The organism is Enorma massiliensis phI, from assembly GCF_000311845.1.
In the GTDB taxonomy this organism is placed as follows: Bacteria; Actinomycetota; Coriobacteriia; order Coriobacteriales; family Coriobacteriaceae; genus Enorma; species Enorma massiliensis.
Genome location: NZ_HE978574.1, coordinates 1 through 57163, shown reverse-complemented (window position 1 = coordinate 57163; position 57163 = coordinate 1). Strand labels below are relative to the sequence as shown.

General features: G+C 62.2%; 50 protein-coding genes and 1 tRNA gene (1 of these 51 cut by a window edge). 32 read left to right on the top strand and 19 right to left on the bottom strand.

Going from position 1 to position 57163, the window contains the following annotated elements; all coding sequences use genetic code 11:
* Together HGEM_RS00260 and HGEM_RS00255 are read left to right on the top strand one after the other, a co-directional pair.
* Positions 1–389, top strand: partial view of an aminopeptidase gene (locus HGEM_RS00260; RefSeq protein WP_019127388.1) — the 3' end only. Its footprint begins 892 nt before the window's first position; the window shows 389 of its 1281 coding nt (coding positions 893–1281); its start codon lies beyond the left edge, outside the window; its stop codon occupies positions 387–389.
* Positions 390–557: 168 nt separating this feature from the next.
* Entirely contained in the window at positions 558–875 is a 318-nt protein-coding gene (locus tag HGEM_RS00255; RefSeq protein WP_019127387.1) for a type II toxin-antitoxin system RelB/DinJ family antitoxin, read from the top strand.
* A 402-nt stretch (positions 876–1277) separates the two neighbouring features.
* Here the strand turns inward: HGEM_RS00255 and HGEM_RS00245 are convergent.
* Positions 1278–1350, bottom strand: a tRNA-Lys gene (locus HGEM_RS00245).
* 574 nt (positions 1351–1924) lie between these two features.
* Between HGEM_RS00245 and HGEM_RS00240 the strand changes: the two genes are divergently transcribed.
* The gene (locus HGEM_RS00240) at positions 1925–3619 is read left to right on the top strand and encodes a phospho-sugar mutase (protein ID WP_019127385.1); all 1695 of its coding nucleotides are present in this window, start codon (positions 1925–1927) and stop codon (positions 3617–3619) included.
* Positions 3620–3852: 233 nt separating this feature from the next.
* On the opposite strand, the gene HGEM_RS00235 is transcribed toward HGEM_RS00240, so the two are convergent.
* The 3 genes from HGEM_RS00235 to HGEM_RS00225 form a co-directional block, all read right to left on the bottom strand.
* Positions 3853–4731 carry an SDR family oxidoreductase gene (locus HGEM_RS00235; RefSeq protein ID WP_019127384.1) on the bottom strand — a complete coding sequence of 293 codons (879 nt, stop codon included), beginning with the start codon at positions 4729–4731 and terminating at the stop codon, positions 3853–3855.
* 135 nt (positions 4732–4866) lie between these two features.
* Entirely contained in the window at positions 4867–5592 is a 726-nt protein-coding gene (deoC, locus tag HGEM_RS00230) for a deoxyribose-phosphate aldolase (protein WP_019127383.1), read from the bottom strand.
* A 132-nt stretch (positions 5593–5724) separates the two neighbouring features.
* Positions 5725–6312 (bottom strand): hypothetical protein, encoded by a 588-nt coding sequence (locus tag HGEM_RS00225; protein ID WP_019127382.1) that lies wholly within the window; start codon positions 6310–6312, stop codon positions 5725–5727.
* Between the two features lie 309 nt (positions 6313–6621).
* Between HGEM_RS00225 and HGEM_RS00220 the strand changes: the two genes are divergently transcribed.
* Positions 6622–7044, top strand: a complete 423-nt coding sequence (locus HGEM_RS00220; RefSeq protein ID WP_019127381.1) for an Hsp20/alpha crystallin family protein — start codon at positions 6622–6624, stop codon at positions 7042–7044.
* A 505-nt stretch (positions 7045–7549) separates the two neighbouring features.
* Here HGEM_RS00220 and HGEM_RS00215 read toward each other — a convergent pair.
* A complete protein-coding gene (locus HGEM_RS00215) occupies positions 7550–8368 on the bottom strand; it encodes an MBL fold metallo-hydrolase (protein ID WP_019127380.1) in 819 nt (272 codons plus the stop codon).
* Positions 8369–8555: 187 nt separating this feature from the next.
* Here HGEM_RS00215 and tilS point away from each other — a divergent pair, with 187 nt between their 5' ends.
* From tilS to HGEM_RS00185, 6 genes are all read left to right on the top strand, one after another.
* Entirely contained in the window at positions 8556–10106 is a 1551-nt protein-coding gene (tilS, locus tag HGEM_RS00210; RefSeq protein WP_019127379.1) for a tRNA lysidine(34) synthetase TilS, read from the top strand.
* A 55-nt stretch (positions 10107–10161) separates the two neighbouring features.
* Positions 10162–10719, top strand: coding sequence for a hypoxanthine phosphoribosyltransferase (gene hpt / locus HGEM_RS00205; protein WP_019127378.1), 558 nt, complete (start codon positions 10162–10164; stop codon positions 10717–10719).
* 1 nt (position 10720) lies between these two features.
* A complete protein-coding gene (gene ftsH / locus HGEM_RS00200) occupies positions 10721–12943 on the top strand; it encodes an ATP-dependent zinc metalloprotease FtsH (RefSeq protein ID WP_019127377.1) in 2223 nt (740 codons plus the stop codon).
* 702 nt (positions 12944–13645) lie between these two features.
* A complete protein-coding gene (locus HGEM_RS00195) occupies positions 13646–14845 on the top strand; it encodes a pyridoxal phosphate-dependent aminotransferase (protein WP_019127376.1) in 1200 nt (399 codons plus the stop codon).
* A 124-nt stretch (positions 14846–14969) separates the two neighbouring features.
* Positions 14970–15800, top strand: coding sequence for a PHP domain-containing protein (locus HGEM_RS00190; RefSeq protein WP_019127375.1), 831 nt, complete (start codon positions 14970–14972; stop codon positions 15798–15800).
* A gap of 3 nt (positions 15801–15803) precedes the next feature.
* Positions 15804–17192, top strand: a complete 1389-nt coding sequence (locus HGEM_RS00185; protein ID WP_019127374.1) for a lipase family protein — start codon at positions 15804–15806, stop codon at positions 17190–17192.
* 93 nt (positions 17193–17285) lie between these two features.
* Here HGEM_RS00185 and rlmD read toward each other — a convergent pair whose 3' ends face one another.
* Positions 17286–18800: a 23S rRNA (uracil(1939)-C(5))-methyltransferase RlmD gene (gene rlmD / locus HGEM_RS00180; protein ID WP_019127373.1), complete on the bottom strand. Its 1515-nt coding sequence runs from the start codon at positions 18798–18800 to the stop codon at positions 17286–17288.
* A 159-nt stretch (positions 18801–18959) separates the two neighbouring features.
* Here rlmD and HGEM_RS00175 point away from each other — a divergent pair, with 159 nt between their 5' ends.
* A complete protein-coding gene (locus tag HGEM_RS00175; protein WP_019127371.1) occupies positions 18960–20204 on the top strand; it encodes a DUF1385 domain-containing protein in 1245 nt (414 codons plus the stop codon).
* 333 nt (positions 20205–20537) lie between these two features.
* Here HGEM_RS00175 and HGEM_RS00170 read toward each other — a convergent pair whose 3' ends face one another.
* Together HGEM_RS00170 and HGEM_RS00165 are read right to left on the bottom strand one after the other, a co-directional pair.
* On the bottom strand, positions 20538–21908 hold the full coding sequence (locus HGEM_RS00170) for a zinc ribbon domain-containing protein (protein ID WP_035100475.1): 1371 nt from the start codon (positions 21906–21908) through the stop codon (positions 20538–20540).
* Between the two features lie 132 nt (positions 21909–22040).
* Positions 22041–23093 (bottom strand): zinc ribbon domain-containing protein, encoded by a 1053-nt coding sequence (locus HGEM_RS00165; RefSeq protein ID WP_019127370.1) that lies wholly within the window; start codon positions 23091–23093, stop codon positions 22041–22043.
* Positions 23094–23362: 269 nt separating this feature from the next.
* On the opposite strand from HGEM_RS00165, the gene HGEM_RS00160 reads away from it, so the two are divergent.
* On the top strand, positions 23363–24922 hold the full coding sequence (locus HGEM_RS00160) for a hypothetical protein (protein WP_019127369.1): 1560 nt from the start codon (positions 23363–23365) through the stop codon (positions 24920–24922).
* 50 nt (positions 24923–24972) lie between these two features.
* On the opposite strand, the gene HGEM_RS00155 is transcribed toward HGEM_RS00160, so the two are convergent.
* The 9 genes from HGEM_RS00155 to HGEM_RS10390 all read right to left on the bottom strand — a co-directional run bounded on the left by HGEM_RS00155 (position 24973) and on the right by HGEM_RS10390 (position 34289).
* A complete protein-coding gene (locus tag HGEM_RS00155) occupies positions 24973–26337 on the bottom strand; it encodes a zinc-ribbon domain-containing protein (RefSeq protein ID WP_035100473.1) in 1365 nt (454 codons plus the stop codon).
* Between the two features lie 64 nt (positions 26338–26401).
* Positions 26402–27400: a hypothetical protein gene (locus HGEM_RS00150; protein ID WP_019127368.1), complete on the bottom strand. Its 999-nt coding sequence runs from the start codon at positions 27398–27400 to the stop codon at positions 26402–26404.
* A 309-nt stretch (positions 27401–27709) separates the two neighbouring features.
* The gene (locus tag HGEM_RS00145) at positions 27710–29965 is read right to left on the bottom strand and encodes a zinc ribbon domain-containing protein (protein ID WP_019127367.1); all 2256 of its coding nucleotides are present in this window, start codon (positions 29963–29965) and stop codon (positions 27710–27712) included.
* Positions 29966–30012: 47 nt separating this feature from the next.
* Positions 30013–30306, bottom strand: coding sequence for a hypothetical protein (locus HGEM_RS00140; RefSeq protein WP_019127366.1), 294 nt, complete (start codon positions 30304–30306; stop codon positions 30013–30015).
* Between the two features lie 18 nt (positions 30307–30324).
* Positions 30325–30708: a lipocalin family protein gene (locus tag HGEM_RS00135; protein ID WP_019127365.1), complete on the bottom strand. Its 384-nt coding sequence runs from the start codon at positions 30706–30708 to the stop codon at positions 30325–30327.
* Between the two features lie 10 nt (positions 30709–30718).
* Positions 30719–32527: a zinc ribbon domain-containing protein gene (locus HGEM_RS00130; RefSeq protein WP_019127364.1), complete on the bottom strand. Its 1809-nt coding sequence runs from the start codon at positions 32525–32527 to the stop codon at positions 30719–30721.
* 36 nt (positions 32528–32563) lie between these two features.
* Complete coding sequence (locus HGEM_RS09595; RefSeq protein WP_051008413.1) at positions 32564–33070, bottom strand: zinc ribbon domain-containing protein; 507 nt, start codon at positions 33068–33070, stop codon at positions 32564–32566.
* Between the two features lie 67 nt (positions 33071–33137).
* Complete coding sequence (locus tag HGEM_RS00120; RefSeq protein ID WP_019127363.1) at positions 33138–33536, bottom strand: hypothetical protein; 399 nt, start codon at positions 33534–33536, stop codon at positions 33138–33140.
* A gap of 63 nt (positions 33537–33599) precedes the next feature.
* Positions 33600–34289, bottom strand: a complete 690-nt coding sequence (locus HGEM_RS10390) for a zinc ribbon domain-containing protein (RefSeq protein ID WP_019127362.1) — start codon at positions 34287–34289, stop codon at positions 33600–33602.
* Positions 34290–34774: 485 nt separating this feature from the next.
* Here HGEM_RS10390 and prfA point away from each other — a divergent pair, with 485 nt between their 5' ends.
* From prfA to glpK, 4 genes are all read left to right on the top strand, one after another.
* Positions 34775–35842, top strand: a complete 1068-nt coding sequence (gene prfA, locus HGEM_RS00110) for a peptide chain release factor 1 (protein ID WP_019127361.1) — start codon at positions 34775–34777, stop codon at positions 35840–35842.
* A 382-nt stretch (positions 35843–36224) separates the two neighbouring features.
* A complete protein-coding gene (locus HGEM_RS00105) occupies positions 36225–37406 on the top strand; it encodes a methyltransferase (RefSeq protein ID WP_019127360.1) in 1182 nt (393 codons plus the stop codon).
* A 274-nt stretch (positions 37407–37680) separates the two neighbouring features.
* Entirely contained in the window at positions 37681–38469 is a 789-nt protein-coding gene (locus HGEM_RS00100; RefSeq protein ID WP_035100471.1) for an L-threonylcarbamoyladenylate synthase, read from the top strand.
* Positions 38470–38476: 7 nt separating this feature from the next.
* Positions 38477–40045, top strand: coding sequence for a glycerol kinase GlpK (glpK, locus tag HGEM_RS00095; protein ID WP_019127358.1), 1569 nt, complete (start codon positions 38477–38479; stop codon positions 40043–40045).
* Here glpK and HGEM_RS00090 read toward each other — a convergent pair.
* Positions 40016–41299 carry an ATP-binding protein gene (locus HGEM_RS00090; protein WP_019127357.1) on the bottom strand — a complete coding sequence of 428 codons (1284 nt, stop codon included), beginning with the start codon at positions 41297–41299 and terminating at the stop codon, positions 40016–40018. The two genes, glpK and HGEM_RS00090, sit on opposite strands and share 30 nt — an antisense overlap.
* 411 nt (positions 41300–41710) lie before the next feature.
* On the opposite strand from HGEM_RS00090, the gene rpiB reads away from it, so the two are divergent.
* The 13 genes from rpiB (at position 41711) to HGEM_RS00025 (ending at position 52671) form a co-directional block, all read left to right on the top strand.
* The gene (gene rpiB, locus HGEM_RS00085) at positions 41711–42160 is read left to right on the top strand and encodes a ribose 5-phosphate isomerase B (RefSeq protein ID WP_019127356.1); all 450 of its coding nucleotides are present in this window, start codon (positions 41711–41713) and stop codon (positions 42158–42160) included.
* Positions 42161–42162: 2 nt separating this feature from the next.
* Positions 42163–42810, top strand: a complete 648-nt coding sequence (upp, locus tag HGEM_RS00080; protein ID WP_019127355.1) for a uracil phosphoribosyltransferase — start codon at positions 42163–42165, stop codon at positions 42808–42810.
* A 335-nt stretch (positions 42811–43145) separates the two neighbouring features.
* Positions 43146–43445 carry a hypothetical protein gene (locus HGEM_RS00075; protein WP_019127354.1) on the top strand — a complete coding sequence of 100 codons (300 nt, stop codon included), beginning with the start codon at positions 43146–43148 and terminating at the stop codon, positions 43443–43445.
* A gap of 45 nt (positions 43446–43490) precedes the next feature.
* Positions 43491–44288: a F0F1 ATP synthase subunit A gene (gene atpB, locus HGEM_RS00070; protein ID WP_019127353.1), complete on the top strand. Its 798-nt coding sequence runs from the start codon at positions 43491–43493 to the stop codon at positions 44286–44288.
* 98 nt (positions 44289–44386) lie between these two features.
* Positions 44387–44578: an ATP synthase F0 subunit C gene (locus tag HGEM_RS00065; protein WP_019127352.1), complete on the top strand. Its 192-nt coding sequence runs from the start codon at positions 44387–44389 to the stop codon at positions 44576–44578.
* 33 nt (positions 44579–44611) lie between these two features.
* Positions 44612–45211: a F0F1 ATP synthase subunit B gene (gene atpF / locus HGEM_RS00060; RefSeq protein WP_019127351.1), complete on the top strand. Its 600-nt coding sequence runs from the start codon at positions 44612–44614 to the stop codon at positions 45209–45211.
* Entirely contained in the window at positions 45201–45701 is a 501-nt protein-coding gene (gene atpH / locus HGEM_RS00055) for an ATP synthase F1 subunit delta (RefSeq protein WP_035100468.1), read from the top strand. The genes atpF and atpH overlap by 11 nt, the downstream gene beginning before the upstream one ends.
* On the top strand, positions 45694–47304 hold the full coding sequence (gene atpA / locus HGEM_RS00050; RefSeq protein WP_019127349.1) for a F0F1 ATP synthase subunit alpha: 1611 nt from the start codon (positions 45694–45696) through the stop codon (positions 47302–47304). The genes atpH and atpA overlap by 8 nt, the downstream gene beginning before the upstream one ends.
* Positions 47305–47308: 4 nt before the next feature.
* Complete coding sequence (gene atpG, locus HGEM_RS00045; RefSeq protein ID WP_019127348.1) at positions 47309–48217, top strand: ATP synthase F1 subunit gamma; 909 nt, start codon at positions 47309–47311, stop codon at positions 48215–48217.
* Complete coding sequence (gene atpD, locus HGEM_RS00040; protein ID WP_019127347.1) at positions 48214–49671, top strand: F0F1 ATP synthase subunit beta; 1458 nt, start codon at positions 48214–48216, stop codon at positions 49669–49671. The genes atpG and atpD overlap by 4 nt, the downstream gene beginning before the upstream one ends.
* Positions 49671–50063, top strand: coding sequence for an ATP synthase F1 subunit epsilon (gene atpC, locus HGEM_RS00035; protein WP_019127346.1), 393 nt, complete (start codon positions 49671–49673; stop codon positions 50061–50063). Before atpD ends, atpC begins: the two co-directional genes overlap by 1 nt.
* 85 nt (positions 50064–50148) lie before the next feature.
* Entirely contained in the window at positions 50149–51432 is a 1284-nt protein-coding gene (gene murA / locus HGEM_RS00030) for a UDP-N-acetylglucosamine 1-carboxyvinyltransferase (protein ID WP_022349797.1), read from the top strand.
* Positions 51433–51444: 12 nt separating this feature from the next.
* Complete coding sequence (locus HGEM_RS00025; RefSeq protein ID WP_019127344.1) at positions 51445–52671, top strand: LCP family protein; 1227 nt, start codon at positions 51445–51447, stop codon at positions 52669–52671.
* 129 nt (positions 52672–52800) lie between these two features.
* On the opposite strand, the gene pepT is transcribed toward HGEM_RS00025, so the two are convergent.
* The gene (pepT, locus tag HGEM_RS00020; RefSeq protein ID WP_019127343.1) at positions 52801–54051 is read right to left on the bottom strand and encodes a peptidase T; all 1251 of its coding nucleotides are present in this window, start codon (positions 54049–54051) and stop codon (positions 52801–52803) included.
* 126 nt (positions 54052–54177) lie between these two features.
* On the opposite strand from pepT, the gene HGEM_RS00015 reads away from it, so the two are divergent.
* The 3 genes from HGEM_RS00015 (at position 54178) to HGEM_RS00005 (ending at position 57067) form a co-directional block, all read left to right on the top strand.
* Positions 54178–54600 carry a metal-dependent transcriptional regulator gene (locus HGEM_RS00015; RefSeq protein ID WP_019127342.1) on the top strand — a complete coding sequence of 141 codons (423 nt, stop codon included), beginning with the start codon at positions 54178–54180 and terminating at the stop codon, positions 54598–54600.
* A gap of 3 nt (positions 54601–54603) precedes the next feature.
* Positions 54604–55521 (top strand): homocysteine S-methyltransferase family protein, encoded by a 918-nt coding sequence (locus HGEM_RS00010; RefSeq protein WP_019127341.1) that lies wholly within the window; start codon positions 54604–54606, stop codon positions 55519–55521.
* A 136-nt stretch (positions 55522–55657) separates the two neighbouring features.
* Positions 55658–57067, top strand: coding sequence for a phosphohexomutase domain-containing protein (locus HGEM_RS00005; RefSeq protein WP_019127340.1), 1410 nt, complete (start codon positions 55658–55660; stop codon positions 57065–57067).
* Positions 57068–57163: the final 96 nt, after the last annotated feature.

Genomic DNA, 57163 nt, shown 5'->3' with positions numbered 1-57163 from the left:
GTTTTGAGGGTGGCCGCGTGATCGATTGCGGTGCGCGGATTGGCGCCGACGTGCTGCAGAGCATCCTCGACACCGACGAGGGCGCCCGCCGCCTGGGCGAGGTTGCGCTCATTTCGAAGAACACGCCCATACGCGAGAGCGAGACGCTGTTCTACGACACGCTCTACGACGAAAACGCGAGCTGCCACTTGGCGCTGGGCGTGGGATTCCCTGAGTGCTACGCTGGTGGTTACGAGATGACGCCCGTTGAGTTGCGCGCGTGCGGGGTGAACACCTCGACCACCCACGTGGACTTCATGATCGGTGCGGACGACCTCAATATCACGGGCATCATGCCCGATGGCAGCGAGGTGCCGGTGTTCGTTAACGGTCAGTGGAGCTGGGAGTAGCACCTGGCCTGCTTCGGTTCATTTTGTGACGGGCGGCCTTGAGACATGCTGGCCGGAAACCATGGGCATGGCGTCACGCGACAACGAAAGGCCCCGTTGCTCTCGTTCTATGGGTATACTTATGCTATGGAAATGCCATTGATCCTCATATTTTGAAAAGGTGGTTCTATGGCGCTCGTTCAGACAACCATTGATGACGATGTCAAGAAGCGCGCCGACGAGGTGTTTGCTCGCAGCGGTCTTACCTCGGCCATGGCGATGAGGGTAATGATCACGCAGGTGGCGAATACCGGATCAAGCCCCTTTGATGGCCTCTTTCTCGGCAAGGGCGGCCAGGCGTACTCCGATGAAATACGCCGGGCCATGGTACGCGAAGAGGCCAAGGAGTACGGGCTCATTCCCGATGATGCTCAGGACGATCCTACAGAGGTGCCAAGCGACCTTCTGGATGCATGGGGCATTTCTGCAGTAGAGGTCGGGTTATGAGCGCCCTGGCGTATGACGTTCGTGCCGGTCGAGACTTCTGGAATACCCTTACGCCGCTTCGCCCTAAGTACACACGAGAGCAGTTTGCCGAGATTATCCGAATCGTAAGAGCCTGTATCAACGAACTTGCACGACAGGGATACGTTGACGAAAACGGATGGGCGGAACACCTGTTGAAGAAGTCGCCGTTCAACGACGGATCACACTACGAATTTCATATCTTCGATGATGACGTGCTCGTCGTGTACTTCAGGCGCGAACGACGCAGGATAATTCGTATGGTAGGTGTTTTCGACCATGAGTCGCTCTCATCTGCATAATGCGAGATTCGGATAGATAGCCTGCTTGATATGGCCGTCAAACAAAAACGCCTCCGCGAACGGAGGCGTCAACAAGCGCGGGTGGGCCGTTAGGGGTTCGAACCCTAGACCTTGGGATTAAAAGTCCCCTGCTCTGCCAGCTGAGCTAACGGCCCGTGCGGAGCTATTGTAGCACGTTGGACGGATCTCGCACGGTGGCCGTTAGGTTCTTCGTCGTAGGATTGCATTCCGGGCGGGTCTCGGGCGGGGTGGCGTTCCATAGCCGGCTTCGGGCGGGGCAGCGTTGTCGGTCGTGTTCCGGACATCGCGGCGTTATCGGGCGGGTTTTGGACGCTCAGGTGATTGTCGGGCGATATTTCGCCGTTCTCTCCCCTTCGAGCGTCCGAATCTCGCCCGATAACACGGGTGGGTGTCAGGAACCCGCCCGGCAACGCCGCGGTATCTGGAGTTAGCTTGGAGAAGAGCCAGTTTGGGAAGGATCCGGCCCGCGAAAGTGCGCGCCCGGGAGGGAACCCGCCCGAGCAAGAACCATCCGGGGGTTGGACACACTCGGTGGTGCCTCTCGTCTAGCGTTCCTTCGCCGTCCCCCGTTATAACCAAACGCTTACCGACAGATCGAGTTCGCCCTTCGCAACTTGCCGTATGATTCTCCTATATATGCGCTTCGGCGCACCCTTTCTGCTGCTGAAAACGGGTGGAAGGGGAGTTGCTTCGAAAGGAAGGCTACCTATGGCAGATGTACATGTACTCCTCGATGAGTGGATCGCCAATGTCACGGATGACGAGCTACTCACCGAGCTCAAGGCAATGAAGGAAGCGGGAGACGAAAACGCTATCACCGACGCGTTCTTCCAGGACCTCGAGTTTGGCACGGCAGGCCTGCGCGGCACGCTTGGCGCCGGCACGAACCGCATGAACATCTATACGGTCGGCCGTGCAACTCAGGGCTTCGCGGAGTATCTCGTCAAGAATTTCGAGAATCCTACGGTTGCCATTGCGCGCGACAGCCGCAACAACGGCGAGCTCTTCGTTAAGACCGCGGCTGCCATCTTTGCTGCCAATGGAGTAACCGCCAAGCTCTATCCCAAGATTTCGCCGGTGCCCACGCTTTCTTGGGCCGTGCGCGACCTTGCGTGCTCTGGCGGCGTGTGCGTGACGGCAAGTCACAACCCCGCCCAGTACAACGGCTACAAGGCCTACGGCCCCGATGGATGCCAGATTGCATCCGAGGTCGCCGATGCCATCTCTGCTGCCATCGCTGGTGTGGACATGTGGAACGGCATCAAGTCCATGGACTTTGATGAGGCTGTGGCTGCAGGCAAAATCGAGTGGATCGGCGACGATTGCCTCGAGCGCTACTACGACGCGGTGGTCGATAAGTCCGTTTGCAACCTTACCGAGGAAGAGTCGGCCTCCGCGCCGCTCAAGCTCGTGTACACCCCGCTCAACGGCACGGGCCTTATTCCCGTCACGACGGTGCTCAACAAGGTGGGCATCACCGATATCACCGTGGTGCCCGAGCAGAAGGACCCGGATGGCGATTTCCCCACCTGCCCTTATCCCAACCCCGAGATTCGCCAGGCCATGCAGAAGGGCATCGACCTGTGCCAGGAGGTCCATCCCGACTTGCTGCTCGCAACCGACCCGGATGCCGACCGCGTGGGCGTAGCGTGCCAGGACGGCGACGACTACACGCTGCTCACCGGTAACGAGATGGGCGTGCTCCTGCTCGACTACATCTGCAAGATGCGCGCCGCGCGCGGCGAGGACCTTTCCCGCAAGGTTGCGGTGACCACGATCGTGTCTTCCGCCATGGTTGACGCCCTTGCCGATGAGTACGGCTTCGAGCTGCGTCGTTGCCTCACGGGCTTCAAGTACATCGGCGACATCATCACGAGCCTTTCGGACGCGGGTGAGGTCGACCGCTTCATCTTCGGTTTCGAGGAGAGCTACGGCTACCTCTCGGGCGACCACGTGCGCGACAAGGACGCCGTGAACGCCTCCATGCTCATCTGCCAGATGGCGCAGTACTATAAGCTGCAGGGCAAGAATCTCGTTGGGGCTATGCATGATCTCTACGAGAAGTATGGCTATTACCATAACAAGACCGTTTCGCTCTCTTACCCGGGTGCGGATGGCGCCGCCAAGATGGCCGGCATCATGGCCGAGCTCCGTGCCGAGGCTCCCGTCGAGATTGCTGGCAGCAAGGTCGAGGCCGTGCTCGATTACAAGGATGGTGTGAACGGCCTCCCCAAGGCGAACGTTATCGAGTTCGATCTTGAGGGCGGCAACAAGGCCATCGTGCGCCCGAGCGGCACCGAGCCGAAGATCAAGCTCTACATCTTTGCCAAGGGCGCGGATGCTGAGGCGGCCGACGCGCTTATCGCCGCGATCGAGGAATCGGGCCGCGAGCTGCTGTCATAGGCGAGGAATGCGATAGGTATCTCGTACGTTTTATGGGCGGGCGCTCTTCGGGTGCCCGCCCGTAGTTTGCAAGATGTGGTGAGGGTGCGCGCTACAGCCATACACGTCTCAATTCTTAGGTGCCTCCGCGGGTTCTGCTGACGGAGTAGAGCCGCATCTAGTCGTTTGTCTGGTAGCTTGCTTCTCTGGCGACTTCTGAGTTGCATTCCGTCGCATTGCCGGCGGCAAACAGCCTACATCCAGCCGAAATCCGCGAGGCAGCGGTCGACGTCCTCTTCAAATGTCCCGAGTTGGATCCCGGCGGCAACGGCTTTGCGGTTGTCGAGGCGGAAGTCGCGGAACCGGTCGGCGTAGCGCTCGGTATTCGGGAGAATGCAGCGCTCGACGGCGTCGGGCGTGGCGATGCCTGCGGACACGAGCTTTCCCGCCACGACGCGCGCGGCGTCGTACGTGCAGAGATCATTGCTGCTCGCGAAATTGTATGCGCCACTCGGGAGCTCGCAGATGGCGGCGAATTGGTCGGCAAGGTGCTGGGCATAGGTCATGCAGCGCTTCTCGTTCACCGTAAAGAGCGTCGGCGTGTTCGTGCGCAGTGCGCGCACCACGTTGCCCACGATGCCGGGAGAGGGCTTGACGTGGGGGAGCGCCATGCCGAACATCCATGAAAGCCGCAGGATGACGTAGTCGCTCATGGTGGCTCGCATCCAGGCGTCGACCTCCGCCTTCTGTTTTCCGTAATTGGTGACGCTTTCGGCTTCAACCGATTCGGAGAAGGGTCCGGGCTCGTGCTTCCCGTTGTAGATCTGCTCGGTCGAGATGAAGATCATGCGCTTGCCGCGCTCGTGGCAGATGCGCCCGAGCTCGATGGCGGCCTCGCAGTTTACACGGTGCGTTCCTGCAGGGTCGTTCTCGCAGTCGGCGGTGGTGGCGTTGGCTGCCGTATGGAAGAGGATGTCGAAATCGAGCGCTTCGAAGTACGACCGGAGGCCGTTGAGGTCGGCGTAATCGACATCACTTCTGCTCACGCGGATAAAATCGAACGTTCCCGCGTTGTAGGTCTGGACAAGGCTGGCGAGGTATCCATTGGCGCCGGTGATGGCGATGCGTGTCATGGGAATCCTTTCGGCAAAGGGTGGCTCGGGGCAGTGGTCGGAAGCGGCGTCTCCTGCTAACGGGGATGATAACTCTGCAGCACGCGGCAGGTTCCGCGCACGGTGTAGCGTCCCGCGCTCGCGGGCACGGGCGTCCTACAGCTCGATCGCATCGATTCCCTCGGCGTCGAAGCGCCGCTTGAGCTCCTCGATGATGGGGATGCCGGCGCTGCACCCGATGCGGGTAGCACCGGCGCGCACCATGTCGAGGAACGCATCGGCCGTGCGAATGCCGCCGGCAGCCTTGACCTGGACCTCGGGGCAGACGTGTTCGCGCATGAGCCGCACGTCGTGAACGGTGGCACCGCCGGTGGAAAAGCCGGTGCTCGTCTTGATGAAGGCGGGCTTTACCTCGCTCGCAATCTCGCAGAGCTTGATCTTCTCGTCATCGGTGAGCAGACAGTTCTCAAAGATGACCTTGCAGGGGATGGATTCCTCGCGTCCTTCGCTCGCCGCACAGCAGACGTTGACGATCTGTTCCATTTCGTCCTGCACATATGTCCAGTTTCCGTCTTTAACCTCGGTGATATTCACGACATAATCGATCTCGTTCGCGCCGTTCTCGATGGCGTCTTGCGTTTCGAATGCCTTCGCGGCGATGCTCATCTGTCCGAGCGGGAAGCCGATAGCGGCACCGGTGTGAATATCGGTACCTGCGAGAAGGGCAGAGCACCGTGCAGATTGTCCCGAGTTGATGGCGACCATCTTGAAATGGTACCGCCGTGCTTCGTCGCAGAGCTTCTCCATGTCTGCTTCGGTGGCATCGGCATGCAGGTTCGTGTGGTCGACCAGCCGTGCAAGATTGTCAATGGTGTAGTGCATAGCTATCAAACTCCTCCCGCAAAGTGCGAACAAGCTGATAGTACATATAGATGCAGGTTGTTCGAAGAGACCGTTGGTGAGCGCTCTCGTTTTGCGCGTCGAACCTCGGTATGAAGTTCCGCGTGTTCCTGTCTAGCGGAAGAAGATGATCCACACGAGAACGGCGATGACGACGATGAGCGCGAGCACGAGCAGGATACGCACCCGCTTGCGAGCGCGGTCTTGCCGTGCTGTGAAGATCGTCTTGCGACCCGATGGAGCCGAGAGATAGCGGTCTGAATGGAGCACTTGCGGCTCCCCGTCGCCGGGCATCTTGTGGCGTGGATGAGCCGGACCTTGGGGAGCGCCGGTTTGGTGGCCGACGGGCTGGAGGTACTGGGGATCAGACGTCGCAACGCCCATGTGCTTGCGCCCGGGCGCCGAGGTGAAGCTCTGTTGCTGAGGGCCGCCCGCAAAGCCGCCTACATAGTCGCCCGGCGCTTGCGGGCGATACCCCCTCATGTCTTGGCGGGCCGCACCGCCTGTTCCGGCGCCCGCGGCAGCACGCGATCCGGTACGGGAGTAGGTCTCCCGCTGTATGCGCTGCTGGTAGGTAACGCCGTCGTCGGTTATGGGGTCTTGGGTGATATGGGGGACCGTTCGCTGGTAAGGGACGCGCGCACGCTTTTCGTGCTGCTGGTTTGAAGATGGCGTCGACTGGGCGCGGTTGTTCTCATCCATGGTGTCCCTCGCGTGGCCTTGCGGTGATAGCCCTATTCTATAGTTCCCTCAGCATGTGAGCCGAGTTGGCGTGAAAATTAGCGGCGCGTTCACGCGAGGTGCAAAATCAATTGAACTGGCCGTTGACGGCGGCTCAGGGTTCTTCCGCTTGGTATAAATCTAAGTCATATACACTAAGATTTGATGATACTATGACGCTTAAAAAATCTGATTACGCCTGTTTAGGACCAGGAAGCTCGGGAATAACAAGAGTGTCCAAAGAAGACCCGGAGCTAAGATATCCGGGCAATCACAAAGGAGTGATTGATTATGGCAAGCATGGTTCCGTATCGTTCGGTGTTCGGTATTCGTCCCACGTCGCTCTTCGACGCGCTCGATGACATGATGGATTTCGCCCCGTCTTCCTCCACCCGCGCCTTCCCGATGGATGTCGAGGATAAGGGCGAGGGCTACGAGGTCAAGGCATACCTGGCCGGTGTGAGCAAGGATGATATTGACGTCGAGCTCAATGAGGGTCGCCTCTCCATTTCCGTCAAGGTTGAGGAGAAGGAAGAGGACAAGGGTAAGAACTTCCTGCAGAAGGAGTTCACGTCCTTCAGCGCCACGCGTGGCATCTACCTTAAGGACGCCTCGAATGAGGGTCTGTCCGCTCGGTACGCCGACGGCGTGCTGACGGTGACGGTTCCGAAGATCGTTGAGAAGAAGAACGTCACGAAGGTCGCAATCGACTAACGCTTCTAGTGGGTCCGCTCGTTTCTTGATGCTGTTCTCGTCGCTGCGCGGCAGCGGAGAACGGCTTGGAAAATGAGCGGCTCCTTGCGCATGTTGTCGAGATGTAGGTTTTGAGGGTCCCTGGTGGGGAGCTGTTCACTACGGCTTCCCACCAGGGATTTTTTATTCAGGCGACAGACACTGTTGGGTGACAGTCGCTATCGGGCGGCAGGCGTTGCCGGGTGACAGGCAGTTATATAAGCGATGGGCGCTCTCGGGCGACATCCGGATGCGCCGGGTGTCTTCGGGCGGGTTTTGGACGCACGCCGCGTTCTTGGGCGAGTTTTGGATACTCGTTCCGTCTTCGGGCGACATTTCGCCGTTTTGGACTGCCGGAACGTACGAAAACTGCCCGAAAACGAATGCAGTGTCCGAATTTCGCCCGAGAACGCAACCGTAACGGCCCCAGTGCCCGGATCTCACCCGAGAACGCGGCAACGAGCGGCAAGCTTCCGTTTGGCGGCAGTTACCAAATGCTGATCGGCCGGTTTTGGCCGGCGGCGCGGATATGCAGGCTGGGCAACGGGTCTGGCCGCCGCAGCGTCGCGGATGATCCGAGCTTGTTGTCGAGCTCCGCACCGAGTGCCTCGGCAAGCGCGCGCACCGCGAGGCTCGGTCGGTTGTTCTCCTGCGATATGTGCATGGCAACAAGCTGCTCGGTATGCGGGCCAACAAGTGAGTGAGCGGCTTCGGCAGCCTGAGCGTTTGAGAGGTGGCCGCGTTCAGAGATGATGCGGTCCTGCAGGTACCGCGGGTAGGAGCCAGTTCTCAACATGGGGACGTCATGGTTGCTTTCAAGTGCCAAAATCCGAACGTCGCCGAGCGCCTGCAGCGCCGCCTCGGTCGCCGTTCCGGTATCGGTCATGATGCCAATGGAGTCGTTGCGGCACGAGAAGCGCAGGCCAATGGGGTTGACCACATCATGCGAGGTAGAAAACGTCTGCACCTCGATCCCCGCGATGTCGAGGCATGCCCCCGGCTCGAACTCCGTAAACGGAAGCCCCTCGAGCGTTGCGCGCGCTTGCGGGGTGCCTGAGCTTGCGAGCAACGCGCCCGGGAAGCTCTTGCACCAAACGGGAAGCCCCTTCACGTGATCGGAATGCTCGTGCGTGACGATGAGGGCAACCACGCGGGATGCTTCGAGTTCAAGTTCTGCCATGCGCCGCAGGACCTCGCGTCGCGAAAACCCGTTGTCGACCATGATGATCCCCTCGGGTCCCTCGATGAGCTCGCAGTTGCCCTTGGAGCCACTGCCGAGAATATGTAGGCGCAAGGCGTGTGTCATGCTGTCGTCCAATAACCTCAGGTGGTACCCTGAAAACAGGGCTTGTGGTTCGTAGGAACTGGGTGTTTGTGAACTGTGATTCGTAGACACCGGGTGTCTGTGAACCACGCGAGAGTCTGTAACCCGGTCTAGGGTATCAGGTTTGAACGACTATTTCTCTTCAACGTATCGATCGGAGCCATTCTCTATGCCCACGGTATCACAGCGTTTCGTCTCACATCGCGCGGGCACCGCGTCCGGCCGCGCGCTCGATCCATCGGCACCCGTCGTGCTCATGGTGTCGGGCGGCGCGGATTCAACGGCGCTTCTGGTCATGGCGTGCACGTCAAAGCTCGACATCATGGACGGTCGAGGCCCTGCGCGCATAGCTCGAGAGCGCATCCACGTGCTCCATGTAAACCATCATCTCCGCGGGGAGGCGTCCGACGCAGACGAGGAGCATGTTCGCAGCCTCTGCGAGCGCTATGGGGTTCCCCTGTGTGTGGAACACGCATCGTTCACCGAGCTCAACGGCCAAAATCTCGAAGCCGCCGCACGAGAGGTGCGCTATGCGGCCGCTCGGAGGTACGTTCGCGAACTCTGCCAAGAGGCGGGGTGCCCTCGCACCGCGGCGCGCATCGTGACCGCGCACACGGCAAGCGACCGAGCCGAGACGTTCTTCATGAACGCCATCAAGGGCGCGGGCCCCGCGGGACTCTCGAGCATTCCGCGCCGTAGGAACATCATCGTGCGCCCGCTCATCGACCTCACGCACGAGGAGCTTTGCCGGTATCTTGAAGTGGCGGGCATCGCTTGGCGGGAAGACGAGAGCAACCAAGACACATCGTATCTGCGCAATTTTGTCCGCCACCGCGTGATTCCCGTGGCCCGCGAACGTAACGAGAACCTTGCGCGGAACGTGGGAGCGGCGTGCGACATCTTGGGCGACGAAGATGCCTTCATGGCGCATCTCGCCGCCACGGCCCTTCGCTCGTGCACGCGCCGCCAGCAGGAAGGCCTTGTGGTACTGGATGCCGCGCGCGTGGCTGCGGCAGAGGTTGCCATAGCTCGCCGCATGGTGCGTCTTGCGGTAAAACAGCTCGATGCCGAGGCACGGCTCGAGATGCGCCATGTGGAGAGTATCCTTCGCTGCGTCGCGGCGGGCGAGGGGTCCCTCACGCTGCCGGGCAATATCGACGCGCGCATCGAGTTTGGCACGCTCGCCTTGCGCACGGCATCTGCCCGCGAGCATCTGGTGGCAGGCTGGATCGCGGTGCCCGGCCGGATGCCCCTCGCGAACGGCGCGGTGCTCGAGGCGTCGCTCGAACGCATTCCTGCCGGAACCGACGCCGTTGCCCTCGCGCGCGAGGCGGCGGCCTCCTCGCCAGCTGGTGGTTCCGTGGCCTATGTTGACGCGGCGGCGCTGGGCTACGCTGAGCGCGACCTGGTGCGACTCAAGGAGTCGGGAAGCTCCCTTACGGCGGAGGCCCTCGGCGCGCGCCTCTGGGTCGACGCCCCCGCACCCGGCGATCTTCTCTGCCCGCTGGGCATGCATGGCCGCAGCAAGAAGCTGTCTGACCTCTTGGGAGAGGAACAGGTTCCCGTGGCAGAGCGCCCGCTCGTGCCGGTCGTGCGCACGGCTCCGGGGGGTTCCGTTGTGTGGGTTGGCGGAATTCGCCTCGATGACCGCTTTAAGTGCACGGCCGCCAGTAAAGTGCTGGTAAAATTGGTCATTCACCCCCAGGATCTCGCGTTATGAAAACTGGGTGTTGGGTAAGCTGCGTATCACGGCAACATGTGCAGGAGGTTTTTATATGATCGAGCAGGGCGCTATGCATCCGGATATCGAGCAGGTGCTGTTCACGGAAGAGGATATCGCGGCTATGGTCAAGCGCATGGGCGCAGAGATCTCTCGCGACTACCAGGGTAAAGACCTGGTGCTTATCGCCGTCCTGCGCGGCGCCGTCGTCTTCATGGGCGACCTTATGCGCTCTATCGACGTGCCGCTCGCCATCGACTTCATGGCCGTCTCAAGCTATGGCGATAAAGCCAAGAGCTCGGGCGTGGTGCGCATCGTTAAAGACCTGGACATGGATATCAAGGGGCGTGACGTGCTCATCGTGGAGGACATCCTGGATTCCGGCCTCACGCTCAAGTACCTCATGAAGAACCTGAGCAGCCGTAACCCCGCGTCCATCGAGGTGGCAACCTTCCTGTGGAAGGACGTGGAGGGCAAGCAGGCTGCAATCAACCCCAAGTACGTGGGCACCCATTGCCCGGATGCGTTCGTGGTGGGGTACGGCCTCGATTTTGCCGAGCGCTATCGCAACCTCCCCTATGTGGGGATTCTCAAGCCGGAGGTTTATTCGTAATATGACCCGTCGTGTTCTAAGCGCAACGATTGAGGATGAGCGAGCCTGCGGGCTCGCTCTCGCTGCTGATGGCGGTGGCTCAAGCAATCGCGATCAGCAGGATGACGCGCCCCGCCCCGAAGCGCCGGATTCGCCCGGCTCGTCGTTTGACGATCCGTTCCAGCTGGGGCTCGGGCGTTCCGGTGGGTCGGGCGACGGATCGGGCCGTCCCGGCGGCGGTCCCGGTAGGCGCGGTCCGTCCCGCGTGTCGTGGCTCTATATCCTGCTTGTGTGCGGTCTTCTCGCCTATGTCATCTTCAGCATGAACGGTGGCTTTGGCGCGCAGAGCCCCGCCGACGAGCTTGCTACGAGCGAGTTCGTGACCGCGGTCGAAGAGGGGCGCGTTGCCAACGTGACCTACACCGTGGCCGATGGCAGCCTGGCCGGTGAGTACTGGACGCGTTCTGAGGACATTGGCAAGAACGCGGCGCTTAAGCACTTTACCTCTACCTACGTGGGCTCCGATGCGCTTGCCGACCTCATGGCCGGCCGCCCGAGCACCGTCTACATCGTCAACACCAACGATCCCAACGCGATCATGGACTTTCTCATCAGCGTGGTCCCAACGGTGATCTTGGTGCTCATCATGCTGTACTTCATGCGCCAGATGATGGGCGCCAACAGCAAGACCATGCAGTTTGGCAAGACGAACGCCAAGATGAACGAGGCTACTCGCCCCAAGGTCAAGTTCGCCGATGTGGCGGGTATCGACGAGGCGGTCGAGGAGCTCGAGGAGGTCCGCGACTTCCTGGCAGATCCCGAGCGCTACCGTAAGCTTGGCGCGAAGATCCCGCGCGGCGTCCTGCTCGTAGGCCCTCCGGGTACGGGCAAGACGTTGCTGGCCAAGGCCGTCGCCGGCGAGGCCGGGGTGCCGTTCTTCAGCATCAGCGGTTCCGATTTCGTTGAGATGTTCGTTGGCGTGGGCGCAAGCCGCGTGCGCGACCTCTTCTCCAAGGCGAAGGAACAGGCTCCGAGCATCATCTTCATTGACGAGATCGATGCCGTTGGACGCCAGCGCGGAGCAGGCTTGGGCGGCGGGCATGACGAGCGCGAGCAAACGCTGAACCAGCTGCTCGTGGAGATGGACGGCTTCGAGGAGAACGAGAGCGTGATCCTCATCGCTGCGACCAACCGCCCGGATATTCTCGACCCGGCGTTGCTGCGCCCTGGCCGCTTCGATCGGCAGATTACCGTGGACCGCCCGGATGTGAAGGGCCGCGAGCAGATCCTTCGGGTGCACTCCGCCAACAAGCCGCTTGCAGACGACGTGCGCTTCGATAAACTCGCCCAGCTCACCGTGGGATTCACCGGCGCCGACCTTGCGAACCTCATGAACGAGGCCGCGCTGCTTACCGCCCGCCGCCACCGCGGGCGCATCAGCATGGACGAGGTCGAGGAGTCTATGGAGCGCGTGATCGCTGGTCCCGAGCGCAAGGCCCGGGTCATGACCGAGACCGAGCGCACGACCATCGCGTTCCACGAGAGCGGCCATGCCCTCGTGGGGCACGTGCTCGAGCACTCCGACCCGGTCCACAAGATTACGATCATCCCGCGTGGCCAGGCACTTGGCTACACCATGCAGCTACCCACTGAGGACCATTTCCTCAAGACCAAGAACGAGATGCTCGACGAGCTCGCGGTGTTCCTGGGCGGTCGCGTGGCCGAAGAGCTCATGTGCGACGACATCACCTCCGGTGCATCGAACGACCTCGAGCGCGCAACCAAGATGGCACGCGAGATGGTCACGCGCTTGGGTATGAGCGAGGCGCTCGGAACGCAGGTCTTCGGCGAAGCCCAGCACCAGGTCTTCTTGGGGCGCGATTACGCCGATCATCAGGATTACTCCGAGGAGACCGCACGCCGTATCGATACCGAGGTGCAGCGCATCATGCGTGAGGCGCACGAGCGTGCGGAGAAGATCCTGCGCGATCGCTCCGACCAGCTCAAGCTCATGGCCAACGTGCTCCTGGAGCGCGAGACCGTCGAGGGCGACGCCGTCGAGGCGCTGCTTGATAACACTTGGGATGAATTCTTGGCCAAGGAGCAGGCTGGCGGTAAGGATGGCTCCAAGCCCGGCGATCGCCGCAAGCCGCGCATGAGCGATGAGGAGCTTGCGGAAGACGCCGCCCGCTTCGCCGCAGAGGCCGTCGCTGCTGATTCCCACTCGGAGGGGGATCAAGACTAAGCGATTCCTGCCCGACCAAGACGGATTTGACAGTAGATTGAACGGCAAAAGACGCCCGCGCTCGACTCCGAGTGCGGGCGTCTTTCGTAGAGAGATTGATTTCTGGCTAACTTTGTCGATTTATTGCGCTCAGACGCCTGGGCTTTCTGGCGGAGGGGCACTGGGTCCTACATTTAGCTATAAAAACATGCCGAAAGGGTGGGTAACGGAGCGCGGACATGGCTAGCGAGGTCTTCTTGACGCCGAATGGTCGAAGTCCATCGCCAGAAATCGACAAAGTTAGCCAGAAAACCGACATTCGTTGCAAAAACGCCTTCACCGTGCGGGCCGGCGCGGCCATTCCATCGAGTTGGTGAGCGTGTATGCCGAGCGTTTGCACGGAGCGCTGCGCCGAGCGAATGCGCTGAGCGTTTGCGCGAACGATTTCGCTGGGCGATTGCACGGAGCGCTGCGCCGAGCGAATGTGCGTAACGATTGCATGGAGCGTCTGCATGGAGCACCTGAGCCCGGCGCGTCTTTGCCGTGTGCAACGCTCCATGCCTGTTGTACGAAGCCACTGGCACCATCTGCCAGCGCCATCTGGCTGCTCGCATTGATCGGCACCGCGCCCTGGAGCGTTCTGGCTCCGAGGGCCGTGCATCTTGCCGTATCATGGACCACAAGACGGTGCGCGGCACGGCTGCGCCGATATGAGGAGCAATCATGATCAACGATACGATGTATGCTCGCGGTGCCGAGAGCTCGGTGATTCGCGAGATTTTCACGTACGCCAACGAGCGCAAGGCACAGATTGGCGATGAGAATGTGTTCGATTTCAGCCTGGGCAACCCCAGCGTGCCCGCCCCCGACGAGGTGAGGCAGAGCATCGAGCGTTCGCTCAAGCTCCCACCCGAGCAGGTGCACGGGTACACGCCCGCGCCCGGCGCACCCGAGGTTCGTGCTGCCGTGGCGGAATCGCTCAACCGTCGTTTTGGGACGAACTACACCATGGCCGATGTGTTCATGACGGTCGGCGCCGCCGCCTCGGTGTCCTGCACGCTTGGAGCGGTCACGTGCCCCGGCGATGAGGTTATCGTCATCGCGCCGTATTTCCCGGAATACCGCGTGTGGATCGAAACGGCTGGTGCCGTCTGCATCGAGGTCTTAGCCGATCAGGAAACGTTCCAGGTCGACCCCGAGGCGGTCGCCGCCGCCATCACCGACCGTACCGCGGCGGTTATCATCGACTCGCCCAATAACCCAACGGGCGCGGTCTATACCAGGGAGAACCTGGAGAAACTCGTGGATGTCCTCGAGCGCGCGAACGTGGATCGCGAGGCGCGCCTGGGCCATCCTCAGCCCATTGTCCTCATCTCAGACGAGCCCTACCGCGAAATCACCTACGGCGCTGAGGTTCCTTGGGTGCCGTCGCTCTACGAGCACACGGTGGTGTGCTATTCGTACAGCAAATCGCTCTCGCTTCCTGGAGAGCGCGTGGGCTGGGTGCTCGTGCCGCAGGTGAGCGAGGGCGCCCGCCGGGTCATGACGGCCGTTGCCGGAACGGCCCGGTCGCTCGGGTTCGTATGCGCGCCATCGCTCTTCCAGCGCGTGGTCATGGATTGTGTGGACGTTCCGTCGGATGTTGCGGCATACGCTCGCAATCGTGACCTGCTCACCCAGGCGCTCTCGCAGATGGGGTATACCTATGTGGAGCCAGGCGGTGCCTTCTACCTGTGGATCCGTGCCCTTGAGCCCGATGCCGAGGCGTTCTGCGAACGCGCTCGGGCCTACGAGCTCTTGCCGGTGCCCTCCAACAGCTTCGGCGTTGAGGGGTGGGTGCGCGTAGGGTATTGCGTGGCACCCGAGGTTATCGAGCGTTCGCTTCCCGCATGGAAGCGTCTTGCTGAAGACTACGGCCTGTAGGTTTCGTCTTTGGCTGAGCGCATTGCCGTTGTGCGCGGCCCTGTGCCGGACTACTCGGCGTTCAGCGGCTGCGGCGCGCCGGAATCGCGCTTGTTGCAGATGGTTCACATCTAAGGAGCATCTCATGACATACGAGATTAAATCAGATATCCATACCCATACGATGTTCTCTCGTCATGCATATTCAACCATTGCGGAGAACGTCGCGGCAGCGCGCGCCGCAGGGCTCGAGCTCTTGGGGTCCGCCGATCATTTCAGCTGCATGCTCTTTCCCGAGCAGCACATCCGCAACTTCCAATACTTCGTGAACCAGACCGTGTGGCCGCGCGTTTGGGACGGGGTCGTGCTCCTGCGCGCTGCGGAGGTTGATATCGTCTCGCTTGAGGGCGGGCTGTTCGGGCAAGATATCGCCTGTCCGGCAAGCATCACCGGGCGGCCGTACAAGCAGGACAAGAGCCTGTTCGAGCGCGTAACGAGCAATCTCGATTATCTCGTGGCGAGCGTTCACGATACGCGGTTCACCGAAGATGTCTCCGGGGCACAGACGACCGGCATGTACATTCGAGCGCTTGAGCAGCCGAAGGTGCTGGTGTTGGGGCATACGGGGCGTTCCGGCGTGCCGTTCGATGTTGATGAGGTGCTCACCGTTGCGAAGGAGCGCCATAAGCTCATCGAGGTTAACGAGCACAGTCTCGAGGGCGATCACAAGGGCGACACGCACGATGCCTGCCGCCGCATAGCCGAGCGCTGCGCGGAGCTCGGCGTGGGCATATCGGTTTCCAGCGATGCTCATATCGCCTCGGATATCGGTAAGTATCCCCAGGTGAGCGCCATGCTCGAGGAGATTCATTTCCCCAGGGAGCTCATCATGAATCGCGATCGCGCCTCGATGCTTACCGCACTTGCCGATGCAGGCATCTGCGACCTGCGGAATCTTGTTGCTCGCGAAGGGTAGATCATGGCGCTCGGGCGGTGTCATATGGTGTCTGCGGTGCGGGCGGGGTTGAGCCGCCTGCCGTTCTTGGTGCTGCTCGTGCTCGCCATCATGGCTCTGAGCTTTGTGTTCATGATGCTCTGTCGCTACGAGCAGAATCGCCGAAACGCCGGGGGAGCGGGTTCGCCGCAAAGCTCCGCGGTTGCCTATGGCGAGGAGCTTCCCGCGACGGGGCGCTTTACCAAGAGCATCACCTATACCTGCATCGACGCGCCCGGTCGCGAGACGGTGTCGCCGGTTGTCTGGGATGACGGCTGGTTCTTCGGCGACATGCGCACCTACAACCACGACCTCGCAAAGGCCTCGTCGGTTCTTGCTGCCCTGGCGTATTCCGAATCTTCTCATTACCAAGAAAGCTATCAAACGCCGCCGTATATGGAGAACGCCCTGGCCGAGCTGGGCTTCGACGAGGTTTCCACAGCCTCGTACGAGTATCGCAGCGAGGTAATGGACCAGATGCTCAATCTGGTGACGCAGCGAGAAGATACCGTCGCCTACACCTTGGCGCGCAAGCGCGTAACGGGAGCCGACGGGTCCACTCGTTCGGTCATCCTCGTCTCGGTGCGTGGCAGCTATGGATCGGAATGGCTGAGCAACCTAAAAATCGAGGGCGTTTCTCCCGAAGGCGAGACAGCCCTTTCCGAGGATCAAGAGACACGGTACGACCACTCCGGGTATGTAGAGGCGGCGAGCGAGGTGAGCCAGGCGGTCGCTCCCTGGGTGCGCGAAAGCCATAGGCGCGGAGACCAGGTGACCCTGTTGCTCGTTGGGCACAGTCGCGGCGGGGCGATCGCGAACCTCGTTGCCGCCCAAGCGGACGACGAGCTTGCTGCGCTGGCAGAGGGCGCCCAGTCCCAGGATGGGCTCGAACTGGCGGCGGGCGATGCGGTTGCAGGGTACACCTTCGCGTCGCCCGGATGTACCACGAGCGCCCACGCCCACGCCGCGCGCTATGGCAACATCTTCAATATTGCGAACCCGGCGGACCTTATGCCCGCGCTCCCTCTGGCGTCTTGGGGGTATGCTCGCTACGGGGTCGACATGAACTTGCCTGCGATGGGCGAGGAAGGGTTCGATACCCAGTTCGCGTCGATGAGCAGCGCCTACACCGAGCTTACCGGTGAGGAGGACCCCTATGACCCCGAGGCGGCTCAAGCCGTGCGGTCGGTAGTGAGCGAGGTTGGTGCCGAGGTTGGCTCGGTCGACGAGCTGGTTACCCCGGGAGGGATTGCCGCTGTTGCCCAGGCGTGCGCACGGCATATCGATCCCGCCCGCATCTTATGCGGACACTATCCGAGCGTCTACATCAGTTGGATGTATACCATCGAGGCGGATGACCTGACTTTAAGCTAAGCGGGCTATCTGCGCGGATGGGGCACCCGTTTAGGTGAGACGATCTATTGGTGATCCGCTTGAGCTGCTCGCCCCTCTTGGTCACAAAGCGCGCTAGGAGCGTTCGAGAACCGCGACGGTTTCCGTGTGCTCGGTGTGCGGGAACATGTCCACGGGCGTGAGGCGGCAGAGCCGGTAGCCCTGGTGCCCGAGTATCTCCAGATCACGCACCTGCGTTGTGGGGTTACAGCTGATATAGACGATGCGCCGCGGTCCAAGCTCTGCAGCCGCCGTAAGAAACGCTGGCGTTGAGCCGGCCCGCGGAGGGTCGAGCGCGATGACATCGACATGCGTGCCGCTGCGAGCCGCATCGCGCAGGAACTCGGTAGCGTCGGTTGCCATGAAGGAGGCCTCATCCGGGCCGAGGCCGTTGAGTTCGGCATTGAGGCGGGCGTCGGCGATGCCCGCCGGGTTCTTCTCCACGCCGATGAGTTTGATCGCCTTGCCCGCGCGGGCCGCATCGCGCGCAGCGCAAAGACCGATCGTTCCGCTTCCGCAATATGCATCAAGTAGCACGTCGCCCGCTTCGAGCGCCATGCCCTCGATGGCGAGGCGGTATAAGACCTCGGTCTGTTGGGGGTTCGTTTGATAGAACGCGGTGGGCGAGATGGCGAACGTGCAACCAAGTAGCTCGTCCTTCATGTGAGGAGCACCCCACAGCACCCGAGTCTCGCGGCCCAGGATGGCATTGCCTTCGCGCCCGTTGATATTCTGGGCCACGCATACGATGCGAGGGTCGATGCTGGAAAGCCCGTGGGCGAGGTCTTCGATGTGGGGCACCTCGCGGCGCGCGGTGACGATGGTGAGCATGGCTTCATCGGTGCGCCAGCCCATGCGCAGTACTGCATAGCGCAGCACACCCTGCCGCGCATCTTCATCGTATGCGGGTATGCCCAGGCGCTCGGCGGCTCGGGCGACCTCGTTGAGGATGTGCCGCGCTCCAGGGGCTTCGACGGTGCAGTTTGGAGCGGGAACGATGGTGTGCGTTCCACGGGCGAAGAATCCTGAGCGCACCGTGCCTGCGGGCCCGGGTGCAAAGGGCGTGGCCGCCTTGTAGCGAAACGCGCGCGGCGCGGGAGCCTTGCCCGGGTCTCCCGCTTTGCCTCCCATGCCGCAGGTGGCCTCGATCACGGCGTCCCATCCCATGCGCTCAATGAGCGGACGGAAGAGATTCTCCATGGCTTCCTGCTTGCGGACGAGCTGCTTCCGGTAGGGTATGCCAAGCCACGCGCACCCACCGCATGCACGCATGATGGGGCAGGGGCCGGCGGAATCCTTGAGCTTGCGGCGCGACGGCGTTGCATTGGAGGCGGTGCCGTCGGAGCGGCCTGCGCCGGAGGCGGCGCCGCCGGAGCGGCCTGCACCGGAGGCGGCGCCGCCGGGGCGGCCGACCGCCTGCCGAGCGCTGCTGGCAGGGGAGCCCGCCGACCGCTGCCCGCTGCCGGCAGGGGAGCTCTTAGCCCGCTGCCCGCTGCCGGCAGACGCCGACGTTCCCCGGTGGTCCTTCCCGCGCCGCGCGGGCTTGCCTCCGCGTACGGAGCGTGGGCGATGTGAAGACTGCTGCGCCATGATTCCGTCCTTCTTGCTTGTGGTCGACCAGTATTATGTCATGGGGCCGGGGCCGCGCGCGGACGTCCCGTTCTGTTTCCATCATTTGGGAACGCCGGGCGCCGTCAGAGACCAGGCCGTATAATGATGCTGCTACCAAACCCGCACGGAAGGACCCCTATGCCATCCATCGCTACCGGTATCGGCGTGCTGTCCGCGTCGGTCGGCCATGCGCTGGAGTCCATGGCGCAAGGCGGCCAGGGGCATATGGACGAGCTCTTCCAAACACACATCGGCGGATCTGCCGTGTTGGAAGGCGTGATGATGCGCGGCCGCAATGGCTGGGCGGTTTCTGTGCGCGAGGAGTCGGGTGGCATCTACGTCGAGGAGCGCCCCCTTCCCGGGCCGGAGGAGCGCCCGGCTTGGCAAAAGCTGCCGATCGTACGCGGCTGCGTGTCGTTTGTCGAATCGATGCGCATCTCCTATCAGGCGCTCTCCATTGCTGTTGACCATGTGTATGAGGATGCTCCCGCCGAGCCGGGTAAGGCCGCGCGCCCGCACGAGGACAATCCCGCCGATCCGGAAGGCCCTGAGCGCCCGCACGAGGAAGCCCCCATCGGCCCGGGATGTACTGAGCGTTCCGGGGCTGCTGTGCCGAAAGACGCTGTTCCCGCCGCGCGGGAGGAGGAGCCTGCAGGCAAGGGTGCCAGCCCGAGCAGCTCTGCCGCCCCCGCCTTCGAGACGGCGGGCATGTTCATCTCTGTCTGTATGGGGCTGCTTCTAGGCATCGGCCTGTTCGTTGCCCTGCCTGTTGCGGTAACGAATCTTCTTATGGGCGATCTTCAGGCCCATAACAGCCTCGTGTGGAATCTTGTCGAGGCGGCGCTGCGCCTCGTGGCGCTCGTGATCTACATATGGTGCATTGGCCGTATGCCGGATATGGCACGTGTCTTTGCCTACCACGGCGCAGAGCATCAGGCGATTCACTGCTACGAACACGGGCTCGACCTCACGCCCCAGAACTGCATGCGCTTCTCGCGGCTTCATGTGCGGTGCGGCACGGCGTTTCTCGTCATGACGGTCATCATCGCGATCGTGGTGAACGCGGTCGCGCCAGTGGGCGCGTTTGCCGATGCGCTTGGTGCGACGGGGTTCGTGCGCGGGGCCATCGTATTCGCATCGCGGCTCGTGCTGCTGCCGGTGGTCATGGGAATTTCGTACGAGGTGACGGTCCGGTGGGCGGGAAAACGTCTCGATAGCCCTCTCGTGCGCGTGGTGCTCTGGCCCGGGCTCCAGATGCAGCGCCTCACGACGCGCGTACCCGATCGCGGCATGCTCGAGTGCGCCATCACGTCGCTCGTGCGCGTCCGCGCCCAGGAGGTTCGCGCCGAGCGGGCGAAGCTGGAGGCGGCGCAGAGCGCGTGACGTGCGTGAGCTATTGCGCAGCCACGGCTGATAGGGAAGCGCTGATATTCCCTTCGGGGCGATCGCGATTTCAGCTTTTGGGCACTTCGGGGAGGAGGGCCCGGGTAGCCGTGCCGCATCCGGGAGGGTGCCAGCCGCCTGAGCTGCGCCTTTTCCCACCCCTCGCCCGCCCGTGCCCGTCCGCCGCGCGGGGAAGTGCCCAAAAGTTGAAACATCGAGGGGGCGGATGCCTCCGGCACCCCATAATCAGCGTTTCCTTGGGAGACGCGAGCGTCGTTGCTGCCGCAGATGACAGCGCATGGTTTTCGCAGAGCCTGCCAAAGTGCAGCCACCCTACGGCGTGGTGCTGCCTGTGACCTCGGTCTCATCCGGCGCAACCTCCACGAATTCCGAGACCGGGTGCCATTCGAGCGTGGCGGAGGCGGCGTTGTGCAGCTCTTGGTATTCTTCGAGCGAAATATACGTTCGGTTGCCCTCGGCATCTTCGCTCCAGTAGCCGTAGCTGTCGTAGCCATATGCGGCAACGGAGGTCAGTTCCGAGCCAGCTACCTCGTAGACGTTCGCCCGGTACTCCCATGCGCTTAACGATCCACCGCTCTCGATGGTCAGGTCCTCGCGAACCTTCCAGTTCGAGCGAGTGGATACGGCTCCGTTCATGATGGAGATGGGCTCTGCGCCGTCGGTGTTGAAGAGGCCGAGCAGCTGGTAGGAGCCATCATCCTGCACCGCTGCGATGGCGAGGTCGAGCGTGTCGTCGTCGCCGAAGTCCACGTAGGAATACGATACCGTGCCGTTTTCTACCTGGTCGTAGGAGACCGACACATTCGAGTCCGTGTGCGTGATCATGATTGCGCCGAGCGATGCCAGGTCCTGGTACTCGGAATCGAGCGCATTCTGCCAATCTTGCGCCTGCGCATCGCGGTATGCGGCGAGGAGATTGTTGTAGATCGCCTGCTTCGCGGGATCATCCTCGGTGGCGACGGGGGTAACCGGCGTGCCGCCGCCCCCATCTCCGGCGGGCGGCGTTGGCGCTTCGGGTGCGGCGGGCGGTGCGGTAGTTGCTGGGGCGGGCGGCTGGACGAGTTGGGTTCCCGTTGCTCCGTCTTGCTGGCCCCCGCCATCTCTCAAGGTTGCGCCGGTGTCTTCTTCCGCGTTGTCGTCGTAGATCGTTGAGAGTGCGAGCTCGCGAATGATCGGTTCGATGTAGTTTTCGATGATGTAGTAGGTCGCGATGGCCAGCGTGCTGATCGCAACAAGGAAGAGCACGAACATCACGATGACGAGCACCATAGGTAGGCGCTTCTTGCTCTCTTCCTGCGCCTCGATGAAATGGGAGGAAAGGTTGTCGTTGCGCAGGAAATTCTCGTCCTCGCTGATAAGGGGCAAAGGTGCCGTGTCGTCGGGGTTGACGCTTGCGGCCTCGGATACGGTGACAGTCTCGGATGACGCTGCCGCCTTGGGTGTGCTTGCGGTTTTGGATGCGCTTGCGGCCCCGGATGCGGTCGCGGTGCCGGATGCGCCTGCGGCCCCGGATACGGCTGCAGAGCCGCCCGGCCCATCCTCTTCCGTAGCGGAGTGCGCGCTGTTGTTCGCACCGTCGGCGGCCGCGCGGGCCCGTCCTGCAGGGTTGCCAAGCCGTGCGCCGCAACGCGGGCAAAACGAGAGCGACGAGCTCACGGTGCTCTCGCACACAGGACAGCGCATGGCACCCCTTCCCAACCGAGCGGGGTCTCGGGCCTAAGCGTCGGGACCCCGGTATTAGGATTATTCTACTCGGTATATCCTGGGGGTGGGGTACCTTTTTATATCCACCGCCATGGGCTTTCGCTATGCAACTTATTCAGAGCTGGGCGTGAAGTCTTCCAGCGGCATCCAGTCGAGGTCAAATGATGTCTGGGCTGCGTCGGCGGCGGTGTTGAAGGTGTCGGAATCCGTGGGTCTCGTTGAACCGTCGTCGTTGTAGGAATAGTAGCTGGTGCCAATACGGCTCAGGTGCTGCGCGCTGACCGCGGTGCCGTTTTTCACGGTGTAGAGCTGAACCGAGGCGGAGTCTGCACCGCCGGAGCCGAGAGCGCGCAGGTAGCCGTCGCGGGTTACGTCCCAGGTGACGCGCATGAGCAGCGAGCCGTTCATGAGCGAGGTCGTGGCCGAGCCGTCGGTGGAGAAGGCTCCGATAAGCTTGTATTCGTCGCCGCTGCCGGTGAGCACGCCAATCACGAGGTCGAGCGTTCCATCGTTGCCCAAATCGGTGTAGGCGTACGAAACGGTGCCGCTTGTGAGCTCATCGTATGTGACGCTCACGTTCATGTCTTCCTGCAGGTCAACGATCACGCCGAGGGAGGCAAGATCGTTCAACGTGGACGAGCTGGCATTCGCCCAGTCCTGCGCTTGCGAATCGCGGTACGTGGTGAGCAGGTCGTCGTACATGGCGCGCTGTTCCGCTTCCGCAGCCGCTTGGGCCTCCGCCTCTGCCTCTTGCTGCGCGGCAAGATCGGCCTCGGCATCCTGTTGCGCCTGCTCTTCGAGCTGGGGAAGGATGATGTTCTGGTAGATATACGTTGCGGCGAAAGCCGTCGCAGCGAGCGCGAGGGTAACGAGGACAACGATGAGAAGCATCGGGAGGCGGCGCTTGCTCCGCGTCTGAGCGCGCGATACCTGCGCGGCAAACGTGTCGGCACCGGGTTCTTGGGCGGGCGCCGCATGTTGATCGGTTGCGTTCGTGCTCGAATGGGATGATGCACTGGCGGCAAACGTCGTTTCGGAGCCAGCGGGCGCGTCGGTGCTGCTATGAGAGGCGTCTTGCTCCGTTGCCGTGCCGAGCTTTGCTCCGCATTGCGGGCAGAAGCTCGCATTCTCGCCGATACTCGATCCGCACTGTGGACAATACATCGCGTCTCCTTACCGTGTGTGATGGCTGTGCTGAGCGGACTGGTTTGGCTGCGGCGTGGTGCGCGCGGGAGCACCCTTGTGGGAAGAACCGTCCTTCTGGGCCGGCGCGCTTCCGGGGTCGGTTCGTTCCGGGAGGCGCGCGCCGCACATCACGCAGTAGAGAAGATAGTCATCGTTTTTGGTGCCGCAAATCCTGCATTTCATAACGAACTCCCGGATTGAATCGAAACGCGTTGTATGATTAGGCCGAACGGCGAGGAGGGGAGACGATGAGCGAACTCGATCCGTTTCTGCAGATACGAACGACGCGCGGCCAGGTTCCCTGTCGGTCGGTGCTGCCCATCGTCGACGGGGCTGATGCTAGCGACAAGGATACGGGCGCGTGGCAGGCGTTCCGCTTTGAGCCCCTGCCTGTTGACGAAGCGCGCGCTGCCGCGGCGCCGGACGATTCCGGCGAGCGGTCGAATCACATCACCTTGCTTGAGCTCGCAGAGTGCGTTCGCCACGAGATCGTCGAGCCGGAACCGCCTGCGCAAGATGGCGCCGTCCAAGATGCCGGCGATCCTGCCGATGCGGCGGGGGAGCCATGCGCTCCGCGAGACGTCGAGCGGGTTCATGCGGAAGACCTCTATCGGTTCGCCTGCAAGTACGGCCCCTTGTTCGGGGCGTCTAGCGAGGAGCGCGTGAGCGTCTGGAGCTCGGCTGCCATCCTGGCGGTTCTTGCGACGCGTCTTCAGCAGGTTGCCTCGAAGCTCGAGGGAACGATGAGCGTTGCCGCACTGAACGGTGGGGCCTTCAGCAATATTTCCAAATACCGTCTCACGAACCCGGCAACGAGCACGCAGTTCGATCTCATCGTCATCTCGCGAGCCGTCGACCCGGAATATGCTCGGCATCTGGAAGCCCCCTTCGTGCGCCGCGAAGAGCGCGAGGGGCGCATCAACTACGCCTTCCTCTCGGTGAAGGAGGAGGCCGACGTAGGACCGAATGTCGTGCTGTACCTGCATGTCGTCTCGTTCGAGCATGAGATGAGCCTTCCCGATTACCTTGCGCTGAGCCGTGCTTTCGACTTCGATGCCGGCATCGATGCCCAGGTGTTTCGCTACTTCGATCAGCCTGGCGCCGATGGCGAGGGGCTGCGAAGCACGCGCGATTCCGATGCGTACGGGCTCGCCCAGAATGCGGTGCACACGATGGAGGAGGTGCCCTTCGACGATGCGGATTGCTCGCCCATCGCCTCGCTCGTGCGCCTGCTCGTTGCGGCGCACCTCCAAGAAGCGCGCCTCGACGTGTTCTACGCAGACGAAAAGACCGGCCACCTGCGCTTTCCGAACTACCTCGCCTGGCTTTGGTACGAGTACTCCAGCAGCATCGAAAAGGTGCGCATCGGGTACTGCGGTAACTGCGGCAAGCCGTTCTCGCTTGTGTCCCACCGCGGGCGCGAGCGCCTGTTCTGCAGCGAGAAGTGCAAGAACGAGGCGAAGAACCGCCTGAAGAGCATGCGCACGAAGCGGGCGCGCGAGCTGTTCCAAGGGGACGAGCATTTCAACGGCGGAATTTCCGTCACCGAGATCGCTCGAGAGCTCCAGCGGGAGGACCAGTCGTTCGACGACGCGCTCAAAGAGGTGCGCGGGATCCTCAACAAGTGGCCCAAGCTCAAAAACGAGCTCCACGATTCCATTCGCAATGAGGGATGGGGCACCGAGCTGTTTGCCCGGTGTATGCGCGACGGCCTCGACTGGAGGCGAATCCTTCATAAGCCCTTGCAGGAAGAGCTCCTGAACAACAAGGACGAGATCGTCCAGCGCCTGAGGGAGCGGCTGCTCTAGCGCGCGCCCGTTCCGCGCGCATCTCTTTATGTCGCGAACCGCGAGCATCGCTAGCGCACCGAGACCGATTGCGTGAAGTGCTGGAAGAGGGGGTTGGATGGGTTCGTGAGGCCAACGCCGGGGTTGTTGTTCCATGCTGCGAGGGCGTCGTCGTAGGTGGATGCCCCGAGGGTTTGGAGGTCGACCAGCTCATCCGCTTCACTCTGTGTGTAGAAGTCGCCGGGGTCCGTGCTGTTCGTGTCGAGCGCATACGGTATGAGATAGCAGTAGTTGGGCACACTGGCAATAACGGTGCGCCCGTCACCCAGGTCGCATACCTCAACCGTGGCCTTGCTGATGTCTCCAGCGCTCGTCCGCCCGCCCTCGATCACCTTAAGCGTGCAGAGCTCGTGGTTCGGCTGGTCGTTCGGGGCAATCGTGACGGTATCACCGTCGATCGCCACGCTCACGCGGCCAACCCACTGCTCGGGGATGGAGAAGCTGTAGGACGTGGCGTCGAACGAACCGCTTTCGAGCTGCTCGACGGCTTCGTCTCGCCGCGCGATGGCGGCGTCGCGCAGTTCGTCGGCGTTCTCGCAGCCGCCTTGCACCGCCATATCGTACGCGGCCTCGATCTGGTCGTCGGTGACGTCGGCGGCGTCGATGGGCTCGAGCATGAGCACGTTCTGCGTCTCGAACGTGCCGTCCTCGTGTACGGCACCGCCCAGGCCGCTCGCTGTGGGCGCGGCTACGTCGTAGATGGTGCCATCGGCTGCGATGGGGGAGGCGGGGACTTCGAACACGTAGTCGCCCTGCATGAGTTCGACGCCCGCGCCGTTCTGGTTGGTGAAGAAGAGCTCGTCTACCTCGTTACCCTCGAAGTCCGTGCCCGTCACGTGCAGGGGAATCATCGTTCCCGTGGCGGTATCGAGGCCTTCGCATTGAATGATGAGCTGGATGGGGTACTTCTGGTGGGCTGCTTCATAGGCCGCCTGCTCCTCCGCGGCGATGCGGGCCTCCTCTGCAATGCGCGCCTGCTCGCCCTGCCACCAGATCATGCCGCCTGCTCCTCCGCCGCAGACGAGCGCGGCCGCGATGGCTCCCGCGATGATGGCGGTGCGGTGGCTCTTGCGCTTCGGCTTCTCGGGAGAGGGAGCGGGAGCGGAGGTTGCGGATGCATCGGCCGCAGCGCCCTCGGCGGGCTCAGATTCCGCGGGCTTAGCGTCTGTGGCCTCGGGCTCGGGGCTCGTGGTGGGCATAACGACGGTCTCGGCGACGGATGCTGGGGCGTCAGACGCTTCTGGCTCGGCGCTCATCGTCGGCTCCGGTGCGACCTGGGGCTCGTTCGCGTCGCCTGCCATAGCGAGCGGTGCGCCGCATTGCGCGCAGAACTGGGCATTATCTGGTTGCTTGCTGCCGCATTGAGGGCAAAACATCGCAGCTCCTTTCAAACATGAGGGCGGTCTCAGCGGCGAGTCCGCCCGTCAGCGTTCAGTCAACTTACTTCACGAGCGTGCCGGAGACCGTGCCGTACACCACCTGCGCGTAGCCCATAACATCGAAGCCCGAGGATGGCAGCCAGCTGTTGGACACGATGCTGTTGTTTTCCTGCGAGAGGTAGCCCTCGATGGTCACGTCGCGGTCTTCGGGGCTATCGCCCACGAAATGGAACTGATAAGCATCGGCCACCGCCGTGCCGTCGTTCTGCGCCTGCTCCAGGGAGTCCTCATCGAGCTCGATGGTCTCGAGCGTGCACTGCGCCGTTCCCGAGGCGTAGCTGTTTGCATAGTTCACCGTGAAGGTGCCGTCGGTGGCGTTGAAATTGGAGATCTCGAACGTTGTGAACGAACCTTCGCTCATGGAATCCGAGGTGTAGGAGTATGAGCCGTCGAGTGCGCCCTCTTTGTATGCGATGTTCGAGGAGTTGACGCTCTCGCCCGCGAACGACCAGTAGCTGCCCACGGCATCGTTCACGAACTCGTAGCGGTAGGTCTTATCGAAGCTGATGGTCGCGAACCACGTGTCGATGGTCTGGGTGGTGGTGACCTCGCAGGCGTTGTCGCTCACGAGCTCGCTTTCGGCGTCGCCGAAGTCATGGTCATCATCAAAATCGACGCCGGCAATGGGCGTGGTCTGGCCCTCCTGGACCGAGAACTGGTAGGTATCGTCCTGGAAGGTTCCCGTGACGTCATAAACCGTTTGGAAGCTATCGTTTGCAACGGTCACGGTGCCGCTTGTGCTGGTGACGCCGTCTTCCGTGGTGGGTTCGCTCAGGTCGAACGAGAAGCTGTAGTCGCTCGGTTCCACATGGTCATTGAGCGCCACGCCCTCAAGAAGGTCTGCTTCCTGCTCGGCGAAGGCGTCTTGGAACGCTTGGAGGTCCGGCGCCGATGAACAGGCGGTAAGGGAGAGGGCAAGGAAGCACGAAGCAACGATGCCGAGGATGGCCCATACGAGGCGACGGCCAGGGGAGGTGGGAGCAAAAGCTGAGGTGCTCATGGACGTTCCTTTCTTGTGGCGCAGTGGGGTATGCGAGAGATGGCTTCGGGGTGCAGAAAGCGTTGCTCGAAACCACTTCACGCTGCTGATGTAAGTATAAGAAAATTGATAGCTCTAAAAATAGGTTTTGAAAGGGTTCTAATTTATAAGAAATGGGGGACGGTGGAGGGCGTTCGCAACCGGCCAATACAACGCCCTCCCCAGGGCAAGAGGCTGAACGGCTAGCTTTGGGGAGGGCGGGAAGGGAGTGGCTACGGCAGGAGGCAGAAAGAGGGCGGTAGCTATGGGGAGAATAGCGGCTGCCCGCCGTTACCGCGCGACCTGCGTGCCGCAGTGAGAGCAGAAGCGCACGCCTGGCTCAAGCGCGGAGCCGCAGTTGTAGCAGAACTTCGGGGTGGGTGCCTCGTCGGACGATGCCGCCGGGCTGGTGCTTGCATCGGGCGCGGCTGCCGCCGCGGGAAGCGGTTCTTCGCTGGCCGTTGCATTGGCCTCCGCCGCGCCGGCGTTGCCGTCTGCCTCGACAGTGCCCTCTGCCGCGGGCTCATTGCCCGCGGCGGCATCGGCCGCTGTGGGCGCCTCGGCTTCGTTGTCTACCCGTTCGAAATCTGCCAAGAACGGCGGTTCGACCACGCCGCCCAAGGCATCACGGCAGCGCTCGCAGAGCGCGATGGAAAGCTCCGGGCTCCATCGCTCGGTTGTATCCTGAGCGCCCTCGGGCACCACGGCGAACAGGGTCCGGGCCAGGGCGATGCCGGTTGCCGTGAAGTTATCGATAAAGCCATCCGCCTCCGCGCACGGCGCATAGCCCTCGTTATAGAGGATGCCGAGCGTCATCGTGGCAGTATCGCCGCAGATGAGGGTGCGCATAAAGCAGGTGAGGCAATGCTCGTCGTCGTGCAGGCTGATCTCCAGCACGCGCATGCCGCCGTCGTCCACTTCGTCGCGGGATTCAACGCGTGAGTGCCAACCGTCCTCCCCCATCAGGCGCGGAACATCCTCGTTCGTAAGCGTCTGGATCAGCTTTGCGGAGTCCGGGCGGAAGTGCGGCAGGAACACCTCGAGCACCGTGCTGTAGAGCCGGGGCTCGTTCAACGCGGCATGCGTCTGCCATGCGCCCATGCCATCACAGGCATCGAGCACCGCGTCCTGCGCGTCGAACACCACATCAGAGGTCTTCTCATCGTTAAAATCGCAGGTTGTGAGAAGCTCCACGAAGAAGTGATCGTCCCTGCACACGAGGTCGAGATAGATATCGCAGGCATGAGGGCCAGGTAGGCTCATGCGCACGATACGGCTCTCGAAATCTCCGGTCCGTTGGTCGGTCTTGATGATGTCGGCTTTGACGGGGGCCTGGTAGTGCTTCGAGGCTGCCTCCTCGAGCGCTTCGCCGAGCGTCACGCTGAGCGTCGGCATGTTTACAAACCCGCTGGCAAGGATGGTGGTAAGGTGGTTGAGGTTGGTGGATTCGAAGGCGGGCGAGCAGAGCAGCAAGCTTCCGGTGGGGTAGCGCTCGCTGCAAAGATTGGCCGCCATCGACCGCAGCGCGCCCTCGATGGCATCTGCGACGCGCCCCGCGTACTCCTCGTCCGGAGCGCTCTCGCTCTCAAAAGACTTCGAAAGCGTAAAGATGTGCAGGTGCCCGTCTGCTACGGAGCCGAGGCTGCCTACAACGACCGTCTGCCAGGTTGAGCGGAACACAGCGCCGGAAAGGTAGAAGTACCGTCCGTCGATTGCGAACGGCCCTCTGTAGACGACGCGCGGCTGTCCGTCGAAGCCGCGCTGCTGCCAGCGCTGGTAGATGCTTGCCACGTGCGCATCGGAGCCCTGGCACAGGTCGGTCGACTGTGGGCGAACCCAGCTCTCAACACGATATCCTCGCGGCAGATCCGCTTCGGCATCGAGGCCAGCTTCGACGTCGAACGGCACGTCGTGAGCCGTGAAGGGGTACTTGCCGGAGGGGAAGAATGATGCCGGGTAGTAGCCCTTTAGGCTTCGAGGCATCTCGGCAATAGGGGGAACATCCTCGTCTTCGAGCCATGAGACGCTTTCCGGGTCCACGAACGGCCCGGCAACCGCCTGGTAGACGTTGCCGTACCACAGTTCGTGCCGGGCACGCTCCTCGTTCCAGATGGCGCGCGCATCGGCCAGGATGCCCTCCACGAGCTTTGCGGCGCTGCTCTTTACCTGAGCGAGCGCGCCAGGGTCGCCCAGGCGCTCGGCAAGGTCGTCAAAGCCGCGGAACCCGTCGATCTGCTCGACCGTATCGTTGCCGATGCCATATTCCAAGTCGGCAACGTGCGCCTCCGTAGCCCCGGTGATGAGCTCGATTGCGTCGCCGAATCCGGGAGCGGCGGCGATGTCTTCCGGAACGCCGATGAAGCAGCGCCCAGCTGGATCGCGGGGAACGAGCTCGAATGCGGCATCGGTGCACAGCGCCTCGATGCGCTCAGCGTTCTTGACAGCGAGGTGCTCTACCAGCTGGCTGGCGCAAAGCTGGCGCCATGCCTCGTCGTTGCGGTGGAGGTTGACGTAGGGGAGCGGTAGGAGGAGCGAAACCATGATCATGAGGTGCTTCCTTTCAGCTGCGTGCGGGGCGAGCGCGTGGACCCCCGCTAATTCCAGAACCGGTCAACGAGCCACCAGATGAAGACGAGGAAGATGATGATCGGCAAGGCGATGATGATGGCGAGCCCGACGCCTATGCCCTGGGCAACCTGCTGAGCAAGATCGGGTGCAACGTTTGCGAACAGGAGGAGCGCGACCAGGCCGGCGATGATTTTGCCTGCGAGCGTGCGCCGCACGAAGTCGAAGGCGGCAAAGATGGCATCGATGACAACGGTGAGCGCACTGCCTGCGCGGCTCAGGGCCCCGTCGATCATAGAGATGATTTTACGTGCGTTATCCATAGGTAGTCCTTGCCTCTGTTATTCGGTGATGCGATGGTACGTGTTGCCATAAGGGTCGCTGATGCTGTCTCCGCCAAGGGAGAGCGTGAACACGAGGTCCTCGCCATCGGAAAAGTCCATGACGATCGTTCCGAAGTCGGTTGCCCAGGTGGCCTCCTCGTAATAGATGGTCGATCCGCTGTCGGTGCTCGACGTCTCGACAGACGAGGTGCCATCGGAGTTAAAGGTATAGGTATACGTGATGGATTCGTCGTCCTTTCCGGGCGCGCTCCACGAGCCCGTGATATCGGGGTGGGGGCTGAAGCATCCGCTCAGAACGATGACGAGCAAACAGGCCGCCGCACCGGCCATGACGCGTGCAAAGGCGCGCGGCGCGCGGGCTGTGCCGAGGGAACAAGGCATGGGGAACTCCTTAGTACTTCCTGTAGTTGTAGTAATTCTTCTGGGCCCGTGCAGCGGCGTCGGCCGAGTAATTGGCCTGTTCGCCGGCCCGAGCCTCGGCTTCCTGGGCCCGGCTTGCACGCTCAGCGGCATCGGCCGCCCTCCGGGCATCCAACGCACGCTGCCTGTCAAGCTGGCTTGCCTCTGCGCGCCGCCTGCGGTTCTCTTCAAGATCTGCTTGGGCGATCCTCGTCTGCTCCTCCTGCAAACGGGTCTGTTCTTCCTGCAGACGGGTCTGCTTCGCAGCCTCTTCCCGCTGCGCCTCGCTCGTTTTCTTTAACTCGCTCGTCTGCGCTTCATTTGAGCGCTCGGTGTGAAGCATCATGTATCGCTGGGCGTCGCGCTTCTTAAGCTCGTCCATCCATTCGGCGTCGATGTTCTGCTCGAAGTTCTCGAGCGGGCAGCTTTCGTTGAGGTTCGCGTACACGACATCGATGGACTTGTCGAGCGCGTCGAGCTTGTTCACAAAGCCGTAGGTGAGGGTGCTGAACCTCTCCTGCATGGTGGGGTCGACGGTTTTCTCGGCGCGCTTAATCTCAAGCGCTGCGGCATCGGCGCGTTCCTGCGCAGCCTTGTGTTTGCGTTCCGCTTGCTCGATGAGGCTGCCAAATTCCTTTTTCTTGTCGGCGACGGCCCGTTCGCACGCCTCGTTCTTTGTGGCGGCTTCGGCTGCGCGCTTGCGTTCCGGCCCTCGCTGAAGGAAGATGCCTGCAACGAAGAACCCAATAGCGCCCACGAGCCCGATGATGCGAACGATGGGCAGTGCCGTAACAAGGAATGCGGCATGCAGAATCAGGTAATTGATGAGCGAAAGTGCGAGCGTAAGCACCACGAGGGCCAAGCAAAGCAGCGCATAATGCTTGATGGAATCGCTGATCGGGCGGGAATAGTCCAGCGCGACGCGTTCCCTGGAGAGGCGGTCGATCTCTGCATCGCAGTCGGCTTTGAGCTTTCGGAGCTCCTGAGCCGCTTGGTCGCGCGCGGCTAGTGCGTCGCGGTACTCGTCATTCGCGCGGTCGAGAGCGGCCTCGTCGAACGTTTCCCACATGCGCGTCGCGAGAATCTCGGCATCGTCGAGGAAGGGCTGTTCGTTCTCGTTGAGCCATGCGAAGACGGTGGCGGAGGTTTCGGCGTCGGTGGCAAGGTGCTTTTCGGCAAACGAGCGATACGCGTTAACCCGCGTGAGGTCGTTGAACGCGACCGTTTCGCTGAAGTACGTAGAATCGTGCTCCATGGCATCGATGCGCGATTGCACGTTTTTCGCGGCGGTTTCATCCTCAAGCTTCACCTTTGCCATATGGCTTCTCACAAGCTTGCTTCGCGAGCGAACCAGATTGTTCAGATTGGAGATTTCATTCTGAAGCTTCTTTCGGGCGTGCTCGGACATGGTTTTCGACGGGGTATTGCCGGCTGCCCGCTCCTCGTCGGTGAGGGATGAGGTGTAGGGCTCGATGTCGGCAGGAGTGCTGGGCGAGAGGCTGCGCGCGGCGGCCCTGGCCTCGACGGCCGCCGGGCTCGTGCGCGATGCGCGCGCGGCGTCGCGTTCCGTCTCGCTGCTTTCTGCCACAGCCGCGCCTGTGGATTTGCCACCGAAGCGATTCGCCCACTCCTGTGCGGTGTACTCCTTGCCCTCCCACACGATGATGTCGTTCGCGATGTCCGGATCGACGGTGACGCGATGCCCCCCTGCGGGCTTCGCCTCTGCCGCGGCGGCTCCGCATTGTTCGCAGAATTTCGCCCCCGGTTTGAGCGGGGCTCCGCATGACGTGCAGAAACTCATCTGTTCTCCCTTCCTTGCGTGTGGGTAATCCACGCGTTACCGGTTGATTGCGAACGCTGCGATACGGCCTATGCCTCCCGCCACCGCAATGGCAATGCCGGCGACAAAGAGCATCATGGCGATGATGGTGGGGAGGGAGAGGCCCTCAGGGTGATAGGGGGCGATGACAGCGATCCATGCGATGGCGGCGATGATGATGCCGAAGCCGCCGAGAAGCGTTGCCATGGAGATGTGCTCGAAGTTCTTTCCGGTCATGAGGATGGTGCGGATGTTGCTCGCCGTACCGGACATGGCGGCTGCCGAGGGCTCGGCGCCCTTGGTCTGCGCGCTCGCTTGGGAGGTGGTGAATGCGGGTGCAGGCTGGGAGACGGGGGATGCGGCCACGGGCGCCGTGGGCTTGCTTGCGGGCGCAGGTGCGGTCGGGGTGCTTGCTGGTGCGGTCGGGGTGCTCGCCGGCGCGCTTACGTTGGCAGCGGGTGCGCCGCAGGCGGAGCAAAACTTCGCGTTCGCTTCGAGCGGGGCGCCGCAGGATGAGCAGAACATGGCAAATCCTTTCTTGGAAGATGGATGGTGCGGGGCATACTGTGCACGGGGCTTTACGCGAGCGCCATTACCCCTGGAAGCTGATGAACACTCCAATGAAGCAGAGCACGAAGCTCACGATATACAGCACCCCCGGCCTGCGCTTCCCAAAGAGGAGCGCGTTCTGCACGCGTGCCGCCCAGGGGAAGAGCTTGCCGCCGTCGGGGCGCACGCAGGGCACGAGCTGTGCCGCGCCCTCGCTCAGGACGCGCAGGGCGCAGCGCAGGATAACGAGCACGATTACCGAGAACGCGGCCGAGGTGAGCGCCGCCACGATTGCCCGCAAGATGTCCCAGCCGAAGTGCCAGAGAAACGCGAAGAGCGCGAGGACGAGGATCCATCCAAACGTGGTGAAGTCGTCGACGTAGTGGTAGAGCGTTCCGGACTTGTTGTCGTACTGCTTGACCTTGTGCGTGATGAGTCCCATGGGTGTTTCTCTCTTTTATATAGGTGGGGCGTGTATACGGGTGGGGGTGGGGTGTCTTGGCGGCTAGGCGATGCGGTTGCCGCAGCTGGAGCAGAACTTCGCGCCGGGCGAGAGCGGCGAGCCGCAGTTGCTGCAGAACTTGGGGGCAGTCTTTGCTGCAGCTGCCTGGGGAGCGGTGGGCGCCGGCGCCGCCTGCTTCGGGCGCGGCGTGCCGGGGTGCAGCGGGTCCTCCCACTCGAGCGGCACGTAGCGCTTGCCCGTGCGCCGCTCATAGGTGGGCACGACGAGGGTTTCGAAGAGGTTGCCGAACTTGTTCCTGCACGAACGCACTGATGCGCCCCATGTCGGCACGAACTCGGAGAGCACCTCGTCGTTCATGAAGCGGTCGGCGAGCTCGTTCGCATCGCGCCATGCGTTCGGGCGGTTGCGGCACGTCGCCTCCGCATTCGCGGGACCGATGTCGATGCCATAGCGCGTATCGAGGAAGTGGCAGACCACCGATCGGCGCAGGCGGGCAACGTATGCCTCGAAGCCGGGCTCCTCGTAAGGGTCCTCCGACGCACCCACGACCATGATGCCCTTGTTACCGACGGGGAGGCGCCCGTAGGTGGCCTCGTCTACCATATTGGCTACACGCGTGGCATTGTTGAAGCCGAGGCGGTACATGAGCGCCCAGCAGCAACAGTTCTGCCACACGCCGTCGTCGTTGCTGGTCGACAGTTTTAATCCGGTGTTAAGAAGCTCGATGTTCATACCGTCTTCCTCTCTAGCTCGCAGGTGCTCGCTGGAGTCCGCCACGGCTGGGTGCTTCCCGCAGGGGCCGCAACCTTGCCTCCTGTACAGCTATGAGTATAAGAAGTTCCGCAAACCCCAAATAGAGGTTTTGAAAGAGTACGAAATTTTTTTGAGGGGACGAGGCAAGCGCGGGGAGCGTTGTCTCGCTGTCCGGCAGCGAAGCGCCCGCTGCCCAGAGTTCTCTCTCTATCACTCAATATCATCTTGGTATCACGGCGATGCCGTGTCTTTTCTGCAGGATGCGCAGCTGCCGCTTGCCCTTTTTGGCGCTCTGGGTATGATTAGGTGCCGGAAGAAAGGAAGCGCATGTATCTTCGGTTCGACATGTTCTAGCTGGGCTCATGATTCACCGCGTGCCGCAGGCGCCGCGGTGCCCTTCTGTATGGCCCTGCGCCCCGAATATCGTTTCCGGGCGCCCACTTCCAAAACGCAAAGGAACCATCATGCGCGACAAGCTCGAAAAACTCATCGCTGCCTATGAGGAGCTCGAAAAGAAGCTCTCCGACCCTTCGGTTGTTGCAAATCAAAAGGAATACATGCGTCTTGCCAAGGAGCATGCGCACCAGGCACAGCTCGTGGCGGCGGCCCGTGAGTACCTCGGCGCTCTCGACGACATCGAGGCTGCCAAGGAGATGCAGCGCGAGACCTCGGACGCGGACGAGAAGGCCATGCTCCAGGAGGACATCGCCGCCAACGAGGCCAAGCTTCCGCAGCTTGAGGAAGACATCAAGTTCATGCTCATCCCGGGCGACCCGAACGACGAGAAGAACACCATCGTGGAGATTCGCTCTGCCGCCGGCGGCGACGAGGCGGCCATTTTTGCGGGCGACCTCTTCAAGATGTACCAGCGCTTCTGCGAGTCGCAGGGCTGGAAGCTCGAGGTGCTCGATTCGAGCCCGAGCGACGCGGGCGGCTTCAAGTCGATCGAGTTCAAGGTTTCGGGCGATAAGGTCTACTCCGTCATGAAGTACGAGAGCGGCGTGCACCGCGTGCAGCGCGTTCCCAAGACCGAGAGCCAGGGTCGCATCCAGACTTCGACGGCCACCGTGGCGGTGCTTCCCGAGGCGGACGAGATCGACATCCATATCGACCAGTCCGACCTGCGCATCGATACGTATTGCGCGTCCGGCCCCGGCGGCCAGTGCGTGAACACCACGTATTCGGCCGTGCGCATCACCCACCTGCCCACCAATACCGTGGTGCAGTCGCAGGAGCAGCGCTCGCAGATCCAGAACCGCGAGGTCTGCATGCAGATGCTTCGCGCCCGCCTGTACGAGATGGAGCTCGAGAAGCAGCAGGCCGAGCTGGGTGCCGAGCGCCAGAGTCAGATCGGCCACGGCAACCGCTCGGAGAAGATCCGCACCTATAACCAGCCCCAGGACCGCGTGACCGATCACCGCATCGGCTTTAACAGCACCTACAACGCAGTGCTGCTGGGAGACGGGCTTTCCGGTGTGATCGAGGCGCTCGCCGCCGCCGATCGTGCGGAGAAGCTCGCCGAGGCGGTCTAATTCGTTTGATAGCGGGCTCGTCAGGGTATGGCGGGCCCGTTTTTCATACCGGGGCATTTCCTTGCGCGTTGTGCCATGGTCGATGTGCCCCTGGGCATACACGGCATGTTGCGGATTAAGGCTGTGGAGTTGTCGTGTTGAGTGGCGGGGTTTGCACGGCGGAGCATTGCGCGCGTGGTGCATGATTCGCCTGCCAGAGCAGGGGTGTTTTTGCGGCGTTAAGGTTCAGCAGGTTTTGAGCCGGATTGTTGTCGGCTTCTTGCAGGATGCGCGACAGACCCTCCCGATAGTCTTAGGGCATCGGGTCGTGGACCGCTCGATACCCGTGCGGGGGGCGGCTTTGACGGATGTGCGTGCAAAGAGACGAGGATGGGAGCGAGCTATGCCTGAAGTGGAAGAGAAGGTCTGGACGGTCAGGGATTGCCTCGATTGGACCATGGGCTACCTCAAGCGGAGGGGACAGGATCATCCGAGGCTCTCGGCTGAATGGCTGCTATGTGCCGCGACGGGCTTGGAGCGCATCGATCTGTACACGCATTTCGACAGGCCGCTTTCCCCCGAAGAGCGAACGATTATGCGTACGGGGGTAAAGCGCCGCGCCGATGGCGAGCCGCTGCAGTACATCACCGGGGAGACGTCGTTTCGGGGCCACAGCATACTCTGCGCTCCCGAGGTGCTCATCCCGCGCCCGGAAACGGAGTTCTTGGTCGATCTGGTTTTGACCCACCTTGACGAGCGGGTGATTGGCCACCGGGAAATCGAGCGGCACCGCATCGAGCTTCCTTGGAATGCATCTGTTGAGGCTGCCCGCCAGGCTGAGGTTGCTCGCCAGGCGGAAGCTGCCGCCGCGCGGGAGGCGGAGCGTGCAGGTGAAACGCTGTCCCAGTATGGCGGTGGGAACGAGACCGTCGCGGCGGTTGATGCCGGTGAGGCGGCTACGGGCAGCGCGGTTGCGGGAGAGGGCCCCGATTCTTCTGATGATTCTGCTTGCGAGGCGCATGAGGTTCAGGAGGGTGCAGAGCCACCGGTCAGTGCGCGCGTGCTCGAAGTCGGGTGCGGAACGGGATGCGTTTCGCTCTCGCTCGCCCTGGAGCGCCGCGGGCGCGTTGCATGCGTGGCGACGGATATCAGCCGGCCAGCCATCGACCTCGCGCTCCGGAACCGGGAACGTTGCGGGCTCGCTCCGGATGCGGTGGATATTCGTTTCGGCGACCTGATTTGCCCGGTTGAGGAATCCGAGCGCGGCACCTTCGACGTGCTCGTGTCGAACCCCCCGTACATTCCAACTGCTGTGATGGGCGGCCTTCCGCACGAGGTAAAAGACTACGAGCCGCATCTTGCACTCGATGGTGGGCCTGACGGCCTTGCCATATTCCGGAGGCTTCTCGATGCGGCGCCGTTTGTGCTCAAGCCGGGCGGATTGTTCGCCTGCGAGCTCTTTGAGGGCGCTGTGGAGGACGCCGCCGCATTGTGTCGTGGCGCGGGAATGGTTAACGTTCGTGCGATTGAAGACCTCACGCGTCGGCCGCGCTTCGTATTTGCGGAGATGCCGCCTCGTCTCTAGGGACAAGCGCAATACCGTGCGCCTGCGCCCGGTACCGTGGGGGATGCTGCTTCGCCCGTAGGAGCGAACGGCTTGGGTTGTAACATGTGGGGGCTCCTGCCAGACTGCCCGGCGTGCCACACAGAGCCGACACACTTTGTTCCTTCTGTCGACCGGATTGCCCCGTTTGCGACCTTCTGGCGCGCTGCCGCCGCGATGTTCGCAAGGCCATGAGAGAATACAACGACGCCGCGCACGCGGAGGCCAATCCATTGGGGGAGACGTAGTCGAGGGCATGCAGAGGGTATTGAAGGTGTCGGGTACATCGCCGGAGCAGCATGATGAGGGCATCGTGCGCGCGGCACAGGTGCTGCGGGAGGGCGGCCTCGCGCTCATCCCTACCGAGACGGTGTATGGCCTTGGTGTGGCCGTGGCACCGCTTGCCCAAGATTTAGTCGACGCCGTGAACGAACGTGACGCATGCCGGAACGGCCAGGAAAGCCTCCCTTCGGAAGAGGACGAGCGACCGAGCGTGAACGGCGCTCCGGTTCCGCCGTCTGGCAGTGGGTATCGTCGCATCTTTTCCGTTAAGCACCGTGAGCTTACGCAAACGGTTCCCTGGCTCGTGGGCGGGGTCGATGCGCTCGATCGGTACGGCTATGGAATCGATCCCATAACTCGGGCGCTTGCGGAGGCTTTCTGGCCCGGGGCGCTCACCCTCATCGTGCATGCCCGCGAAAACGTTCCGGTGTATATGCAGGCGGCGGATGGTACGGTCGCCCTGCGCTGTTCGGCGTCTCCTGTCGTCGCAGCCCTTATCAAGGCGTGCGGCTGCCCCCTTGCCACGACGAGCGCGAACACGCATGGTGCCCCTGCTCCCGTTACCTTCGGCGACGTGGAGCCATCGGTGCTCGACGGCGTTGATGTCGCGCTCGATGCGGGCGAGACGCCCTGCCGCGATGCATCGACCATCGTCTCCTGCATCGGCGGCGAGCCCGTCATCATTCGGCAGGGAGCCATCTCGCGCGCGGCGATCGCGCGCGTCGTCACGGCTACCCGGGATTCCATGGCGCAAGAGAAATAGGTTCATCATGGCGCTTTCACTCAAAGACCTCGGTCTTGTTGATCGGCAGTATTCAACAGGCAGCTCATACATCATGGCGATCGACAGCGGCACGACATCGGTGCGTGCCATGATCGTCGACGCATACGGGTGCATCGTGGCCCAGGCGTCTCGTTCGATTAAAACGACGTACCCGCATCCGGGATGGGTGGAGCAAGACCCAACCGAAATCCTCGCCTCGCAGATCGCCGTCATGATGGAAGTGCAGTTCAAGAGCGGCATCCACTCGGATAGCATCGAAGCGATCGGCATCACCAACCAGCGTGAAACCACGGTGGTCTGGGACCGGGATAGCGGACAGCCCATTTACAACGCCATCGGTTGGCAGTGCCGCCGCACCGCACCGCTCGCTCAGTCCCTCGTTGACGAGGGATACGAGGATATGATTCGCGCCAAGACCGGGCTCACCCCAGATGCCTACTTCTCGGCCACCAAGGTCGCGTGGATTCTTGACAACGTGAGCGGGGCGCGAGAGCTTGCCGAATCCGGGCAGCTGCTCTTCGGCACCATCGACTCGTGGCTCATCTTCAACCTCACGGGCGGATTGGTGTTCGCGACGGACTACACGAACGCAAGCCGCACGATGCTCTTCAATATCCACACGCTCGATTGGGACGACGAGCTGCTCGAGCTTCTGAACATCCCGCGCCGCATGCTGCCCGAGGTTCGCTGGAGCTCGGGGGAGTTCGGTCGCGTCTCGACCGATATCATGACGCACCGGCCTCGCATTATGGGGGTCGCGGGCGACCAGCAGGCTTCACTTTTCGGGCACTGTTGCTTCGAGCCGGGACAGGCTAAGAACACCTATGGGACCGGGTGCTTCATGCTCATGAACACGGGCGACACCGTGGTGGAGTCCAAGAACGGGCTCGTGGCAACCATTGGCATCGCAGAACAGGGCAAGGTGAGCTATGCCCTCGAAGGATCGATCTTCCATGCGGGTTCGGTGATCCAATGGCTGCGCGACAAGCTGCAGATCATCGGGAGTGCAAAGGAGACCGAGGGGATTGCGCTCTCGCGTCCCGATAACGGCGGCTGCTATCTGGTTCCTGCGTTCAGCGGCCTTGGTGCTCCCTGGTGGGACGCGGGCGCGCGCGGGCTCATCTGCGGGCTCACCGGAGCCTCGGACCGTTCGTCGCTCGTTCGCGCCGCGTGCGAGTCCATGGCATACCAGAGCTACGATGTGCTTCGCGCCATGGAGGCCGATGCCGGCTCGCGCCTCGACAGTCTTTCGGTCGACGGCGGCGCTTCGCGGAACGAGTTCATCATGCAGTTCCAGGCGGACTTGCTGGGAATCCCTGTCGACCAAACGGAGTCGGTTGAGACGACCGCCCTCGGTGCCGCCTATCTTGCCGGCTTGGCGGTTGGCTACTGGGAGGACCACGAGGAGCTGCGTCAGAACCACGATTACGCAAAGCGCTTCATGCCTCAGATGAGCGAGGAAGACCGCGCCCGCAATCTTGCTGGCTGGCACGATGCCGTTGCCCGCGCCCGTAGCATGCGCGCGTCATCGTCTGTTCTGGTGGGCACCCGTTAGCCACGACGCGGCATGAACAACGCGTATTCCCTCCGGCGTGGTTTCCTCCGCGTAGTGGTCGAGGGTAACGAGCAGCCTGGGGAATGAATCGGTGAGCCTCTTAAGAGGTCGGAGCTCTCGCTCCCTTGTATGTTCATCGCCGATGCTGGCGCTTACCTGGATGTAAAGCCTTTCCGATGTGCTCGGATCTATTGCTATGAAGTCGATTTCGCTTGTCGGTCCGGTGCCCACAGAGATGCGGTATCCCCGCCGTAGGAGTTCGAGTGCCACCGCACATTCAAGGCGCGCACCAAGGTTTCTACCAGAGAACGCGCTTGCAAGCCCGAGAAATCCCAAATCAACCGGATAGTATTTACGCTGCGGGCGTAGAACCTCTTTACCCTGAATGCCTGCCTGCTCTGCAGGGTAGACAAGGAATGCCTGTTCAAGAGCCTTAAGCATATTTGCTACTGCGGTCTCTGATGCGGAGTGACCGGCGCTTTTAAGCGCATTGGTAACGCTGCGAATCGAAAAAAGCGACCCCGCGTTCAGGAATGTGAATCGCGCGAGCCGGTCGAGTCCCTCAAGATCACGAATGGAGAAACGCTGTGCAACATCTTTATACAGGATTGATTGATAGATACCGCGCAGCTCGCTTTCGACGGTGCGTGGATTGCGTTCGGCAAGGCTAAAGATGCCGGGCATGCCTCCAAAGAGCAGGTAGTCTGCTAGATGCTCATCGAGGCTTTTGGGCTGGTCTTCGGTCATGTTGCTTTGCGTGTCGTACGCTCGGACAAACGCGTGATATTCGCTCAATGAGAGCGGAAACGCGTTAATCTCAACGTATCTACCGGTTAGGTATGTTGAAAGGTCGCTCGAGAGCAGGCGAGCATTGGACCCGGTCAGGTAGACGTCGGTGTTTGGGCGCGTATGGAGGCGTCGAACGACCTGCTCCCAACCATAAACATCTTGTATCTCGTCGAGGAGCACATACCAGTAAGAGCCGCTATCCAGTTCTTGGGAAGCCGTCGTGAGCTCTGAAAAGAGGTCTTCTGCCCGGTAATCAAGCGGAATGTCGAATGCGTCGAAGCGTTTGTAGAAGATGTTGGTGCTTGGAACCCCCTGGCGGCGCAGCTCGTCGGCAAGCATGGCCATTGCCGTTGACTTGCCACAGCGGCGTACACCGGTGATCACCTTTATATCGGGGGTGTTTTGATGTTCTGTTATTGCGTGGAGGAGCTGGGGCCGTTCGATATAGGTGCCTTGCTGCTGCATATCAAACCTCCAAACGCTTGGTATAACATGGATTTTAGCAAACAGCATCTAAAATACATGTTATAAAGCTCGTCTTATATGTATTGCCTATTTATATGTAGTGCCTATAGAGGGAAATGGACGTAGCACTTTTAGGTTTCGAATCAGCGCCTTTTTCGCGAGGAGCTGGGCTGAGAGTGCCTGCGCTGCAAGGAAGCCGCAGGTCACGTGAAGCCTGTTACGTCGGTTCTTTTTCAATCCGAGCAAAAGATGCTGATTCGGGACGCGCGTTGCGGCAGGTGCGCGCAGGCTGCGTGAGGTGGTTATAGCTGTTGCGGGGCGCGCGCAGGTTGCAACGGAGCGAATGTAGGAATGTAGTAAAGTGGTTGCTGGTGCGAAATCTCGCATGTAACCATTGCGAAAGGAGCAGCAATGCGCGTAGCGATTGCATCCGACCACGGCGGCTTCGATCAGAAGGGCGCGCTCGTGGACTTCATGGCAACCGAGCTGTCCTGTGATGTTACGGATTTCGGCCCCGAAACGGGCGATTCCGTCGATTACCCGGACTATGCCGTTAAGGTTGCCCAGGCGGTGTCGTCGGGCGATGCAGATTACGGCGTGCTCATTTGCGGTACGGGCATCGGCATGGCCGTCGCCGCAGATAAGGTGTCCGGCGTGCGCGCGTCGTCGATCACCTCCCCGGCGTTCGCCGAGCTCTTCCGCCAGCACAACAACGGCAACGTGGTGTGCCTCTCGGGGCGGTTCGTCGATCTTGAGGTTAACAAGCAGATCGTGAAGACCTTCCTTACCACGGAGTTCGAAGGCGGCCGCCATGAGCGCCGCGTCGAGAAGATCATGGCGCTCGACACCGAGGAGGCGTAACGATGTCCGTTTCCTACGACCCCGCGCGCGTCACCGTTGTCGATCATCCGCTCGTGCAGCACAAGCTCTCGATTCTCCGCGACGAGAAGACCGGCACCAAGCAGTTCCGCGACCTTGTCTCGGAGCTTGCCGTCTTCGAAGGCTATGAGGCAACGCGCGACCTTCCGCTCGAGGACGTGCAGGTAACAACTCCCATTCGCGAGGCCACCTGCAAGCAGCTCGCGGGTCGCAAGCTCGCCATCGTGCCCATCTTGCGCGCTGGCCTCGGCATGGTCGATGGCCTGCTCGAGCTCATTCCCGCCGCGCGCGTGGGGCACATCGGCATGTATCGCGACGAGGTCACGCACGAACCGCATGAGTACTACTGCAAGCTTCCCCAGGATGTTGACGAGCGCATCTGCCTGCTCGTCGATCCCATGCTCGCCACGGGCGGCTCGGCCACGGCGGCGCTCGAGTACCTGCGCAAACAGGGTGTGAGTGACATCCGCCTGCTCTGCATCGTCGCTGCGCCCGAGGGCATCAAGGCGGTCCAGGATGCCGATCCGAACGTAAAGATCTTCGCTTGCGCCATTGACGAGGGCCTCAACGAAAACGCCTACATCGTGCCCGGTTTGGGCGATGCCGGCGACCGCATCTTCGGCACGCTGTAGCATGCGAGCCTCCTCAAATCCAACGAGTGGTTGAGGGGTGTTTAGGCAAGGGCGCTGCAGGCGATGGGTCGTCTGCAGCGCCTTTGTCTTCAATTGATAAGATTCTTGCCGGCTAGACGCGCATGCGGCCGGCAACGGCTAGGAACACCGTGCGTAAAATGGTACTCTGAACAGGTGCGTTATCCGTTTTTCTAAGAGTTCGGCCGGGTGTATGTACCGGGACACCAAACCGCCACACTTCGCTTGAATTCTAGATGCGGGTATCTATAATAATCGCTCAACGCTCGTGCAACCGGCGCGCGCTTAGAGCGCAGTTGGTTGCAGGGAGGGGCGCGATGCTCGAGTTTGATTATGCACATCATATCCCGAGCATCGTGGCGGGAGTGATCGTGGGCCTTCTGGCGTTCGCTCCCTTGCTCGTCGCGCTCGTCCCGGTGCTGCGCAGGCAGCGCGAGGCGAACATGACCGTGGGGTTCATGGGAGTCTTCGCGTCGTTCCTCGTGCTGTTCCTGGGCGTTATCGTGACGTACCTTTTGGCACGTCCGGTGCTCGTCGGGTTCGCAGCCGGCGAGATTATCGGGTTCTTTTTGTGCTGGCTCGCGGTGGCCATCGCGCTGATGCTCAAGAAGGATTGATGCGGAATCCGGCCGTGGGGCCGGTAGATAGGGAAGGTGACATCCTTGGATGCGTTTTCCAAGCTGCCCGAGGCGATCAACGAACTCGTCTCAGAGTTCTCCTCGGCCCCTGTCGTCGGCGATCTAGGTGCGGGCATAACGCAATATTCGTTCTGGCTTCTCGTCTCGGCCATCGTGCTTCTGGTCGTGGTCTTCACGTTCGTGAAGAAGCAGACGCTTGTTCCCAAGGGCCTGTTCGTCAACGGCGTCGAGTATTTAGTTGAATATGTTGAAAACGATGTCGCCAAGGGCGTCGTGGGCACCGAATGGCGCAAGCACTTCCCGTTCCTTGCCACGATCTTCTTCTTCATCCTCATCAACAATTTCATCGGCCTCATCCCTGGCATGAAGCCGGGCACGGGCGCAATCGGCTGCACGGCGGCCCTCGCCCTCGTGACCTTTATCTACTTCGTGTATTTCGGCTGCAAGAAGCATGGTGTGATCGGGTATCTCAAGAGCCTTGCTCCGGCGGGAGTGGCCTTCCCCATGAACGTGTTCGTGTGGGTCATCGAGGTCTTCTCGCTGCTGCTCCGCCCCATCACGCTCGCCATCCGTCTGTTCTGCAATATGTTCGCCGGGCACATCGTCATGGGATCTTTTGCCATCATGGCGTCGCTCTTTGCCCAGCCGTTGCTCGAGCAGGTGAGCGCCATGAACGCGCTCGGCGCGCTTCCGAGCCTGGCCTGGGTTGCCATCTTGCTCATCATCTACGCGGTCGAGCTCATCGTTGCGTTCGTTCAGGCATATGTCTTTACCGTACTCGCCGCCGTGTACATTCAGATCGCCGAGGCCGAGGGGCACTAGCTCTCGCGGCGTCGCATCAAGGTGACTCGGGCGGTCTTCGCCCTGTCAAGATAGTTTGGGTATCCTGCGCCGAGAAGGCGCACGTCAAAGGAGGAATCGTGGGAGTTATCGGTTACGGTCTCGGTGTTATCGGTGCTGGCCTGGCCATTGGCCTTGCAGCGTTCGGTGCGACGAGCGCCATGGCGCGCCAGCCCGAGGTCCAGGGTCGCGCGTTCACCGTCTTCATCCTGGCATCCGCGTTCACCGAGGCGCTTGGCCTCATCGGCTTCGTCGTCACGCTCATCTCCTAGGGGAGCCTCGTCGTGTTCCGTAAGGAGTCGATTATGAAATTGTTCAACCGATGCGCCGGTTCGGCGGCCGTAGTGACGCTTGCCGCCCTCGTGGCTCCTGCCTCGGCGTTTGCTGAAGAGGCGGGCGGTGCCGACATCCTCATCCCCAAGATGGCGGAATTCGTGCCGGCGCTCATCGCCTTCATCATCATCTGGATCGCGCTCGCCAAGGTGGCGTGGCCCAAGGTTCTCGGCATGATGGACGAGCGTTCTCGCCGTATCGAGGAGAGCCTCGATGAGGCCGAGAAAACCAAGCAGAAGGCCCTCGAGGACCGCAAGGCCTCCGACGACTTGCTTACCGACGCCCGCCGCCAGGCAGCCGATATCGTGCTTGCTGCACGCCAGGATGCCGAGGCCGAGCGCCAGCGCATCATCGCTGCGGCCCACAAGGAGGCCGAGGGCATCATCGCCAAGGCGCACCGTACGGCCGAGGACGAGCGCCACGCGCTCTACGCCGAGGCTGCTGCCTCGATCGCGGACCTCTCGGTTTCTGTGGCGTCCAAGATCGTCGAGAAGGCCCTCGACGAGGATGGCGAGCAGCGTCGCCTCATCGAGAGCTACATCAAGGAAGCGGGTAGCCTGAATGCCAACTAGCCGCAGGGAGATGAAGGTCCTCGAGACGTATGCGCGGTCTCTGCTCGAAGCGGGCAAGACCGAGGGGCGCGTCTTCGAGAACCTGCGCGATCTCGAGGTGCTTAGCTCGGCGAGCCCTGAGGTGCTGGCCGTGTTGAGCGCGCTCGTGGAGCGCGGGCAGCTCGACCTGCTGCCCCAGGTGGCCGAAGCCTATCACGCCATGACCGAAGAGGACGACGACATCGTGGGCGTCACGGTGACGACGGCGGTGCCGCTCGACGACGACCTGCGCGCCCAGATTCGCGAGCGCCTGCAGCGCGATTTCGGCCAGGAGGTCTTCCTCATCGAGCAGGTGGACCCGTCGATCATCGGCGGTATCGTGCTCGAGGCGCGCGGCCAGCGCCGCGACATCTCGGTCAAGACGCAGCTCCGTGCCGCGCACGAGACGCTCTCGACCGTTCACACCGCACACGGACACACAACGCATGGAGGTGAAACCGCACATGTCTGAGACCATCGACGCGCAGAGCATCGCGCGCATCCTGGCGGGAAGGCTCGACACCCTGAGCGCCGTCGTGGATACCCAGGAGGTCTCCCAGGTTGACGAGGTGGGCGATGGCATCGCTCGCGTCTCGGGCCTGCGAAACGCCATGGCGGGCGAGCTCCTGGAATTCAAGAGCTCCGATACGGGGGAGACGGTTTACGGTCTCGCCCAGAACCTCGACCGCGACGAGGTCGGCGCCGTGCTCTTCGGCGAGACCGCACTCATCGTCGAGGGCGACGAATGCCGCACGACCGGCCGCGTCATGGACATTCCCGTTGGCCGCAGCATGCTGGGGCGCGTAGTCAATCCGCTCGGCGAGCCCATCGACGGCTTGGGCGACATCCGCACCACGCATCGGCGCCCCATCGAGTTCAAGGCCCCGGGCGTTATCGACCGCACGCCGGTGTGCGAGCCGCTGCAAACGGGCCTCCTTGCCGTGGACTCCATGATTCCGATCGGCCGCGGCCAGCGCGAGCTCATCATCGGCGACCGCAAGACGGGCAAGACCGCCATCGCCATCGATGCCATCCTGAACCAGCGCGGCAAGGGCGTTATCTGCATCTACGTGGCGATCGGCCAGAAGGCTTCCACGGTTGCCAACATCCGCGAGACCCTTTCGCGCCGTCATGCGCTCGATTACACGGTGATCGTTTCCGCTACGGCGGCCGATTCCGCGCCGTTGCAGTACATCGCGCCCATGGCGGGCGCCGCCATCGGCGAGTTCTTTATGTACAACGGCAAGGACGGCAAGCCGGCATCTGCCGAGAACCCCGGCGGCCACGTGCTCGTGATCTACGACGACCTTTCCAAGCAGGCCGTCGCCTACCGTCAGATGTCGCTCACGCTTCGCCGTCCGCCGGGACGCGAGGCCTACCCCGGCGACATCTTCTACCTGCATTCTCGCCTGTTGGAGCGTGCCTGCAAGCTTTCGAGCGAGCACGGCTCTGGCTCCATGACGGCCCTCCCGATCATCGAGACGCAGGACGGCGACGTTTCCGCCTACATTCCCACCAACGTGATCTCCATCACCGATGGCCAGATCTACCTGCAGAGCGACCTGTTCTTCCAGGGACAGCGCCCGGCAGTGGACGTGGGCATCTCGGTGAGCCGCGTGGGCGGCGCCGCCCAGACCAAGGCTATGAAGCAGGTTGCGGGCAACCTGCGCCTGGACCTGGCCTCCTACCAGGAGCTCCAGGGGTTTGCGCAGTTTGGCAGCGACCTCGATGCGACGACCCAGAAGCAGCTCACGCACGGTTCGCGCATGACGGAGCTTCTCAAGCAGCCGCGCTTCAAGCCGTTCGACGTTGCCGAGCAGATCGTGGCGCTCTACGCCGGTAACGAGGGGTACCTCGACGACCTTCCCCTTTCGCAGGTGCTTCCCTTCCGCGACGAGCTCCTCGAGCAGATGCGCAATTCGTTCGGTCCGCTCATGGCGCGCCTGCGCACCCAGAAGATCGAGGGAGACCTCAAGGACCGGCTCGATCAGACGCTGCGCGACTTCAAGGCGCAGTACACCTCGAAGCACGCCGCCGACGCGCCCGCTGCGGACGTCGCGGCAGAGGAGTCGTAACCTCATGGCAAACCTTCGCGACATCAGGAAGCGCATCTCGTCGGTGCAGAGCACCGAACAGATCACGCGCACGATGGAGATGGTCTCTACGGCCAAGATCCGTCGCGCGCTCGATCGCGCGATGCAAGCCGAGCCCTATAAGGCCGCGCTTACCGACGTGATGCTCACCGTTGCGCAAGATGCCGAGGTCGCGGGTAACAACCCCATGCTCAAACGGCGCGATGAGGTGCAGCGGGGCCTGGTGATCGTGATCTCGTCCGACCGCGGTCTGGCCGGCGGCTTCAACGTGGGCGCAGCCCGCGCCGCCGAGAAGATCATGGGGGGCTGGGAGCGCGCGGGCGCCAAGGCGGAGGTCATCGCCTGCGGCCGCAAAGCGACCGAGTACTTCCGCCACCATACCAACTTGGTGATGCACTTCGAGGGCAATTCAGCGGAGCCGAACCTCGAGGACGCGCGCATGATCTCGAGCTATGTTTGCCGCGCGTATGCGGCGGGAGAGCTCGATCGCGTGGAGCTCGTGTACCACCATGCGCGCAATCGCGTAGACCAAGACCTGCGCGTGGAGCACTTGCTGCCGCTCGACCCCGAGGCCGTCGCCATGGCGCACGGTCCGCGCAAGAACGATACCGAGGGCCCGAGCCGCGTGTCCTCTTCGTTCAAGTTCGTGCCTTCGGCCGAGCATGTTCTCGGCGAGCTTGTTCCGAGCTACATCTTGACGGTTATCCACCAGGCGCTCATCGATTCGGCCGCTGCCGAGCAGGGTGCGCGCCGCAAGGCCATGCACTCTGCCACGGAGAACGCAACCGCCATCGTGGCGACGTTGACGCGCACGTACAACCGCGTGCGCCAGGCATCCATCACCACCGAGATCAACGAGATCGTGGGCGGTGCCTCAGCATTGGAGGAGCAATGATAGATACCAGCGTGAAGTCGGCCATCGAGGAGGCCGGGCGCGTTCATTCAGCGGGTGAGGGGCGCATCGTGCGCATCATCGGCGCTGTCGTGGACGTTCAGTTCCCCGCCCAGGTGCCCGGCATCTACAACGCACTTACCGTCGAGGCCACGACGCCCATGGGGCACGTGAGCACGATTCTCGAGGTGGAGAGCCAGCTTCCCGGCGGCGTTGCCCGCTGCGTTGCCATGACCTCGACCGACGGTTTGCAGCGCGGCCTTATCGCCCACGACACCGGCGAGTCCATGAAGATGCCCGTCGGTCCGCAGACGCTCGGCCGCGTGTGGAACGTGCTGGGTCAGCCGGTGGACGGCAAGCCCATGCCCGAGGTGGAGGATTACTATCCCATCCATCACCCCGCGCCGCACTTCGACGAGCTCACCACCCAAACCGAGATCTTCGAGACCGGCATCAAGGCGGTCGACCTGCTCGAGCCCTACATCCGAGGCGGCAAAACGGGCCTCTTCGGTGGCGCCGGCGTGGGCAAAACGGTTCTCATCCAGGAGCTCATCAACAACCTTGCGCAGGAGCACAACGGTACGTCCGTGTTTACGGGCGTGGGCGAGCGCACGCGTGAGGGTACGGACCTCTACCTCGAGATGACCGAATCGGGCGTTATCGACAAGACGTGCCTCGTGTACGGCCAGATGAACGAGCCCCCGGGAGCCCGCTTGCGCGTGGGCCTCGCTGGCCTTACCGCAGCCGAGTACTTCCGCGACCGCGGGCAGGACGTGCTGCTGTTCATCGATAACATCTTCCGTTTCTCCCAGGCGGGCTCCGAGGTTTCGGCCCTGCTCGGCCGCATGCCCTCTGCCGTGGGCTACCAGCCTACGCTCGCAACCGAGATGGGAGACCTTCAGGAGCGCATCACCTCGACCAAGACCGGCTCCATCACCTCGGTGCAGGCGGTCTACGTGCCCGCCGACGACCTTACCGACCCGGCGCCCGCAACGACCTTCACGCACCTCGACGCGCAGACGGTTCTCTCGCGTAGCATCGCCTCGCTCGGCCTCTACCCGGCCATTGACCCCTTGGCGTCCTCTTCCGACGCGCTCGATCCGAGCATCGTGGGCGAGGAGCACTACCGTGTGGCCGTCAAGGTGCAGGAGATCTTGCAGGAGTACTCCGACCTCCAGGACATCATCGCGATCTTGGGTATGGACGAGCTCTCGGAGGAGCAGCGCCTCACCGTGGACCGCGCCCGCAAGCTGCAGCAGTTCCTCTCGCAGTCGTTCCACGTAGCCGAGAAGTTCACCGGAAACCCCGGCGTGTACATTCGCGTCGAGGACACCGTGCGCAGCTTCGCCGCCATCGTCGACGGTGAATGCGACGACCTTCCCGAGCAGGCGTTCCGCTATGCCGGAACGATTGACGACGTGCGTGAGCGCGCCGAGAAGATGAAGGCGAGCGCGTAATGCACGTCCGTATTGTGTGTCCCGAGCATAGCGCCTACGAAGGCGAGGCGGCCTTTGTCGCCCTGCCTTCGACCGATGGTGAGCTGGGCATCCTCCCGCGCCATGCGAGCGAGATCTGCACGATCAAGTCCGGGTACGTGCGCGTGTGCGACCAGAGGATGGGCGAGGTGAGCCGCACGTTCGCGGTGGATGGAGGCTATGCGCAGATTGCCGACGACGAGGTGATCGTGCTGGCGGAACGCGCCGAGGATCTGGCTTCGATCAACAAGGATGAAGTTCAAGCTCAACTTCAAGGTTTTGAAGAACAATTGAGCATCTTGTCAGAAGATGATGCACGCCGTGCCTATCTCTATAATGAAATCGCATGGTGCAAGCTCTTGCTTTCACAATAGAGCACATCGCACCGCTTTGTGATATCGATTGCATCATGCCCGAGGCGAACGTATCGCTTCGGGCATGGTCGTGAAGGAGTGGCACGTGAATATCATTCGCGTTCATGGCGGACACGCCATCGAAGGTGACGTGCATGTCTCGGGTGCTAAAAACTCAGCGCTCAAACTTATGGCTGCAACGCTTTTGGCGCCGGGCACCACGACGCTCACCAACGTGCCCAACATCTCTGATGTTCATGTGATGGGTAAGGTGCTCAAGGGGTTGGGCGCCACCATCGAGGTCGCGGACGAGCACACCCTCATCATCGACACTTCTGCTGTGGATAGCTGGGAAGCTCCCTACGAGCTCGTTGCCAAGATGCGCGCCTCGACGGCGGTCATGGGGCCGCTCCTCGGGCGCTTCAACCGCGCGAAGATCGCCATGCCCGGCGGCTGCAATCTCGGTGCGCGCAAGATCGACATGCACATCCTCGGCCTCGAGGCGCTCGGTGTGCAGTTTGACACCGATCATGGCTACATTCATGCCAATGCGCCCGAGGGCCTTACCGGAACCATGGTCTCGCTCGAGTTCGCGAGCGTTGGCGCAACGGAAAACCTCATCATGGCGGCGGTGCGCGCCCAAGGTACCACGACGATCGATAACGCTGCTCGCGAGCCCGAGATCGTCGATCTTGCCAACATGCTCAACGAGATGGGCGCCAAGGTGAGCGGTGCCGGCACGCCGGTTGTCACGGTCGAGGGCGTCGAGGAGCTCCATCCCGTCGTGCACCAGGTGATCGGCGACCGCATCGAGGCGGGCACGTTCATCGTGGCCGGCGCGCTGGCGGCGGGCGACCGCGGCGTTGCCGTTACCGGCTTCAACCCGCAGCACCTCGGTATGGTACTTAAAAAACTCGAGCTCATGGGTGTGAGCTACGAGCGCGTGAACGGTGGCGTTCGGGTGTGGCGAGCCGAGCATCTGCGCCCCGTCGATATCCAGACGCTGCCCTTCCCGGGATTCCCGACCGATATGCAGGCCCAGGTCATGGTGCTTTCTGCGCTTGCCGATGGCAACTCCATCATCACGGAGAACATTTTCGAAAACCGCTTCATGTTCGCATCCGAGTTGGTGCGCATGGGTGCCAATATTCGCATCGAGAGCCATCACGCCATCATCCATGGCGTAGAGCGCCTTTCGGGAGCGCAGGTGGTCTCGCCCGACCTTCGCGGCGGCGCGGCGCTTGTGCTCGCTGGTCTTGTGGCGGAGGGCGAGACCGATGTTTCGGCTATCCACCACATCAATCGCGGCTATGAGCGGTTCGTTGATAAACTGACGGGACTGGGGGCGCAGGTTGAACGTGCTTCTATACCCGACCCGCTCGAGGATTAGGCAGGTAGTTGCATGGGTTTGCGTCGAAAGAAAGCCGTTCAGCAGTCAAGGCGAACATCGTCGAGCACGGCGAGCCGCATCTATAGCCGCGAGAACGTTGGCCGTTATTCCGAGCGCGCTCGCAAGCGCCGTCGCGGCCGCATCATCCGCCGCAGCATCGTGTGCAGCCTGCTCGTCATGTTGGTCACGGCGGGCACGGCTACGGCGATCTGGTTCAACAGCATCGTCTCGCGCCTGAACGACGCCGGCATCATCACCGACGAGCTGCGCGCCGTGTTGGCGGATTCCGACGTTGCCCGCGAGCCGTTCTACATGCTCTTGCTTGGTACCGACGGGCGCCCCGGCGAGACCGCGTACCGTACCGACTCGATTATCCTGGCGCGCATCGACCCCACGGGCAAGCAGGTCACGCTCATCTCGGTGCCGCGCGACACCAAGGTTGAGTACAAGGGTTCCACCATGAAGATCAACGCGGTCTTCACCTACGGCGCCGCCGACGACGGCAGCGGTGCCGAAGAGATGGTTCAGGCCGTCAACGAGCTCTGCGGCGTCGAGATCTCGCAATATGCCGAGATTAACTTCGATGGCATGAAGGCGCTCGTGGATGCCGTGGGCGGTATCGATATCTACGTGCCCGAGGGCGACGAGGTCGACGACCCCGAGGCCGGACCTGTGACCATCGAGGCGGGGCAGCAGCACATGGACGGCGAGGCCGCGCTCACCTTCTGCCGCGCGCGCCATCAGTTCGCCGATGGCGACTACACCCGTATGCGCCACCAGCGCATGGTCTTGGGTGCGCTCGCCGACAAGATCTTGAACAACCTCGATATCGCGACGATCCCCTCGCTCGTCGAGTCGCTCGCCGACATGGTTCATACGTCGCTTTCGGTTTCTGACATCATCTCGCTCGTGAACGCGATGCGCGGCATGGATGTCAACGATATGTACTCTGCGAACATCCCGTCTTGGGCAGGCGACGATACCTACATCAACGGCCAGAGCTACGTGTTCGTATATGAAGACGCACTCGAAGAGATGATGGCCCGTGTGGATGCCGGCAAGGATCCCGAGGGGCCGCAGACCATGGGCTCGGGCGGCGATGAGTCCGCGACCATCGGCGACCTGTATAACAACAGCAACACCGACTGGGCGCGAGGTACCGCGACGACAAGTGGCGGATCGAGCGATGATGAGAGTTCGGGCGAGTCGTCGGGCTCGAGTTCTTCGAGTTCTGAATAACGCCTCATGCAAGCGGGCGGGTGGAGATCGTTCCACCCGCCCGCAATCGTTTGAGGCGTTTATGTTGTTGCGGTCACACGCCGCCGCTCATGCCGCGGGTCCGTCAAGGGCGGATCGCCGGCGTTTCTCCTAGGCAAAGCGTTTCACCAGCGCCTCGAGAACATCGACCATCTTCTCGAGCGACGAGACGGGGATGAACTCGTTGACTCCGTGGAAGGCGTAGCCGCCGGTAGAAAGATTGGGGCAGGGGAGTCCGCGGAACGAGAGCTGCGCGCCGTCGGTGCCGCCTCGAATGGGAAGCACCCGCGGCTCAACGCCCGCTGCGGCAAAGGCTAACTGGGCGGTCTCGATAAGCTCGGGGTACGCGGAGACGATTTCTGCCATGTTGCGGTATTCCTGCTTGATGTCGATGGACACGCGCTCTTCGCCGAGCTCGGCATTGATGAAATCGACTGCGCGCTGCATCAGCGCGAGTTTTTGCTCGAACAGGTTCCGGTCGTGGTCGCGCACGATGTATCGGGCGATTGCATGCTCGCACGTGGAAGAGACGCCCAGCAAGTGGATGAAGCCCTCGTAGCCCTCGGTGTGCTCGGGACGCATGTGCGCGGGCAGCATGTCGTGGAACATGACGAATAGGTTCGAGGCGTTGATCATGCGGTCCTTGGCGTCGCCAGGGTGGATTGAATATCCGTTGAACGTGACGGTCGCCTCAGCAGCATTGAAGCACTCCCATTCGAGCTCGCCAATCGGGCCGCCATCGACGGTATAGGCATAGGTGCAACCGAAGCCCTCGATGTCGAGGAGCGCGGCGCCATGGCCAATCTCTTCGTCGGGGCAGAAGCAGATGCCAAGTGCCGGGTGCGGCAGCTCGGGGTGGGCGCTCAGGCGTGCGACGAGCGCCATGATTTCGGCAACGCCCGCCTTGTCGTCGGCTCCGAGCAACGTCGAACCGTCCGAGCAGACGAGGTCCTGGCCAACCAGGCTGTTGAGCGCCGGGAGCTTATCGGGGCCGATCGCCACGGGGGCGCCGTCAACGACTCCGCTCACAAGGTCGCCGCCTTCATAGTGCACGATGTGCGGCTTTACGCCAAAGCCCGAGACGACCTCCGTCGTGTCGAGATGGGCGATAAGGCCGAGAGCCGGCCGTCCTTCCGCTCCAGCGCTGGCGGGGATCCGTGCGGTCACATAGGCGTTCTCGCTCACGGCAACCTGCTCGGCCCCTAGCCCGCGGAGCTCCTCGGCGAGCAAGCGGGCAAGATCGAACTGGATGGCGCTCGAGGGCACCTGGTCGGCATGTTCGTCGCTCGACTGCGTGTCAACCTGCACATAGCGCAAGAAGCGCTCTAGAACGTCTGACGATGCGCGCTCGGTTTCTTCCATGATGCCTCCTTGTTATAAGGGTAATCTTCGCTCTTCTACTCTAGCAGCTTAGGCGGCAACGGCGGGTGCCCGTACGCTACGGGTTGGGGTAGAATCGCCAGTAACACAACAAGATGGGAGCAAGATATGGATACCACCGAGCGCTCGCGCGAGCTGCACCTGACGATGGCGAACGAGGATTATCTGGAATGCCTGGTTCGCATCGAGCAGGAAGAGGGAGCCGAAGACGGCGTGCGGTCCGTTGACGTTGCCAAGCGCCTCAACGTTTCCAAAGCATCGGTGAACAAGGCGGTTGCTGCCCTCAAGGCGCAGGGGCTTGTCGACCAGTCTCACTACGGCAAAGTTATCCTTACCGATCAGGGCCGTGAGGTCGGCACGGCTGTATGGTACCGTCATCGGCTTATCCGCACGTTCCTCGTGAGGGAGCTGGGTGTTGATTTCGAGCGCGCTGATTCCGAGGCCTGCATGATGGAGCATGCGCTTTCCGAGGACACCATGTCTCGTTGGCTCGCATATCTCGAGCAGCAGGGCGTTACGGTGGAGAGCTAGGCCATGCAGAGCCGGGACGCCGCCAACGATTCTGCTGAGTACTACAATCGCGCAGGCGCTGCCGAGTTCATGCGGCGTCTGTCGGACGAGACCCTTCTCATGCAGGGTCCGATGGGCAGCATGCTCATGAGCGAGCCCGGCGCCGAAGATATCCCACCGGCGTTCTGGAACCTTGCAGAACCGCAGACGGTTCGGCGCATCCATCAACTCTATGAGGCGGCGGGTGCCCAGGTGCTGCTTACCAACACCTTTCAAGCGAGCGCGCCTGCGCTCGAAAGAGACGGTATCGCGCCGTCTGCGGCGGAGGTCAATCGTGCTGCCGTGGATAATGCGCGCGCCGCGCATGGAGAGGTGGTCGTTGGGTCGATCGGTCCCTGCGGCATCGAATGGATGCGCGAGGATTCCCCGGAGTTCCGGGCGGCGCGCGCGGCCTATCGAGAGCAGGCCACCGCTCTGTTGACCGCCGGCGTGGACGCGGTGATGCTCGAGACGTTTTGTTCCATTCGCGACCTTCAGCCAGCGCTCGCCGGTGCCGCGGACGCTGCTTGGGGCATGCCCATCATGGTGAGCTTTGCCATCAACGAGGATGGGGAGCTCTTGGGGGATGGCCTCACCATAGAAGGGGCGGTTGTGTTCGCCGAAAAGCACGGGGCCCATGCGGTAGGCGTCAACTGTTGCTCCATTGCCGCCGCCGACGCGGCGGTGCCCCGTCTGGTTCGGGCGGCGTGCACGCCAGTCATGGTGCGGCCGAATGCGGGCCTCCCGCTGCGGGCTGAGGACGGCTCGCTTGCATGGCATGAAGAGCCTCTGAGCTTTGCGAACGCCTGCATACGTTGGCGCGAGGCGGGCGCGCATCTAGTTGGCGCCTGCTGCGGGGCCACGCCGCGCACGACGGCGGCCATGTCCGACGCGCTTCTATGAAACCCATGAGCTTGCAGAAATAGCGCATTGCCGAGAGCCGTTTGCTGGGTATACATGAGTTCGTGCGTGCGCGGGAACGTTACCCGCCTGCATTGCCGGAACGACTCGACCCACAGCCGTAGGGAGTGCGTGCGCCATGAGCGCGATCATACATATAGAGAGCGACGGATGGAAATCGCGTCTCGACGAGGATTTCACCGAGGAGAATGTCGTACGTATAGCCGATGCGGCCGCGCGCGTCTGGTCGCGCACCGCTCCGGGGGCTATTGTGTATGTTGCGTACGATGCCCGCTCGGAAGCGGAGCGCTTCGCCTGCCTTGTCGGCCGCGTGCTCGCGGGGTACGGTCTTGCCGCGATGGTTTCCGATCGGTTTGCTCCAACTCCGGCGCTCGCGTGGACGGTCGCCCACGATAACCGTGCGTGCGGCGGCATCATGGTTACGGGCTCGCATAATCCTTACGACTACCTCGGCATCAAGCTCTATATGGACGACGGAGGCATCGCATCCGCAGAGTTCGCCGAGGAAATCGAGGCGAGCATCGAGGGCGAGCCCAGCGATGTGCGCGGTCCCATCGAGCGCCGCGACATCGTGCTGCCGTATCTCGACGACCTCTGCACGCTTGTGGATGGTGACGCCATCTCCCGTGCACACCTCACCGTGGTGGTCGATCCGCTCTACGGTTCAACTCGAACCTATCTTCCGGCCGTCATGGGAGCTTTGGGCATCAATGTGGTTGAGATCCACGCCGAGATCGACGAGGGCGCAGAGGACATGCATCCGGAGCCCGTCGAGCCCTGGGTTGACGACTGCGAACAGGCCGTGGTCGAGGTGGGGGCCGATGCTGGGCTGGTGAACGATGGAGACGGCATCCGTATGGCGGCAGTCGATGGTGCAGGGCGGTTCATTACGCCGCACCAGATCATCGCGCTGCTTCTCGAGCACTTGCTCGTTAATCGTAACGAGCGCGGTCGCGTGGTGCTTGGCATCTCCTCGTCGGTGCTGGCGCGGCGTGTTGCTAAGAACTACGACTGCCGCGTTGTGGTCAAGCCGGTTGGCTTCCGACATATATATAAGGAGATGTGCAAGGGCGACATTCTTCTGGGCGCAGAAGAGGCGGGTGGCATCGCGCTCGGTTCGCACATGCTCGAGCGCGACGGGCTTCTGGCCGCGCTCCTGATATGCGAGCTCATGGCGAAATCGGGCAAGACGCTCGAGCAGTTGGCGGACGATCTTAGCAAGACATACGGGAAGACCTGCTATGCGCGGCGAGACCTTCGCGTAGAAGCGGAAGTTATCGATGTGTTCCGCACGATGCTCCCGGGGCTCAATCCAAAGACGGTGGCCGGACGGGAGCCAGTGCAGGTAAGCCATATGGATGGCCTGAAGCTGGAGTTCTCGGATGAATCGTGGGTGTTGCTCAGGCCGAGTCGCACAAAGCCCGTGGTTCGCGTCTATGCGGAAGCGCCGAGCATCCAAGAGCGCGATGAGCTGCTAGAGGCGGCATGCGATATCGCGCGTGGGGAGGCCGGCATTAGCGGTTTTTAATTTTTCGGACAGGTCACGTTCGGCAAACGGTTGGTTCTAGTAGGCAGGCGGCGACAAACCACTATATATAGTAGGAAAAGGCCTCCAGAGATTGCC

Bases quoted from the DNA above. Each gene is read 5' to 3' on its own strand.
- HGEM_RS00255 (WP_019127387.1), top strand. From the start codon at position 558: ATGGCGCTCGTTCAGACAACCATTGATGACGATGTCAAGAAGCGCGCC.
- HGEM_RS00240 (WP_019127385.1), top strand. From the start codon at position 1,925: ATGGCAGATGTACATGTACTCCTCGATGAGTGGATCGCCAATGTCACG.
- HGEM_RS00235 (WP_019127384.1), bottom strand. From the start codon at position 4,731: ATGACACGCATCGCCATCACCGGCGCCAATGGATACCTCGCCAGCCTT.
- deoC (WP_019127383.1), bottom strand. From the start codon at position 5,592: ATGCACTACACCATTGACAATCTTGCACGGCTGGTCGACCACACGAAC.
- HGEM_RS00225 (WP_019127382.1), bottom strand. From the start codon at position 6,312: ATGGATGAGAACAACCGCGCCCAGTCGACGCCATCTTCAAACCAGCAG.
- HGEM_RS00220 (WP_019127381.1), top strand. From the start codon at position 6,622: ATGGCAAGCATGGTTCCGTATCGTTCGGTGTTCGGTATTCGTCCCACG.
- HGEM_RS00215 (WP_019127380.1), bottom strand. From the start codon at position 8,368: ATGACACACGCCTTGCGCCTACATATTCTCGGCAGTGGCTCCAAGGGC.
- tilS (WP_019127379.1), top strand. From the start codon at position 8,556: ATGCCCACGGTATCACAGCGTTTCGTCTCACATCGCGCGGGCACCGCG.
- hpt (WP_019127378.1), top strand. From the start codon at position 10,162: ATGATCGAGCAGGGCGCTATGCATCCGGATATCGAGCAGGTGCTGTTC.
- ftsH (WP_019127377.1), top strand. From the start codon at position 10,721: ATGACCCGTCGTGTTCTAAGCGCAACGATTGAGGATGAGCGAGCCTGC.
- HGEM_RS00195 (WP_019127376.1), top strand. From the start codon at position 13,646: ATGATCAACGATACGATGTATGCTCGCGGTGCCGAGAGCTCGGTGATT.
- HGEM_RS00190 (WP_019127375.1), top strand. From the start codon at position 14,970: ATGACATACGAGATTAAATCAGATATCCATACCCATACGATGTTCTCT.
- HGEM_RS00185 (WP_019127374.1), top strand. From the start codon at position 15,804: ATGGCGCTCGGGCGGTGTCATATGGTGTCTGCGGTGCGGGCGGGGTTG.
- rlmD (WP_019127373.1), bottom strand. From the start codon at position 18,800: ATGGCGCAGCAGTCTTCACATCGCCCACGCTCCGTACGCGGAGGCAAG.
- HGEM_RS00175 (WP_019127371.1), top strand. From the start codon at position 18,960: ATGCCATCCATCGCTACCGGTATCGGCGTGCTGTCCGCGTCGGTCGGC.
- HGEM_RS00170 (WP_035100475.1), bottom strand. From the start codon at position 21,908: ATGCGCTGTCCTGTGTGCGAGAGCACCGTGAGCTCGTCGCTCTCGTTT.
- HGEM_RS00165 (WP_019127370.1), bottom strand. From the start codon at position 23,093: ATGTATTGTCCACAGTGCGGATCGAGTATCGGCGAGAATGCGAGCTTC.
- HGEM_RS00160 (WP_019127369.1), top strand. From the start codon at position 23,363: ATGAGCGAACTCGATCCGTTTCTGCAGATACGAACGACGCGCGGCCAG.
- HGEM_RS00155 (WP_035100473.1), bottom strand. From the start codon at position 26,337: ATGTTTTGCCCTCAATGCGGCAGCAAGCAACCAGATAATGCCCAGTTC.
- HGEM_RS00150 (WP_019127368.1), bottom strand. From the start codon at position 27,400: ATGAGCACCTCAGCTTTTGCTCCCACCTCCCCTGGCCGTCGCCTCGTA.
- HGEM_RS00145 (WP_019127367.1), bottom strand. From the start codon at position 29,965: ATGATCATGGTTTCGCTCCTCCTACCGCTCCCCTACGTCAACCTCCAC.
- HGEM_RS00140 (WP_019127366.1), bottom strand. From the start codon at position 30,306: ATGGATAACGCACGTAAAATCATCTCTATGATCGACGGGGCCCTGAGC.
- HGEM_RS00135 (WP_019127365.1), bottom strand. From the start codon at position 30,708: ATGCCTTGTTCCCTCGGCACAGCCCGCGCGCCGCGCGCCTTTGCACGC.
- HGEM_RS00130 (WP_019127364.1), bottom strand. From the start codon at position 32,527: ATGAGTTTCTGCACGTCATGCGGAGCCCCGCTCAAACCGGGGGCGAAA.
- HGEM_RS09595 (WP_051008413.1), bottom strand. From the start codon at position 33,070: ATGTTCTGCTCATCCTGCGGCGCCCCGCTCGAAGCGAACGCGAAGTTT.
- HGEM_RS00120 (WP_019127363.1), bottom strand. From the start codon at position 33,536: ATGGGACTCATCACGCACAAGGTCAAGCAGTACGACAACAAGTCCGGA.
- HGEM_RS10390 (WP_019127362.1), bottom strand. From the start codon at position 34,289: ATGAACATCGAGCTTCTTAACACCGGATTAAAACTGTCGACCAGCAAC.
- prfA (WP_019127361.1), top strand. From the start codon at position 34,775: ATGCGCGACAAGCTCGAAAAACTCATCGCTGCCTATGAGGAGCTCGAA.
- HGEM_RS00105 (WP_019127360.1), top strand. From the start codon at position 36,225: ATGCCTGAAGTGGAAGAGAAGGTCTGGACGGTCAGGGATTGCCTCGAT.
- HGEM_RS00100 (WP_035100471.1), top strand. From the start codon at position 37,681: ATGCAGAGGGTATTGAAGGTGTCGGGTACATCGCCGGAGCAGCATGAT.
- glpK (WP_019127358.1), top strand. From the start codon at position 38,477: ATGGCGCTTTCACTCAAAGACCTCGGTCTTGTTGATCGGCAGTATTCA.
- HGEM_RS00090 (WP_019127357.1), bottom strand. From the start codon at position 41,299: ATGCAGCAGCAAGGCACCTATATCGAACGGCCCCAGCTCCTCCACGCA.
- rpiB (WP_019127356.1), top strand. From the start codon at position 41,711: ATGCGCGTAGCGATTGCATCCGACCACGGCGGCTTCGATCAGAAGGGC.
- upp (WP_019127355.1), top strand. From the start codon at position 42,163: ATGTCCGTTTCCTACGACCCCGCGCGCGTCACCGTTGTCGATCATCCG.
- HGEM_RS00075 (WP_019127354.1), top strand. From the start codon at position 43,146: ATGCTCGAGTTTGATTATGCACATCATATCCCGAGCATCGTGGCGGGA.
- atpF (WP_019127351.1), top strand. From the start codon at position 44,612: ATGAAATTGTTCAACCGATGCGCCGGTTCGGCGGCCGTAGTGACGCTT.
- atpH (WP_035100468.1), top strand. From the start codon at position 45,201: ATGCCAACTAGCCGCAGGGAGATGAAGGTCCTCGAGACGTATGCGCGG.
- atpA (WP_019127349.1), top strand. From the start codon at position 45,694: ATGTCTGAGACCATCGACGCGCAGAGCATCGCGCGCATCCTGGCGGGA.
- atpG (WP_019127348.1), top strand. From the start codon at position 47,309: ATGGCAAACCTTCGCGACATCAGGAAGCGCATCTCGTCGGTGCAGAGC.
- atpD (WP_019127347.1), top strand. From the start codon at position 48,214: ATGATAGATACCAGCGTGAAGTCGGCCATCGAGGAGGCCGGGCGCGTT.
- atpC (WP_019127346.1), top strand. From the start codon at position 49,671: ATGCACGTCCGTATTGTGTGTCCCGAGCATAGCGCCTACGAAGGCGAG.
- HGEM_RS00025 (WP_019127344.1), top strand. From the start codon at position 51,445: ATGGGTTTGCGTCGAAAGAAAGCCGTTCAGCAGTCAAGGCGAACATCG.
- pepT (WP_019127343.1), bottom strand. From the start codon at position 54,051: ATGGAAGAAACCGAGCGCGCATCGTCAGACGTTCTAGAGCGCTTCTTG.
- HGEM_RS00015 (WP_019127342.1), top strand. From the start codon at position 54,178: ATGGATACCACCGAGCGCTCGCGCGAGCTGCACCTGACGATGGCGAAC.
- HGEM_RS00010 (WP_019127341.1), top strand. From the start codon at position 54,604: ATGCAGAGCCGGGACGCCGCCAACGATTCTGCTGAGTACTACAATCGC.
- HGEM_RS00005 (WP_019127340.1), top strand. From the start codon at position 55,658: ATGAGCGCGATCATACATATAGAGAGCGACGGATGGAAATCGCGTCTC.